Here is a 57,045-nt window from a genome sequence, read left to right on the forward strand (position 1 = left end):
CCCGTCCACCGCGATCGCCCCATCGGCCCCGCGTGTCGCGATCAGCAGCGGGACGCGGGCCGCCGTCCAGTCGACGCCCGCCTCGAAATCGGCGAGCCCGCTCAGCTCGGCGAGTTCGCCTTCATTGGCGAAGAGGATATCGACCAGCCCGCCGCCCAACAGGGCGACGAAATCGTCATGATGCTGGCGGACGCAGAACTCCGACGAGAGGGTGAATGCGGTGCGCCTGCCATGCGCGCGCGCCACTTCCAGCGCCTTGACCGACGCCGCACGCGGCTCGGGCGTGCGCCACATATAGCCTTCGGTGTAGATGATCGCCGCATCGGCCGCGATCGACGCGTCGAAGGCGGCGGCGGGCAGATATTCCGACGCGCCGATCGCGGTGTTCATCGTGCGATGTCCATCAGGACTGACGATGATCAGGCAACGGCCGGTGGGGGTGTCGATCGGCGGCAACGGAAAGTCGATCCCGTTCGCCGCCATATCATCGGCGAACAGACGGCCCAGCCGGTCGTCGCCTACCTGCCCGACAAAGGCGAGGCGCAAGCCCAACCGCGCGAGCGCCGCCATGCTGTTCGCCGCAGAGCCGCCGCAGACCTCCTCGCACATCCCCATCGCCTGATGGAGCAGCACCGCGCGATCGGGGGCGATCGGCTGCATCACGCCGCGCGACAGGCCCTGCGCCGCGACGAAGGCGTCGTCCTTGTGGCAAAGCACGTCGACCAGCGCATTGCCGATCGCGATGATGTCATAGCGGGGAGCGGGCATCGCCGCCCCCTAGCTGAGTCCGCCCCGCAGGCAAAGCCACTCGACGACACTGGCTTGCGCTCGGGCCGCAATAATGCTGACGGTCGCCGCATGACCTTGCACCGCATCTCGGCCTTCGCGCCGATCGCCCTGCTTGCCGCCTGCGGCCCGGCCCAGAATGCCCGCGTCGCCCACACCCCCCCGCCACCGGTCCGCACTGAAGCCGGACTCGACCGCGTGCTGGGCAAGGACCTGCGCGCGCTGATCAGCCTGTTCGGCACACCCAATCAGGACATCCGCGAGGAGCCCGCCCGCAAGCTGCAATATGCCAGCTCGGTGTGCGTGCTCGACGCCTATCTCTATCCGCCAGGGCCCGGCCGCGAACCGCTCGTCACCCATGTCGACGCGCGGCTGCCCACCGGAGAGGACATCGACCGCGCCTCGTGCATCGCGGCCTTGGTGCGGCGGAAAGAGGCTAGGTAGTTTCCAACCCGTCACCCCGGACTTGATCCGGGATCCCGCTTCTTCCTCGAACTTAGACAAGAAAAGTGGTGAGGGTTACGCCTCCACCCCGTCCAATGCCGCCGCCAGTTCGTCGAGCCACACTTTCGCATTGCCGTCCGACGGCGCGCGCCAGTCGCCGCGCGGGGAGAGCGCGCCGCCGCCCGACACCTTCGGGCCGTTGGGGATCGCCGAACGCTTGAACTGGCTGATCGTGAAGAAGCGGAACAGGAACTTCTCCAGCCAGTGCCGGATCGTCGCCAGCGAATAGCTGTTGCGCAGCTCGGCGGGGAAACCGGCGGGCCACGGCCCGGCGTCGACGTCCTTCCAGGCATGCCAGGCGAGGAAGGCAATCTTCGACGGCTTCAGCCCCAGCCGGATGACATGGTGGAGGAAGAAGTCGTTGAGCTCATAGGGACCGACCTTCGATTCGGTGCTCTGGATAGCGCCGCTTTCATCGGCGGGAACGAGCTCGGGCGAAATCTCGGTGCCGAGGATCGCGGTGAGCACCTCGTCGGTCGCGGCGTCGAACTGATCGGTCGCGACGCACCAGCGGATCAGATATTGGATCAGCGTCTTCGGCACGCCCGCATTGACGCCATAATGGCTCATATGGTCGCCGACGCCATAGGTGCACCAGCCGAGACCAAGTTCGCTGAGATCGCCGGTGCCGACGACGAAGCCTTCATTCTGGTTGGCCAGCCGGAACAGATAATCGGTGCGCAGGCCCGCCTGCACATTTTCGAAGGTGATGTCGTAGACCGGTTCGCCGCCCGCGAAAGGATGACCCATATCCCCGAGCATCTGCCGTGCGGCCGGGCGGATATCGATTTCCGCGGCGGTGATGCCGAGCGCCTTCATCAGCGCCCAGGCATTGCCCTTGGTCTCCTCACCGGTCGCGAAGCCCGGCATGGTATAGCCGAGGATCGTGGTGCGCGGCAGGCCGAGCCGGTCGCACGCCTTGGCCGCGACGATCAGCGCATGGGTCGAATCGAGCCCGCCCGAAATCCCGATCACCATCGTCTTGCCGTGGGTCGCGGTGAAGCGCTTCGCCAGTCCCTCGACCTGGATGTTGAAGGCCTCGTAGCAGTCGGCGTCGAGCTGCGCGCGGTCCGCCGGCACGAACGGGAAGCGCGCGACCGGCCGGCGCAAGCCAACATCGGCGAAGTCGGGCTGGTGCCGGAAGGCGATGGTGCGGAAATAGGTCTCGGGGTGGCCGTTGGCGGCGGCGCAATCGTTGAACGTCCCCATCCGCATCCGTTCGAGCCGCAAGCGCGACACGTCGACATCGGCGGCGATAAGTTCAGGGTCCATGCCGAAGCGGCTCGATTCGGCAAGCACCGTGCCGAGTTCGTGAATCATCGCCTGCCCGTCCCAGGCTAGGTCGGTGGTGCTTTCGCCGGGCCCGCTGGCCGAATAACAATAGGCGGCGACCGCGCGCATCGATTGCGCGGCGGCTAGCAGCGCGCGGTCACGCGCTTTGCCGATGATGATGTTCGACGCCGACAGGTTGCACAGGATCAGCGCCCCGGCCATCGCGCCTGCGGTGGAGGGCGGCAGCGGCGCCCAATAATCCTCGCAGATCTCGGCATGGAAGACGAAGTCGGGCAGGTCGGCAGCGGCGAAGATCAGGTCGGGGCCGAAGGGGACGCTTTGCCCGCACAATTCCATCTCCAGCCCGTGCAGCCCCTCCCCCGCCGCGAACCAGCGCTTCTCATAATATTCGCGGTAATTGGGCAGGAAGCTCTTGGGCACGACGCCCAGGATGCGGCCCCGCGCCACGGCGACCGCCGTGTTGTACAGCCGCCCGTTGCGGCGGACCGGCGCACCGATGAGCAGCACCGGGCGAAGATCGGCGCTCGCCGCGACGATCGCCGCCAGCTCGGCCTCGACCCGGTCGAGCAGGGCGTCCTGCAGATGAAGATCATCGATCGCGTAAGAGGACAGCGCCAGCTCGGGCAACACCAGCAGATCGACGCCCTGTCCGTCGGCCTGTCTGGCCAGCGCCAATATCCCCGCCGCATTGGCGGCGACGTCGCCCGCGCTCGCCGCCGGGGTTCCCGCGCCGACGCGCACAAAGCCGTGCGTGTGGATCGATCGAAAATTGGTCACGCCGGGCATTCAGGCTCTCGCAGGCTGCTGTCGTTCCGCCCCAATAGAGGAAGGAACGCGCAAGCGCCAATGCGGAGCCCCGACGACGGTCGTGGACGATCAGTCCGCCGCGGTGATGCGGTTACGGCCGTCCTGCTTGGCGCGATACAGCGCGGCGTCGGCGCGCTTCAGAATCGAACCCGGCGAATCCTGGATGTTCAGGGTCGCGATACCTCCCGAGAAACTGAGCCGTCCGAGCGATTGGCCGGTGTGGGTGACCTTCAGCTCGCGCGCTGCGATCGCCGCGCGGATCTTGTCCAGAATCGTTACCGCATCGGCGGCAGCGGTCCGCTCGAACACCAGGACGAACTCCTCGCCGCCATAGCGCGCGGCGAAGATGTCGTTGTTCGCGGGACGGCCCAGCGAGGAGCCGACGAACTTGATCACCTCGTCGCCGATCTGATGGCCATGGGTGTCGTTGAATATCTTGAAATGGTCGATGTCGCAGATCGCCAGCGCGAGCGGCGTACCATTGCGGCGCGCGGTCTCGAAGGCGCTGCGCAGATGATGGTCGAAGGCGCGGCGATTCGGCAGGCCGGTCAGCGGATCGCTGTTCGCCTTATGCTGCGCCGCCGCCAGATCCTTGCGCATCGCGCTCATCTGCAATTCGGTGCGGCGCAGATCCTCTTCGGCCGACTGCGCCTTGTCGATCATCTGGCGGGTCAGCTCGACCAGCGTTTCGACCGAGACCACCGGCGAGGCGCTCTTCGCGAGGCCCGCCGCTTCGCTTTCCAGCGCGGCGCCATAATCGCGCGCGTCATCGCCGGTACGCGCTAGGATCGCCGACATCTGTTCGAGATACCCCTGGGCGTCGGTCGCGATTCGCGACAGCTCGTCGGTCGACAGGCCCGAATCGAGCTTGGCCGAGATCGCGGCGGTGACCGCCTCGTTAAGGCCGCCATCCTTGGCGATCGCGCGGTCGATCATCGCATTGAGCTCGCCGTCGCGGCCCGACAAGTAACGATGGCACAGCTCGAAATTGGCCGGAGACGGCTCCAGCCCATGATCGAACAAAAGCTTGCCGATCATGTCATAGAGCCGGCGCCACTCGTCGCGTTCGGCTGACTTTTCGGCTATTCGTTCTTCGCGCACCGTTGCACCCCTGATCTCAGCGGCGACCGATAGCGCGAGATTCGATACATCCGGTTAATGCGCCCCGGTAATTTTACGGGGTCAGGCGCGCCAGCGGCCCGTCTCCATCCAGGCCAGGAGCGGCTTCAGCGGCAGGATCCAGACGATTCCGGCGATCGTGTAGATCACCGCCTGCACCAGCATGTGCAGCTGTCCGATCCAGGGGGAGGCGGTGGCGACGATCACCGCCCATATGAAAATGATCAGCAAGATCAGAAAGATGCCGACAGGCTTGCGCCAGCTGGGTTCGATCATCGCGGCCTTGTCCCTTCGCTAACGCCGGCTTCGGTGACGACCGCATCGAGCGGCACGTCCCATGGGTCGCAGGCTATGACGGGGCGCCGCTGGATCGACCAGCATAATCCAATTTTTTTTACCTCCGGGTGCGCGGCGAAAGCCCGATCGTAAAAGCCCGCCCCCTGGCCGAGTCGCGCCAGCGTCGAGTCGAAGCCGAGCAGGGGCGCGACGACCGCGTCAGGATAGACCTCCGTAGCGTCACCGCGCGGCTGGATCAGCCCGCGCCATCCGGTTTCCAGCGGATCGCCGGGCATCCAGGCCAGGAAGCGCATGGGGCTCTGGCGGTCTTCGACATGAGGCAGCGCGATGGTAGCACCCCGCGCCGCGGCGGCGGTGATGGCAGCGCCGCAATCGAGTTCGCTGCCCAGCGCATGATAGAAGGCGATGCAGGACGCGCCATCGAGCAGCGGCGCGAGATGGGCAGCGGCGCCCGCTTCGAGTCGCCCTCGCTCGCCTGGCGCCAGTCCCAATATGAACGCATCGCGCGCGGCGCGCAGTTCGGCCCGCAAGGCCGCCTTGGCGGGGTCACTCATCGGGCCGGCTCATCGATGAAAGGGTGGCGGGACCGCCATGGTCGTTGCTGGAATATCCTCTGACGCCGAAAGCATCAGGTGGGGACCATATGCATCGGACCAGGGTCCGAACAGGGACAGCCCCCATAGGAAGTGAATCGCCTCAGGGATGTTCGCTCAGCTCGTGCCGGGCAGTACCCGCCGCCGACATATGTAGGCGCTGGGGCGGCGTTGCTCAAGGGCGACCTTATCCCCCCTCCCTGCCAAGGGAGGGGAAGGGGGTAGGTTTCGCCGTCCATTATGCGGCGATACAGGGCGGACCAACCCACCCCTAACCCCTCCCTTGGCAGGTAGGGGGATGCCGTCACTCCCCCGTGCGCTCCAGCTGGTTCGCGAGCCGCTCGACCCGTTCGGCGATGCGTTCGATCGCGACGGCATAGGCGGGATCGGGCTCCGCCTCGGCGCCGCTTTCATTACGCGCCACCGCCGCCGCGCCGCGCATATCGTTGAGTTCGTCGGCGATCAGCAGCGCCGAAAGGAGCAGGGTGCGCGCCTCGGTCATCTCGCCCAGTGCGCCGGTGATCTCCTCGGCCTTTACGTCGACCATGCGGACGAGCGCGCGGAGATGATCCTCCTCGCCGTCGCGGCAGCTGAGCTTGTAGCGGCGGCCCGAGACCGACACCTCGACATCGGCCATCAGTCGCTCCCCAACAGGCGGTCGATCCGCTCGATCGCCGATTCGGTCGCCTCGCGCAGCGTGCGATGCCGCTCGGCCAGGCGGAACAGCGCCTCGCTCTCGTCATGGCCGAAGGGCGGCGGCGCGGACTCGATTCCGGCCTCGACGCGCGCGAGGGCGCGTTCCAGGCGGCCGAGGGCCAGTATGAGGCGGCGGTCAGTCATCGACTCGAAGGAATAGCAGCCTCGTTCCGGCCCGCAAGGGAGCGGCACTTTTTGCTTCCATTCACATGGTAGTGCGGTGCCAGCCCGCTCCCCGCCCAACCTCCCGATATCATATCCTGGATCAAGCGGTTGGCCGGGGGAGCGGTCTGGCACCGCCGTTTCGGCGAACGCCGAAACCCGCCAACGGTTGACGATGTCGCTCCGGCACGACAAAGGGTCCGCGCGAGCAGGATATGCGCCTGTTCGCCGATCCCGCCGGTCTGCACAAAGGTTTCCTATGACGATTGCATCGAAGCAGCTCGCCAATGCCATCCGCGCGCTGTCGATGGACGCGGTGCAGGCCGCCAATTCGGGTCACCCCGGCATGCCGATGGGCATGGCCGACGTCGCGACCGAGCTGTTCACCAAGCATCTGAAGTTCGATCCCGCACAGCCGAAATGGGCCGATCGCGACCGCTTCGTGCTGTCGGCGGGCCATGGCTCGATGCTGATCTACGCACTGCTCAACCTGACCGGCTATGCGCGCCCGACGATCGAGGATATCGCCAATTTCCGTCAGTTGCACAGCCCGTGCGCCGGCCATCCCGAGAATTTCGAACTGGCCGGGGTCGAGGCGACGACGGGTCCGCTCGGCTCGGGCCTCGCCACCGCGGTCGGCATGGCAATCGCCGAGCGTCATCTGAACGCCGTGTTCGGCGACGATCTGGTCGATCACCGTACCTGGGTGCTGGCCGGGGACGGCTGCCTGATGGAAGGCATCAACCATGAGGCGATCGGCCTGGCCGGGCATCTGAAGCTCGGCAAGATGATCGTGCTGTGGGACGACAACCGAATCACCATCGACGGCGCGGTCTCGCTCAGCTCGTCGGAAGACGTGCTCGCCCGCTATGCCGCGACCGGCTGGCACACCGTCAGCTGCGACGGCCATGATCCGGCCAGCATCAATGCCGCGCTCGAAGCGGCCAAGGCCGATCCGCGTCCGTCGATCGTCCAGTGCACCACGATCATCGGCTATGGCGCGCCCAACAAGCAGGGCACCTCGGCCACCCACGGCGCGGCGCTGGGCGCCGACGAGGTCGCGGCGACCCGTGAATTCCTCGGCTGGACCGCCGAACCCTTCGTCATCCCCGAGGATATCAAGGCCGCCTGGCTCGAAGCTGGCGCACGCGGCGCACCGGTCCGCAGCGCTTGGGAAGCGAAGCTCGTCGCATCGAAGGACCGCGCTGAATTCGAGCGCCGCATGGCGGGCAAGCTGCCCGAGAGCTTCTCGCTCGGCGCCTATCTGAAGGACCTGATCGCCAATCCGCAGAAGGTTGCGACCCGCAAGGCGTCCGAAATGGTGCTGGGCCCGATCAATGAGCAGATCGCCGAGACGATCGGCGGCTCCGCCGACCTGACCGGATCGAACAATACCAAGACCAAGGCGCAGGCACCGCTGACCGCCGACGATTATGCCGGCCGCTATATCTACTACGGCATCCGCGAGTTCGGCATGGCCTGTGCGATGAATGGCATGGCGCTGCATGGCGGCGTCATCCCCTATGGCGGCACCTTCCTGGTCTTCTCCGACTATTGCCGCGCCGCGATCCGCCTGTCGGCGCTCCAGCAGCAGCGCGTCGTCTATGTGATGACGCATGATTCGATCGGCCTGGGCGAGGACGGCCCGACCCACCAGCCGGTCGAGCATCTGATGAGCCTGCGCGTGATGCCGAACCTCGATGTCTATCGCCCGTGCGACGTGATCGAGACCGCCGAATGCTGGGCGCTGAGCCTTGAGAAGGCCGACGGCCCGTCGCTGCTCGCGCTGTCACGCGAGGGCCTGCCGCAGCTGCGTACCAACATCAGCGAGAATTTCTCCGCGAAGGGCGCCTATCGCCTCAAGGCCGCCGAAGCCCCGCGCAAGGCGGTGCTGATCGCCAGCGGTTCGGAGGTCGAGATCGCGCTCGCCACCGCGAAGAAGCTCGAAGAAGCCGGCCATGGCGCCGACGTCGTCTCGATGCCCAGCTGGGAGCGCTTCGACGCACAGCCCGAAAGCTATCGCGACGAGATCCTGCCCGACGGCGTCCTGCTCGTCTCGATCGAAGCCGGCACGACGATTGGCTGGGAACGCTATGTCGGCCGCAAGGGCCTGCGCTTCGGCCTCGACGGCTTCGGCGCGTCGGCCCCGGTGAAGGCGCTCTACGATCATTTCGGCCTGACCGCCGACAAGCTGGCCCCGCAGATCATCGGGGCTCTGGCCAACTGAATTTGGGGCGGCACCCAACAAGAAGGAGTATCGACGCATGGCTGTGAAGGTTGCGATCAACGGTTTCGGACGCATCGGACGTAACGTCGCGCGCGCCATCCTCGAGCGGACGGATCACGATCTCGAGCTGGTCTCGATCAACGATCTGGCCGACGCCAAGGCCAACGCCCTGCTGTTCAAGCGTGACTCGGTCCATGGCGCGTTCAGCGGCACCGTCGAAGTCGACGGCAACGACCTGATCATCAACGGCAAGCGCATCCACGTCACCGCCGAGCGTGATCCCGCCAAGCTTCCGCACGCTGCGCAAGGCGTCGACATCGCGCTGGAATGCACGGGCTTCTTCACCAACCGCAAGGGCGGCCAGGCGCATCTCGACGCCGGCGCCAAGCGCGTGTTGATCTCGGCTCCCGGCAAGGAGGTCGACCTGACCGTCGTGTTCGGCGTCAACCATGACCAGCTGACCAAGGACCATGTCATCGTCTCGAACGCGTCGTGCACGACCAACTGCCTCGCGCCCTTCGCCAAGGTTCTGCATGAATCGATCGGCATCGAGCGCGGCCTGATGACCACGATCCACGCCTATACCAACGACCAGAAGATCCTCGACCAGATCCATGAAGATCCGCGCCGCGCCCGCGCCGCCGCGATGTCGATGATCCCGACCACCACCGGCGCAGCCCGCGCCGTCGCCGAAGTGCTGCCCGCGCTCAAGGGCAAGCTCGACGGTTCGGCAATCCGCGTGCCGACCCCGAACGTCTCGGTCGTCGACCTGACCTTCACCCCGTCGCGCGACACCACCAAGGAAGAGGTCAACGCCCTCCTCAAGGCCGCCGCCGAAGGCCCGCTCAAGGGCGTGCTCGGCTATTCGGACGAACCGCTCGTCTCGATCGACTATAACCACGACGCGCACTCGTCGACGATCGACAGCCTCGAAACCTCGGTCATCGAAGGCAAGCTGGTCCGCGTGCTCAGCTGGTACGACAATGAATGGGGTTTCTCGAACCGCATGGTCGACACCGCGGGCGCGATCGGCAAGCTGATCTGATCGCCCGATGCCCGGCCGCCTGATCGGCATTGCCCGCAAGGATCGGCCGCTCGGCCCGATGGAGACGCTCGATCATGTCATGGTCGGGCTCGATACCGGGGTCCATGGCGATCATCGCGGGGCGCTGAGGCCGGGCAAGTCCAACCGCCGCCAGATCACGATCATGGCGGCGGAGGACTGGACCGCTGCGCTGGCCGAACTCGGCCAGCCGGTGTCGTGGGAACAGCGCCGCGCCAACCTGCTGAGCGAAGGCATCGTCCTTCCGCGCGAAGAGGGTGCGCGGCTGCGCATCGGCGCGGTGCTGATCGAGATCACCGGCGAGTGCGATCCGTGCCGCCGGATGGACGGCGTGGCCGACGGCCTGCGCATCGCCCTGACGCCCGAATGGCGCGGTGGACGGATTGCGAGAGTGATCGAGGGCGGCGAAATCGCCCTCGGTGACGTGATAGAGGTGGAATCCTGACATGGCTTTCAAGACGCTCGACGACATCGGAGACATAAAGGGCAAGCGGGTTCTCGTCCGCGAAGACCTCAACGTGCCCATGGACGGTGGCGCGGTGACCGATGACACCCGCCTCCGCGCCGCCGCGCCGACCGTCGCCGAACTGGCCGACAAGGGCGCGATCGTCCTTGTCCTCGCCCATTTCGGCCGCCCCAAGGGCGAGCGTAATCCGGATATGAGCCTGGCGCAGGTCACCGTGGCCTTCCGTTCGGTGCTGGGCCGCGACGTCCGCTTCATCGGCGATTGCTGCGGCGAACAGGCCGAAGCCGCCGTCGCGCAGCTGGAGCCGGGCGACATCGCGCTGCTCGAGAACACCCGCTTCCACAAGGGCGAGGAAAAGAACGACCCCGATCTCGCCAAGGCGATGGCGAAGCTCGGCGACCTCTACGTCAACGACGCCTTCTCTGCCGCGCACCGCGCACATGTATCGACCGAGGCGCTGGCCCACCTGCTTCCGGCCTATGCCGGGCGGTCCATGCAAGCCGAGCTTGAGGCGCTCGAAAAGGCGCTGGGCAAGCCCGAGCACCCGGTCGCCGCGGTGGTCGGAGGGGCTAAGGTTTCAACCAAGCTCGACGTGCTCAAGCATCTCGTCGCCCGGGTCGATCATCTGATCATCGGCGGCGGCATGGCCAACACCTTCCTCGCCGCGCGCGGCGTCGATGTCGGCAAGTCGCTGTGCGAGCACGACCTGAAGGATGTCGCAATCGAAATCCTCGATGCCGCGGAGAAGGCCGAATGCATTGTCCACCTGCCCTATGACGTGGTGGTGGCCAAGGAGTTCAGGGCGAACCCGCCGACGCGCACCGTCAACGTCCATGAGGTTGCCGCCGACGAGATGATCCTCGACGTCGGACCGGCGGCGGTCGAGGCGCTCGGCGACGCGCTCAAGACCTGCAAGACGCTGGTGTGGAACGGCCCATTGGGCGCGTTCGAGATCGCCCCGTTCGACTCCGCGACAGTCGCGCTGGCGAAGACCGCGGCGGCGCTCACCAAGGGTGGCTCGCTGGTGTCGGTGGCGGGCGGCGGCGATACCGTCGCGGCGCTCAACCATGCCGGCGTGGCCGGGGATTTCAGCTTCGTGTCGACCGCGGGCGGCGCCTTCCTCGAATGGATGGAAGGCCGCGAACTGCCGGGGGTCAAGGCGCTCGAAGCCTAAGCAGATACCAGGAACGGACGACGCGCCGAAACGGCGCACCACAGGATGGGAGATTATCGCACATGCTCGATCAGGACATGACCAGGAAGGTCGCCGAGGGGAAAGGCTTCATCGCGGCGCTCGACCAGAGCGGCGGTTCGACCCCCAAGGCGCTCAAGGGCTATGGCGTCGAGGAAGGTGCCTGGTCCGACGAGGCCGGGATGTATGACCTGATCCACCAGATGCGCAGCCGCATCATCACCTCGCCCGCCTTTACCGGCGACAAGGTGCTCGGCGCGATCCTGTTCGAACGCACGATGGATGGCCAGGTCGACGGCAAGCCGACCCCGCAGGCGCTGCTCGATCGCGGCGTCGTCCCGTTCATCAAGATCGACAAGGGTCTCGAGGATGAGGCGAACGGCGTCCAGCTGATGAAGCCGATGCCCGAGCTGAACGCGCTGCTCGCGCGCGCCAGGGGCCTGGGCGTCTATGGCACCAAGGAGCGTTCGGTGATCAACCTCGCCAACCGCGAGGGCATCGCCGCGATCGTCAAGCAGCAGTTCGAGGTCGGCAAGCAGGTGCTCGCCGGCGGGCTGATGCCGATCATCGAGCCCGAGGTGAACATAAAGAGCCCGGAACGGGCGCAGGCGGACCAGATCCTGCTCGAGGAACTGCTCAAGGCGCTCGACGCGCTGACCGGCGACGACAAGGTGATGCTCAAGCTCTCGCTCCCCGCTAAAGCCGGTCTGTTCGATCCTCTGGTCGATCATCCCCGCGTGCTGCGCGTCGTCGCGCTGTCGGGCGGCTTCGCGCGCCCCGAAGCCTGCGTCGAGCTGGCCAAGAACAAGGGCATCATCGCCAGCTTCAGCCGGGCGCTGCTCGAAGACCTGCGCGCCCAGATGAGCGACGACGAGTTCAACGCCTCGCTCGGCGGCGCGATCGACGAAATCTACGGCGCGTCGGTCAACAAGACGGTCTGATCCTTCGTCCAAATCCTCCCTGTGCGCAGCATGGGGAGGGGGGACCGCCGCAGGCGGTGGAGGGGCAAGGACCGCTGCAAGACACAGGCGCTTGAGGATAATACGGATACCCCTTTACCACCCTTCGGGCGGTCCCCCTCCCCGGCTTCGCCAGGGAGGATTTTTAGGATAGAGCGGCCGCATGACCGACGATTTCGACGACGACAGTGACGACCTCCGCCTCGACCCCGGCTTCGCCGACCGCTTCGAGCGCGATGAGGCGCGGGGCGCGTGCAAGCTCTACCTGATCTCTCCCCCGGCGATCGACGCGGGCTTCGCCGAGACCCTCGCCGCCGCGCTCGACGCCGGGCCGGTCGCAGCCTTCCAGCTTCGCCTCAAGGGTATCGACGAGCATCGCATCGCCGAACTGGCCAAGCCGCTCCAGGCGGTCTGCGCGTCGCGCGAGGTCGCCTTCATTGTCAATGACTCGATCGGGCTGGCCAAGCGACTCGATGCCGATGGCGTCCATCTCGGCCAGGAGGACGGCGATCCGCGGGAGGCGCGGCAGGTGCTGGGCGCCGATGCGCAGATCGGCGTCACCTGCCATGACAGCCGCCATCTCGCGATGGAGGCAGGCGAGGCGGGTGCGGACTATGTCGCCTTCGGAGCTTTCTACCCGACCAGCACCAAGGAGACGAAGCACCAGCCCGATCCGTCGATTCTCGGCTGGTGGGCGACCCTGTTCGAATTGCCCAGCGTCGCGATCGGCGGCATCACCCCTGCCAACGCCGCCCCGTTAATCGCGGCGGGTGCGGATTTCCTCGCGGTGTCGGGCGCAGTGTGGAACGATCCGGAAGGCCCCGCCGCCGCGGTGAAGAAGTTCGCCGCGCTGAAAGGCATGGGGTAAGCTCTCTCCCCTCCCTGCCAAGGGAGGGGTCGGGGGTGGGTTAGTCCGGCTCAAGTGGCAAGCCAGTTCGGCGTGCCGCGCGGCGGGACCCACCCCGACCCCTCCCTTGGCAGGGAGGGGCTAATCAGTTCAGCCCAATTTACCGAATTCCTTCTCGAACCCAGCCGTGTCGCCCTGTTCGAGATAGCGCGCCTGATCGATCCATCGGTCGCGGAAAATGCGGCCCTTGAACGCGCCGAGCCGGGCGTCGACCTCGGCCGCCTGGGCGGGATCAAGGTCGGCCAGCTGGGCAAAGCGGTGGATACCGATCCCTGCCAGCACCGCCGATGCCTTGGGACCGAGCCCCTTGATGCGAGTAAGATCATCGGCCGGCAAGTCGGGATTGACGTCGACACCGATCACCGGGCCGGACACGTCGAGTACCGCCGCAGCGGCGCTGTCAGCGAGGCCATGGCTTTCCTTCGCGACCGGCTTCGGTGCCGCGGGCTTGGGCGCCGCGACCGGCGGCGGGCTGTCCGACAGCGACACCCGTTGGGTCGGCTTGCGCAGCAGCAGGAACAGGCCGACGACCGCGAGGATCGCGACGATGGCGGCAATGATGAGGGTGTTGTTCGACATTCCCCGTCCTTTGGCGTTGATTTATGTTACTTCAATGCCGCAGCAGCTCAGACGTTCCGCTGCCGTGCCAATTCTCGCCATCCTATATCACGGCGGCAGAAACCACTCGCGAAATCGAGCGTGTCCGCTGCGGCATAGGCCAGATCGCGGGCCTCGCCGATATCCTGGCCGAGCGCGGTGACATTCAGCACACGCCCGCCGTTGGCGATCAGCCAGCCGCCCTGCGACATCGCGGTCCCGGCGTGGAACACCTTCGCGCCCTTCGCCTCGGCCTCGACGATATTGCGGATCGCGCCGCCCTTGGCCGGCGTGCCCGGATAGCCCTTCGCCGCCATCACGATGGTCAGCGCGGTGTTCGGCGACAGGCTGGGCCGCGGTAGCTCCGCCAGCCGCCCTTCGGCGACTGCGAGCATCAGCGTGATCAGGTCGTCCTCCAGGCGCATCATCAGCACCTGACATTCGGGATCGCCGAAGCGCGCATTATATTCGATCAGCTTCGGCCCCTCGGCGGTCAGCATGAGGCCCGCATAGAGCACGCCCGAATAGGGGATGCCCGCAGCAGCCATTGCCCGCACCGTCGGCTCGACGATCTCGCGCATCGCCTGCGCCTCGAGCTCGGGCGTCAGCACCGGCGCGGGGCTGTACGCGCCCATGCCGCCGGTGTTGGGGCCGGTGTCCCCGTCGCCGACGCGCTTGTGATCCTGCGCCGATCCGAAGGGCACGACGGTGGTGCCATCGGTCAGCGCGAAGAAACTCGCCTCCTCGCCGGTCAGGAATTCCTCGACGACGACTTCGGCCCCCGCGCTGCCGAAGCTGCCGCCGAACATGTCGTCGATCGCGTCCTCGGCCTGCTTGCGGGTCTCGGCGATCACCACCCCCTTGCCCGCGGCGAGGCCGTCGGCCTTGATCACCACCGGGACGCCGAAGCTGTCGAGCGCCGACTTCGCCGAACCCGCATCGCTGAAGCGGCCATAGGCGGCGGTCGGAATATTCTCGCGCCGGCATAGATCCTTGGTGAATCCTTTCGACCCCTCCAGCTGGGCGGCGGCCTGGTTGGGCCCGAAGGTGAGGATGCCGTTCTCGCGCAGCAGATCGCCAAGCCCGGCGACCAGCGGCGCTTCGGGGCCGATCACCACCAGCCCGACATTCTCGTCACGCGCGAAGGCAAGCACCGATTCGATATGGGTCGGATCGAGATCGACGCACTCGGCGCACTCGGCTATGCCCGGATTGCCGGGTGCGGCGTAGAGTTTGGTGAGCCGTTCGGATTGCGCAAGCTTCCAGGCCAGCGCATGCTCGCGGCCCCCCGATCCCAGCAGCAGGACGATCATGAACGAACTTCTCCCCGGTGATGCCCCAAGCGACGGGCCCCGCCTGTTAGCCGAGGAGCAGCCGGGCGACAACGCGCCAGCGCTCAGCGTCTCCGAATTGTCGGGCGCGCTGAAGCGGAGCGTCGAGGAAGCCTTCGGCCATGTCCGCGTGCGCGGCGAGATTTCGGGCTTCAAGCGGCACAGTTCGGGCCATTGCTACCTGACGCTGAAGGATGACCGCGCCTGCATCGACGGGGTGATCTGGAAGGGTCAGGCGGCGATGATGCGCTTCCGGCCCGAGGACGGTATCGAGGTGATCGCGACCGGCAAGCTCACCACCTATCCGGGCCGCTCCAAATATCAGATCGTGATCGACCGGATGGAGCTTGCGGGCCAGGGAGCGCTGATGGCGCTGCTCGACCAGCGCCGGCGCATGCTCGCCGCCGAAGGATTGTTCAACGAGGATCGCAAGCGCCCCCTGCCCTTCATGCCGCGCGTCATCGGCGTGGTGACGTCGCCGACTGGCGCGGTGATCCGTGACATCCTCCACCGGCTCGAGGATCGCTGCCCCACCCATGTCATCCTCTGGCCCGTCGCGGTACAGGGCGAGGGCGCGGCAGGACAGGTGGCGCGGGCGGTGCGCGGTTTCGGGGCGCTCGCCGAGGATGGCCCGGTGCCGCGCCCCGATCTGCTGATCGTCGGGCGAGGCGGTGGCTCGATCGAGGATCTCTGGGCCTTCAACGAGGAGGAGGTCGTCCGCGCGATCGCCGAATCGCCGATCCCGGTGATTTCCGCCGTTGGCCACGAAACCGACACCACCCTCGCCGACTTCGCCGCCGACCGCCGCGCGCCGACCCCAACCGCCGCCGCCGAAATGGCGGTGCCTGTGCGCGCCGATCTGGCACATCACGTCCGCGAACTGGGCGCGCGCGCCGAAAGGCTGGCGCGGCGGTATCGCGAGCGCGCGGGCGAGCGCTTCGATGCGGTCGCCGATCGCTTCCCCGCGCTCAACAGCCTGTTCGCGGGCCAGCAGCAGCGGCTCGACGACATCGCCGAGCGGCTGCCCCGCGCGCTCGGCCAGCGCATCGCCCATGCCCGCGGCGATCTCGCGCATGCGGCGGGCGCGTTGCGGATATCGCTGCTCGACCAGAAGCTCGCGCGATCGAAGGAGCGGCTGGCGGCCGTCCGGCTTCGACCCGAACCCATCATCGCCCGCATTGCAGAAGGTCGCGGCAAGGTCGACCAGCTATGGCGGATCGCCGAGCAGCTTCACCCCGACAAACCGCTGCAACGCGGCTATGTCCGCGTCGAGAAGCGCGGCGGCGGCGTGCTGACTGAGGCCGCCGAAGCCAAGGCCGCGGGACTGCTCACGCTCCACTTCGCCGATGGCGCTGTCGATGCCCGGGTTGAGAATGGCGGCAAGCCCGCTTATGCGAAACCCAAGGGATCCGAAGAGCCCGCGCCGCGCCAGCAGGACCTCTTCTAACCGGGCAGCGCGATGCCCATATCGGCGGTAAGGAGCCAGACATGCTGATGAACGCCGGCCGCCCCGCCAAGCTCAACTATCTCGCCAACGGTTTCCGCGTACTGGTGCCGGGCGATCATGTCGTCTGCGCGGTGTCGGGCCAGTCTATCGCGCTCGACGACCTGCGCTACTGGAGCGTGGCCCGGCAGGAGGCCTATGTGAGCGCGGTCGAGGCGACCAAAGCGGAGCAGAAGGCTTGAGGGCAGCCCGGCGCGGCCCGATCGCCGCGCTCGCCACGCTGACGCTCGCGGGCTGCGCGCCAACGATCGTGCCGCCCGCACCTCCGGTGCCGCCGCCGGTCGCCGCGCGCATCGTCGACAATGCCGATTTCCAGCTATCCGGATCGATCGAGCAAGGAGGTCTCGCCATGGGCGTCGCTCCCCGCGGCACCGCGACGCTGCTGCTCGATGGGCAGCCGATCGGCCATGCCCCCGATGGCCGTTTCCTGATCGCTTTCGACCGCGACAGTGGTCCCAATGCCCTGATCGAAGCGCGGCTCGCCGACGGCACCTTGCTGCGCCGGACGCTGACGGTGCAGCCCCGCCGCTGGCAAATCGAATCCCTGCCGACCCTGCCGCGCGGAACCACCCCGACCCCCGAGTTTCTCGCCCGCCGCAAGATCGAAACCGACCAGATCGCCGCCGCCCGCGCGATCAGCACGGGAAGCGAAGGGTGGCGGCAGCGCTTCGTCTGGCCGGTGACGGGGCGGATCAGCGGCGTGTTCGGATCGCAACGCATCTATGCCGGTGAGCCCGGCGCCTACCATTCGGGGGTCGATGTCGCCCGCCCCGCGGGGACCCCGATCGTCGCCCCCGCCGACGGCGTCGTCATCCTCGCCGCCGCCGCGCCCTTCAGCCTGGAGGGCAATCTGCTGATGATCGACCACGGGATGGGGCTGAACTCCGCCTTCCTCCATCTGTCGCGGATCGATGTCGCCGTGGGACAGGCGGTGACGCAGGGCCAGACGCTGGGCACGATCGGCATGACCGGCCGGGCGACCGGACCGCACCTCCATTGGGCGATCAAGTGGCGCGACGCGCGGATCGACCCGGCGCCGCTGGCGGGCGCGATGCCGTAAAAATCCTCCCTATCGCGCGGCGATAGGGAGGATCTTTTCACATCACCCGGCGAAAGCGCACGCCGCGGCTCACGCCTACCTGGCCGAGATAGCTGCCCATCGACGCCTTCGAGATCTTCACCTTGTCGCCGACCCGCGGCGGATAGCTGAGGCCCGAGATCGCCTCCCAGGTTCCGCCGTCATTGGCGAGCCGGATCGACCAGTTGCCCCCAGCCTGCCGCACGGATTCGACGGTGCTGGCGACCTCCTTGATCTCGTCCTTGTCGTCATCCCTGTCGCCGCTGAACAAACCGATTTTCGGCAGCGCGAAACCAAAGAGCGATCGTTTCGTTTCCCTAATCTCCTTACGGTCGACGACGACGAGGTCCTTGGTCTTCTCGGCTTCGTCGAGCGCCCGGGTCGCCGCGTCATAACAGGCGAGGCGCTGGGTGTTTTCCGTAATGGCGCGGCAGTCGATCAGCTTGGTAAACAGCTCGGGACGATTGGCCTTGCGCTCGGCGGACGCCGCCGGGGTGAACAATAGGGCTGCGGCCAAGAATATTGTAGTCACGGGCACATTGGCCATGGGCTATCCTCCTGAGCTTGAAACAATATAACCATCTTTCGTCGCATATAAGCAACGAGATTTCGCGACTGTTGCAAAAAGGCGACATCGGCGGCGCAAGATGTCCTACGCATTAACCTCTGCTTTACAGGCTGATCGGATTTCTTGCACATCTGCGAGCATGCCTGAATGGGGCGGAGGTCGGCGTGCCAGCGCCTGCACTGTCCCGTAAAGGTTGAGCCAGGGGGGAAATTTCTCCCCGCTCACTCCAGAAAAGGGACTGGAAAGTGACCACTGAAACTAAAAAGACCAGCCGCTTCGGGCTGGGCTGCAGCGCAGCATCGCTCGCGCTGAGCATGGCGCTGGCCGCGCCAGCCTTCGCTCAGGCGGCCCCCGAAGCCGCTGCCGAAGCCGATGACTCCTCGGTCATCGTCGTCACCGGCAGCCGCATCGCCAACCCCAACCTGACCTCGGCATCGCCGGTCACCGCGGTCAGCTCGGCTGAAGTCAAGCTGAGCGGCAATACCCGCGTCGAAGATCTGCTGAACTCGCTGCCGCAGGTCGTCGCTGGGCAGAACGCCAACACGGCCAACGGCGCCACCGGCACCGCCACGGTCGACCTTCGCGGCCTCGGCCCGTCGCGCACTCTGGTGCTGATCAACGGCCGCCGCCTGATGACGGGCGATCCGAACACGACCAGCTCGGCCGCCGATCTCAACTTCATCCCTTCGTCGCTGATCAAGCGCGTCGACGTTCTGACCGGTGGTGCCTCGGCGACCTACGGTGCCGACGCCGTCGCCGGCGTCGTCAACTTCGTTCTCGACACCGATTTCGAAGGCTTCCGCATCGACTCCAACTATGGCGTCAACCAGCACAAGAACCGCAACAAGACCACGCCGCCGCTGCTCGACGCGCGCGCCAATGCGGGTTTCGCGGGCTTCGGCTATCCGAAGGGCAACGTCGTCGACGGCGGCAATTTCGACACGACGATCTCGTTCGGCACCAGCTTCGACGACGGCCGCGGCAAGGCGGTCGCCTATGTCGGCTATCGCAAGACCCGTCCGGTCACCCAGGATCGCCGCGATTACAGCGCCTGCACCATCCAGGTGAACGACGGCCTCGCCGGCGGCTTCACGCCGAATGCGCCGCTGCAATGCGGCGGCTCGCTGACCAACCGCACCGGCACCGCGATCTTCTACACCAACACCACCTCGTCTTCGACGGTCGGCACCTTCGGTCCCGGCGTCCTGAACAAGGGTGTCATCGATCGCTACAACTTCGCTCCGGCCAACCACTTCCAGCGCCCCGACGAGCGCTACACCGCGGGTGTCTTCGCCGATTACGAGATCAGCGAAGCCATTCATCCCTACATGGAATTCATGTTCATGGATGACCGCACCGTTGCGCAGATCGCCGAGTCGGGCGACTTCGGCAACACGCTGACCATCAACTGCGACAACCCGCTGATGTCGGCGCAGCAGCGTGGCCTGATCTGTAACCAGAACAACCTGATCGTCGGCAACCTCGGCACCTTCCCGCTGGCGACCGGCCTGTATCAGGGCATCTTCGGCACCGCCGCTCCGGGCCCGATCAACTATGTCGATCCGACCACGGGCGCGACCTACAACAAGGCGTTCCTGCAGCTTCTTCGCCGTAACGTCGAAGGCGGCAAGCGCATCAACGACCTCCAGCACACCCAATTCCGCACCGTGATCGGTACGCGCGGCGATCTGGGCAAGGGCTGGGCGTATGACGCCTATTATCAATATGGCCGCGTGAACTATTCGCAGGTCTATCGGAACGAGTTCTCGACCCGTCGTCTGGGCAACGCCCTCGACGCCGTCATGGGCCCCGGCGGCACTGCCGTCTGCCGCTCGGTGCTGACCGGCGCCGATCCGAACTGCGTTCCCTATGACATCTTCAGCGGCAACATCAGCCAGGGCGCTCTCGATTATCTGAGCGCGGACGGCTTCCTGAAGGGTCAGACCTCGCAGCAGGTGCTGAGCGGTCAGCTCACCGGCGAGCTCGGTGAATATGGCTTCAAGACCCCCTGGTCCGATACCGGTGTCAGCCTCGCGCTCGGTGCCGAATATCGCAAGGACTCGCTCGAGCTGAACGCGGACAACGCCTTCTCGACCGGCGATCTGACCGGCCAGGGCGCGCCGACCAAGTCGGTCGCGGGCTCCTACAACGTCAAGGAGCTCTTCACCGAGGTCAACGTGCCGATCGTCAAGGACGGCTTCATCTACGAACTGAGCGTCGACGGCGCCTATCGTTACTCGAAGTACAAGACCTCGAACGGCCGCGGCTTCAAGACCGACACCTGGAAGGTCGAAGGCATTTTCGCCCCGATCCGCGATGTCAGCTTCCGTGCGACCTATGCGAAGGCGGCGCGTGTTCCGAACATCCAGGAGCTGTTCGCACCGCAGATCATCGCGCTCGACGGCGTGACCGATCTTTGCGCCGGTTTCGAGATCACCGCGGCGGACACCGGCTGTCTTGCCCAGGGCCTGCGTGTCGGCCAGACCGTCACCGCCAACCCTGCGCAGCAGTATAACGGTCTCATCGGCGGTACGCCGACCCTGAACCCGGAAAAGTCGACCACGAAGTCGTTCGGTGTCCTCGTGCAGCCGCGCGTGATCCCGAACTTCAGCCTCAGCGTCGATTATTTCGACATCAAGGTGACGGACTTCATCCAGGGCTTCGGCGCGGATGCGATCCAGGCCTCATGCGTCAACGACAACAATCTCGACGCCTGCGCGCTGATCCACCGTAACCCGGCGGGTTCGCTCTGGCTGACCCCGGACGGCTTCGTCGACGATCTTTCGTTGAACGTCGGCGGCATCCGCACCAAGGGCTACGAGATCAATGCCAACTACGCACATGACATCGGCGCAGGCCGCCTGTCGCTGCGCCTGTTCGGCACGCTGCTCGACAGCTACGAAGTCGATAACGGCCTGACCGACCTCTACGATTGTAAGGGTTATTATGGTCCGACCTGCGGCAATCCGCTGCCGAAGTGGCGTCACACCGCGCGTGCGACCTACCAGATGGAGAACGGCATCGGCGTCTCGCTGAACTGGCGTTACCTGTCGTCGGTCAAGGTCGAATATGCGAACCCGAGCACTTCGCTCGCCGGTCCGTTCTACGACTTCGACGCGAAGATCAAGGCGCAGAGCTACTTCGATCTCGCCTTCACGGTGGACATCGGCAACAAGTTCACCTGGCGGATTGGTGCCAACAACATCATGGACAAGCAGCCGCCGCTGGTCGCGTCGGGCAGTGGCAACTTCGGTGCCAGCGCCTGCGCCTCGGTCGCCTGTAACGGCAACACCTATCCGGGTACCTATGACGTGCTCGGCCGTTACCTTTACACCGGCATCACGCTCAACTTCTAATCAGGTTGGCATCTGCCTGAACATCGACGGCGGCTTCTCCGGAAGCCGCCGTCTTTTTTTGAGCGCGGCGCATCGTCTTGCCGTGGCCGAACCTTCCGATAGATTGCCCGAAACAAGAGGCTCGATAACCACATCATGTCCGAACCCACATCGCCGCAACTATTGGGGCAGATCGCCGCTCTTGCGCGCAACGGCCGCCTCGATGAAGCCGCGGCGCTCGCCGGGACCGCCTGGACGGAGAGGCAGGACCCGATGCTCGCCGCGCTCGCCGGCGCGGTCGACTTTCATCGCGGCGCCTTCCAGCAGGCGGCGGCCTATCTTCGCGTTGCGCATAAGGCGAAACCCGCCGACATAACCGTGCGCGCCAATCTCGCCGACGCGCTTTATCGCATCGGGCAGGGCGCCGAGGTTTTGGCCTTGTGCGACGACGCCAGCATGCGCGCCGATCCCAGTCTGCGTCTCGCCCGGCTGGCCGGCCATTATCACCAGGAGGCCGGCGACTATGACGCAGCCGCCACCTGCTATCGCTTGATAGCGGATCGTGCGCCCGACGACTGGGGGGCGCTCAACAATCTCGGCAATGCGCTCAACGCGAGCGGCCGCCGCGAAGAGGCGCTCGACATGCTGCGCAAGGCGCGCGATCTCGCGCCCGATTCTGCGCCGATCCTGCTCAATCTCGGCAATACCTTGATGGAGGCCGGGCTGGGCGACGAGGCCGAAGCGGTGTTCCACAGCGCCGCCACCCAATTCCCCGATGATCCGAAACCGCATCAGGCGCTTTACAATCTCTACAGCGCCGCCGGACTGGAAGATGCGGCGTTCGATGCGATCTCTGACGCGGTCGAGCGCGCACCCGGCGATGCCGAACTGATTTCGAACCGCGGCCAGGAAGCCGCGCGACGCAACCAATATGACGTCGCCGAAGCGAGCTTCGAGGCAGCGCTGGCGCTCAAGCCAGGGCTCGCACAGTCGCTCGTGGGCCTCGCCTCACTCTATGAGCGGGTCAACCGCGAGGCCGAGCTCGACCCGCTTTACCTCCGTGCCCAGGGCGAACAGGCCGACGCCCAGACGCTGTCGTTCATCGAGGCCCTGCGCTTCAAGCGCGCTGGCCAGTTCGAGGAAGCGTATGATGCGCTCGAAAAGGCCGGCGACGTCATCGTCGCGGGCAGGATGTTCCATCTGCGCGGCACCGTGCTCGACCGGCTCGGCCGCTATGACGAGGCCTTCGCCAGCTTCACCGCGATGAACGAGCATTGGCAAAATGATCCGTCGCGTCCCCGCGACAGAGCGCGCGACTATCGCGATGCGATGACGAAGGCCGACGCCCTGCTGTCGCCCGACTGGCTCGCGAGTTGGAGCTCACCACCACGGGCCGACCCCCGCCGCACCCCGGTCTTCATCGTCGGCTTCCCGCGCTCGGGCACGACCCTGCTCGACACGATGCTGATGGCCGATCCTTCGGTGCTCGTGCTCGAGGAGGAGCCCTTCCTCGTCGAGGCTGAGAATGAACTGGGCGGGATCGAGGCGCTGCCAGGTGCGGGCACCGAGGCAATCGCCGCCGCACGTGATGGCTATTTTGCGAAGATCGAGGCGCTGGCCGGACCGGTCGGCGACAGGCTGGTGGTCGACAAGCATCCGATGCATCTCAACAAGGTCGCGATTGCCCGGCGGCTGTTTCCCGACGCCCGCTTCATCCTCGCGTTGCGCCATCCCGCCGACGTGCTGCTGAGCTGCGCCATCACCAATTTCCGCATCAACAACGCAATGGCGAACTTCCTCGATCTTGGCGACGCGGCGACGCTCTATGACCTCACCTTCCGCCATTGGGGCAAGGCGCGCGCCCTGTTCGACGCGCCGGTCCATGAGGTCGTCTATGAAAGGCTGGTGCTCGATCCGGCGCGCGAGCTACGGCCGCTGTTCGCCTGGCTCGGCCTCGCATGGCCCGACGACGGCGTCGATCACCAGCAGGCCGCGCGGGCGCGGGGCGCCGTCAGCACCGCCAGCTATTCACAGGTGACCGAGCCGATCTATTCGCGCTCGTCAGGACGCTGGACGCGCTATCGCAAGCATCTCGAACCGATCTTGCCGGTGCTGGCGCCATGGGTCGATCGTTTCGGATATGCATTGGACGATGGCCGCATCCCCGGCTGGCCGGCCGACGCGGGCTGATGGCGGCGCCCGATCCCGCGCGCATTGCCGAAGCCGACGCGCTGGTGCGTCAGGGCGACGTTGCGCGGGCCGCGGCGCTGCTTGAAGCCACGCTCGAGGGCAGCGACGCCGATGCCCCGCTCTGGCTGAGGCTGGCGGGCCTGCGCCGCGCGCTCGGCCAGCCGCGCCGTTCGCTCGATGCGGTCCATCGCGCGCTCACCCTCGCCCCCCTCGATTTCATGGCGCTGGCGATGCGCGCCAGCCTGCTCGAGCGAATGGGCGATGCCGAGGCAGGCCGCGCCTGGGACCATGCGCTGGTGCAGAAGCCCGAAGGCGACTTGCCGCCGGTACTGACGCAGATGATCGCGGCGGGCGAACAGGTGCGGGACGCGTGGATCGCTGAACGTTCCGAAGCACTGACCGAAGCCGCCCGGCGCGAAGCAAGCGATGCGGATGCCGACGAGCGGGCCAAGCTCGATCGCTTCCGGACCAACATATTGCGCAGGACGAAAGTCTATCGCTCGGAACCGATATATTATCATTATCCGGGCCTGTCGGAGCGCGAATATCATCCGCGCCACCGCTTCCCATGGATCGCCGAACTCGAGGCCGCGACGGCCGAAATTCGCGCCGAGATGGAAGCGCTGCTGCGATCCGAACGCGCCGAGCTGGTCCCCTATCTCCAATATTCCGACCATGAGCCGATCGGCCAGATGGCCAATCTCAACCGCAACCGGGACTGGACCGCGATCCATCTGCTGCGCGGCGGCAAGCGAATCGACGCCAATGCCGATATGTGCCCCCGCACGATGGCGTTGCTCGACCGGATCGATCAGCCTGCGATCACCGGGGCCTCGCCCACCGCGATGTTCTCGCTGCTTGCGCCCCACACCACCATTCCGCCGCATAATGGCGTCAACAACAGCCGGCTGCTCTGCCATCTGCCACTGGTCGTTCCCGAAGGCTGCTGGTTCCGTGTGGGTGCCGAGACCCGGCCCTGGCGCGAAGGCGAGGCGCTGATCTTCGACGACACGATAGAGCATGAGGCAAGCAACCCCACCGATCATCTGCGCGTCGTGATGATCTTCGATCTGTGGCACCCCGACCTGAGCGCCGTCGAGCGCCGCGCCATAGCGGGGATGATCGGAGCCGATGGCGGTGCGCCTATGGAAGGCTGAACGATAAGAAGGACTTGCTTGCCGGCCCGGACTGATCGAAACTTTCCGCATCAGCCGCCGAATCCGGCGGGCCGACGACAGATGACCATTTGACCCAAGAGGATGATTCCATGCCGGCACCCCTGAAGTTCGCTTTCCTGGTCGCTCTCGCTGCGATGGCCGCGCCCACGCTCGCCGCCGATCCGGTCGCCGACAACACACCGCCAGCGCCGACGGCCTCGACCACCAATGCCACGGGCAGCGAGACGGCCGCCGCCGCTTCGCCGAACAAGCTCATCTGCCGCAAGCAGGAACAGCTGGGATCGCGCCTGCGCTCGAACAAGGTCTGCATGACGCAGAGCGAATGGGCCGAGCAGCGTCGGCAGGACCGTATGAATGTGGATCGGTCACAGCGTAACCGCTGGACCCAGGGCAACTGATCCCTGCGCTGCGCCTGCGGTGATCACCGGTTCGACGCTCTGGCGGCGCGGGTCGCCGCCAACCCGCGCGACGCCGACGCCGCCTTTGATCTGGCCGCCGCCGCCGGGCCGATCCGGCGCGAGGCGACGGCGTTGCCGCTGGTTGCAGCCGCGGCCCGCGCCGTCGGCAACGATCCAGCGCTGTGGCAATGGGCCGCGCTGCTTCATCGCGCGCTCGACGACAATGTCGCGGCGGTCGCCGCATTCGAACGGGCGGCGCGCCTAAACCCGAACGACGCCAGGATCGCGCATGGCCAAGCGCTCGCAGCGCTCGACCTCGGCCGCCCTGCGACCGCCCTGTTCGATCGCGCCCGGCGCCTCGCACCCAGCGATGGCGACATCCTGCTCGGCATCGCCCATGCCCGCCATGCCGACGGCGATCTCGTCGGGGCGATTGCCGGGCTCGACGCGCTGCTCGTCCAACATCCCGGCTGGCTGCCTGGCCATCATCTCGCGGCGCACCTTCGCTGGCTGGCCGGAGACCGCGCGGGTTTCACCGCCTCGCTGGAGCGCGCCTTGCTGGCCGTGCCGCGCGACCAGGGGCTGTGGCACGCGCTGATCCTGTTGCTGCTCCAGGCCGAAGCGCATGAGCGCGTGCTCGATGCGATCCGGCGAGGCCGCGCCGCCGCAGGGCCTCAACTCTTCTTCGACGCCAACGAGGCGGCGGCGGCGGCCGAACTGGGCGACATCGCGACCGCCGATCGGATCTTCGCCGCGATCGGCGAGATCGACGATATGCCTTTCACCGTGCGCCGCGTCCGCCACCTGCTACGCAGCGGGCGGATCGAGCAGGCGGCGGCGCTCGCCGAGCGCTGGACCCGCCGTCCCGACGCCAACCTGATCTGGCCCTATGCCGGGCTCGCCTGGCGCCTGCTCGGCGATCCGCGCTGGCAATGGCTGGAGGGCGACGAGCGGCTGGTGGGCATCCTCGACATCGGCGGCGCGCTGCCCTCGCTCGATGCGCTGGCCGATTGCCTGCGCGGATTGCATGGCGACCGGCAGGAGCAGCTCGATCAGTCGGTGCGGGGCGGCACGCAAACCCGCGGCGTGCTGTTCGCGCGCGCCGAACCGCAGATACGGGCGTTGCGCGCGGCGATCGTCGAGGCGGTGACGGCGCATATAGCGCAGCTGCCGCCCCATGATGCGGCGCATCCGCTGCTCGGCGCTCCCCGCCCCCGCGCGATCCGGTTCAGCGGCAGCTGGTCGGTCCGGCTCGGCGCGCAGGGCCATCACAGCAGCCATATCCACCCGGCCGGATGGCTGAGCTCAGCCTTTTACGCCGCGCTGCCGTCGCTGGAACAGCGCGGTGCGCAGCCCGCCGGATGGCTGGCGCTCGGGGTGCCCGAACCGGCGCTGGGTCTCGAGCTTCCACCGACACGGCTGATCGAACCGAAGCCCGGACGGCTGGTGCTGTTTCCCTCGACCATGTGGCACGGAACGATACCGTTCGACCGCGGCGAACGTCTCACCGTGGCGTTCGACGTCGCGCCGGGGCTGGCCGAAGAGGGCTAGCGGCCAACCCCGGGGGCGCTCATTGCGCTCGCAGCTCAAGCTTCCCGTCGCCCTCGTCGATCCTCAGCGTCGATCCATCGGGCACCTCGCCGCGCAGGATCGCATCGGCGAGCGGGTCCTGCAGATATTTCTGCACCGCGCGCTTCAGCGGCCTCGCGCCATAGACCGGATCATAGCCGACCCGGCCGAGCCAGGCGCGCGCACCGTCGGTCAGCTCCAGCTTGATCTTGCGATCCTTGAGCAGCTTGCCGACGCGGCCGACCTGGATGTCGACGATCGGGCCCATATGCTGCTGCGCCAGACGGTGGAACAGGATGATCTCATCGAGCCGGTTGAGGAATTCGGGCCGGAAATGGGCGCGCACCACGTCCATCACCTGATCCTCGACGCTCTCGACCGTCTGGTCGTCGGCAAGGTTCGACAGATATTGGCTGCCGAGGTTCGACGTCAGGATGATCAGCGTGTTCGAGAAGTCGACCGTGCGACCCTGTCCGTCGGTCAGCCGCCCGTCGTCGAGCACCTGGAGCAGCACGTTGAACACGTCGCCATGCGCCTTCTCGACCTCGTCGAACAGCACGACCTGATAGGGCCGCCGCCGCACCGCCTCGGTCAGCACGCCGCCTTCCTCATAGCCGACATAGCCCGGAGGGGCGCCGATCAGCCGCGCGACGCTGTGCTTCTCCATGAACTCCGACATGTCGATGCGCACCATCGCCGATGAGTCGTCGAACAGGAACTCGGCGAGCGCCTTGGTCAGTTCGGTCTTGCCGACGCCGGTCGGGCCCAGGAACAGGAAGCTGCCCAGCGGCCGGTTCGGATCCTGCAGACCCGCGCGCGAACGCCGCACCGCGCGGGCGACCGCCGCGACGGCATCGGTCTGGCCGATCACCCGCTTGCCGATCTCTGCCTCCATCGCGAGCAGCTTCTCGCGCTCGCCCTCCAGCATCCGCTCGACCGGGATCCCCGTCCAGCGGCCGACCACCCCGGCGATATCCTCGGCCGTGACTTCTTCGCGCAGCATCGCACCCGCCGTCGCGCCCTGCGCGTCGGACAGTTCCTTCTCCAGATTGGGGATGACGCCATAACTCAGCTCGCCCGCACGGCCGAGATCGCCGCGCCGCTGCGCCTGATCCAGCTCCATCCGCGCCGCGTCGAGCTGTTCCTTCAGCTTGGCCTCGGCGTTGATCTTGTCCTTCTCGCCCTGCCAGCGCGCGGTCAGCGCCGCCGACTGTTCCTCAAGCTCGACCAGATCGGCTTCGAGCGCGTCGAGCCGGTCCTTGGAGGCCGCGTCGGTTTCCTTCTTCAGCGCCTCACGCTCGATCTTGAGCTGGATGATCCGCCGGTCGAGATTCTCGATCTCCTCGGGCTTGGATTCGACCTCCATGCGCAGCCGCGACGCGGCCTCGTCCATCAGGTCGATCGCCTTGTCGGGCAGGAAACGGTCGGTGATATAGCGGTTCGAGAGCGTCGCCGCCGAGACGATCGCCCCGTCGGTGATCCGCACGCCATGGTGCAGCTCGTACTTCTCCTTCAGCCCGCGCAGGATCGAGATCGTGTCCTCGACGGTCGGCTCGCCGACGAACACCGGCTGGAAGCGCCGCTGCAGCGCCGGGTCCTTCTCGACATATTTGCGATATTCGTCGAGCGTGGTCGCGCCGATGCAGTGCAGCTCGCCGCGCGCCAGCGCGGGCTTGAGCAGGTTGCCGGCATCCATCGCGCCCTCGGACTTGCCCGCGCCGATCAGCGTGTGCATCTCGTCGATGAACAGGATGATGTCGCCCTCGGCGCCCTTCACCTCATCGAGCACGCCCTTCAGCCGCTCCTCGAACTCGCCGCGATATTTCGCGCCGGCGATCAGGCTGCCCATGTCGAGCGCCATCACCTTGCGGTCCTTCAGGCCATCGGGCACGTCGCCATGCGCGATGCGCAGTGCCAGCCCCTCGGCGATCGCGGTCTTGCCGACGCCGGGTTCGCCGATCAGCACCGGGTTGTTCTTGGTGCGCCGCGCCAGCACCTGGATGGTGCGGCGGATCTCCTCGTCGCGGCCGATCACCGGGTCGAGCTTGCCGTCGCGCGCCGCGGCGGTCAGGTCACGGGCGAATTTCTTGAGCGCGTCATAGCGGTCTTCCGCCCCCGCCGTGTCGGCGGTGCGGCCGCCGCGCAGCTCGTTGATCGCGCCGTTGAGCGCCTCGGCGCGCACGCCCGCCTCGGCCAGCGCCTTGCCGGCGGCGGAGGTGGCGGCGAGTACCAGCGCAAGCAGCATCCGTTCGACCGTCACGAAGCTGTCGCCCGATTTCTGGGCGATCTGCTCGGCCTGATCGAGGATGCGGGCTAGGTCGTTGTCGAGGCCCGGCGTCTGCTGCGCGCCGCCGCCCGAAACCGCCGGAATCTTGGCGAGCGCCGCGTCGGTCGCGCGCAGCGCCACGCCGGCGTCGCCGCCCGACGCCTTGATCAGGCCGGACGCCATGCCCTGCTCGTCCTCGAGCAGCGCCTTGAGCAGATGTTCGGGCGCGATCCGCTGATGGCTCATCCGGATCGCCACGGTCTGCGCCGACTGGAGGAAGCCCTTGGCGCGGTCGGTGAATTTTTCGAGGTTCATGTCTGATCCCTGTCCTTACACCCGGCGATATGGTGTGGCTTTTTTGCAACACAAGAGGTGATCGAAAGTCTTCAGTACCAGTCGGCCAGCGCGGCATGAACCATCTCCACCGTGATTGCCGGACGGGTATCGTCAGGGCCGATCTCGAAGAAGGCGGCGCGGCCGACGATGTGTGGCGGGCCGGCATGGCTTTCAATTCCGTGATAGCGCGGACGATTGACATAATCGTCGCACATCAGCGTCGCGCGATGCCCGCCCGCGCGGGCGCGGCGCACCGCCTCCAGCATGCAGGCCAATCGGAAGCGCCCATCGGTCAGGATGAAATCGGGAAAGCCGTCGAGCAACGCCCAGGGCGCCTGGACATAACGTGCCCAGCGCCGCATCCGCCGCGGCGTGGGCGTCGTGTTATAGGGGCGGCACAGGCCCAGCGTCAGGCCGATGTCGGGCTCCGCGAAGCGCACCGGCGCCTCGGCGGGCAGCAGCGCCCGCACCGCCCTGGCGAAATAACGGTCAGCCTCGACCGAGACGGTCGGCACCCCGGCGCGCGCCGCGTGGAGGGTCGACGAGCCGCTGCCATATTCGAGATAGGATCGGCTCCGCGACAGACGCTCGCGAAAGGCGTCCTCGGCTCCGGCGAAATAGATGTCCGGCGGCACCGTGAAGCCGGTCACCCGCTGGAGGTAGAGGAATTCCGCCAGGGTCTTCCACTCGGCCGGGACTAGACGCATCGCCGCTCCTGCTGTTTCGTCGCGGGATATAAGCGCAGTGCGGCCGCGCTTGCCAGCCAGACGAACGCACCATGGCGTTCGACCAGCGTGTTGCCCGGATATTGCACCCGGCGCACCAGCGGCTAGACTGCGCGCATCTTCCCTTTCGGAAAGCCGTGTTCATGCGCCGTACCCTGTTCCGTCCGTTCGCCGCCCTGCTGATCGCGACGGCCCTGTCCGTTCCCGCCTTTGCCGCCCCGGCCGAACCCGCCGCCGTGTCCGATCTCGTGAAGGCGGTCGACATCCCCTATGACAGCTTCACCCTCGACAACGGCCTGCGCGTCATCGTCCACACCGACCGCAAGGCCCCGGTGATCGGCGTGTCGATCTGGTACCATATCGGCTCGAAGGACGAGCCCAAGGGCAAGACCGGCTTCGCCCATCTGTTCGAACATCTCATGTTCAACGGCTCGGAAAATGCGAATGAGGATTTCTTCAAGCCGCTCGAATCGATCGGCGCGACCGACCTGAACGGCACGACCTGGTTCGATCGCACCAATTATTTCGAGACGGTGCCGACCGGCGCGCTCGACATGACGCTGTTCCTCGAATCGGACCGGATGGGCCATCTGCTCGGCGCGATCGACAAGTCCAAGCTCGATAACCAGCGCGGCGTCGTCCAGAATGAGAAGCGCCAGGGCGACAACGATCCCTATGGCCTCGTCGAATATGCCCAGCTGAAGGCGCTGTTCCCCGAAGGCCATCCCTATCACCACTCGACGATCGGCTCGATGGCCGACCTAGACGCCGCCAGCCTCGACGATGTGAAGAACTGGTTCCGCGCGCATTATGGCCCGAACAATGCCGTGCTGGTGCTGGCGGGCGACATCGACGCCGCGACAGCGAAGGCCAAGGTGCAGAAATGGTTCGGCGACATTCCGCGCGGACCCGAGACGCCGCGCGCCGCGGTGACGGTGCCCACCCTCGCCGCGCCCGTCGATCAGGTGATGAAGGACCGAGTCGCCACCACCCGCATCTATCGCAACTGGGCGGTGCCGGGTCTCAACGATCCCGATCTGATCCCGCTCGATATCGGCATGGACATACTCGGTGGCCTGGCCTCGTCGCGGCTCGACAATGCGCTGGTCCGCAAGGACAAGACCGCCGTCGCCGTCACCGCACAGGTCCAGCCCTTCGAGAAGATCTCGATCGTCGAGATCACCGCTGACGTGAAGCCCGGGGTCGACGCTGCCGCGGTCGCCAAGCAGCTGGATGCGCTGATCGCCGATTTCGTGAAGAACGGCCCGACCGCCGACGAGGTCAAGCGCGCCGCCACCAAGCAGGTGGCGGGTGAGATCGCCGGCCTCGAAACCGTCGGCGGCTTCGCCGGCAAGGCGGTGACGCTGGCCGAGGGGGCGGTCTATTCGGACGATCCCGAGAAGTACAAGAAGGACCTTGCCGCCGCCGCCGCGACGACGCCCGCAAGCGTGCGCGCCGCTCTGCAGAAATGGCTCGGCCGCCCGGCATATCGGCTGGTGGTCGAACCCGGCGAACGCACCGAATCGGACATGGCCGTCGCGGGCGGCAGCGCGCGGGAGGGCATGAGTCCGGCCTATTACCGCGACCCCAAGCGGGAAGGCGGCGCTCCGGCGCCCGGGGTTTCCGCACCCGCCCAGCCCAAGGCAGGCGTCGACCGCTCTTCACCGCCGGCTGTGGAGGCGATCAACGACCTCACCTTCCCCGCCATCGAGCGTACCACCCTGTCGAACGGCATCCAGGTGGTGTTCGCGAAACGCACCACCGTGCCGACCGTTCGCATGTCGGTCGTGTTCGATGCCGGCAACGCCGCCGATCCCAAGACGAAGCTCGGCACCCAGGGGCTGATGCTGTCGCTGCTCGACGAAGGCGCGGGCAAGCTTGATTCGATCGGCATCGCCGAGGCGCAGGAAAGGCTCGGCGCGCAGATCGCGTCGAGTTCGACGATGGACCGCACCAGCGTCTCGCTGTTCGCGCTCAAGGCCAATCTCGCCCCGTCGCTCGATCTGCTCGCTGACGTCATCCAGCGGCCGGCCTTCGCGCCCGCCGAGATCGAGCGCCTGCGCGGCCAGATTCTCACCGGCATTGCCGCCGAGAACGCCCAGCCGCGCGGCATCGCCCGGCGGACCCTGCCGCCGCTGCTGTTCGGTCCGGCCCATCCCTATGGCGTGCCGCTGTCGGGCAGCGGCACCGAAGCCGGCGTCAAGGCGGTGACCCGCGCCGACCTGCTCGCCTTCCACCAGGCCTGGCTGCGCCCCGACAATGCGAAGATCTTCGTGACCGGCGACACCACGCTCGCCGAGCTAAAGCCGCTGCTCGAGGCGCGCTTCGGCAGCTGGGCCAAGCCGAAGCCCGCCAAAGGCGTGAAGGTCTTCCGCATGGACAAGATGGCGCGGCCCTCGCGGATCGTGCTGATCGACCGGCCGCAGAGCCCGCAGAGCTACATCATGGCGGGCCATCTGCTCGCCACCAAGGGCACCGAGGACCCGCTGACGCTGGTCGCCGCCAATGAGGTGATCGGCGGCAGCTTCCTGTCGCGGCTCAACATGGACCTGCGCGAAACCAAGGGCTGGGCCTATGGCGCGTTCAGCCAGACCCAGATGCTGCGCGAAACGATGCCCTTCTACTTCATCGCGCCGGTCCAGACCGACCAGACCGGTCCGTCGATCGCCGCCGCGCTCGCCGACATGAAGGCCTTCCTCAGCAAGGATGGCGTGACCGCCGAGGAGCGCGAGCGCACCATCAACGGCCAGATCCGCTCGCTACCGGGATCGTTCGAGACGTCGAGCGACCTGCTCGGCGCGCTGGTGACGATGGACACGCTTGGTCGGCCCGACGACTATTACACCAAGCTGCCCGGCCGTTACCGCGCGATGACCGCCGCCCAGATGGACGAGGCCGCCCGCGCCGCGATCAAACCGGACGACCTCGTCTGGGTCGTCGTCGGCGACGCCGCCAAGGTCGAACCGCAGCTCAAGACGCTGGGCCTGCCGGTCGAAAGGATGGCGCCGGGCAAATGAGCGAGGAGGTCTGGGACTGCATCACCAAGGCCCCGTTCGGCGAACAGGCCTCGGTCTTCACCATCGTCCGTGACGGCGATCGCTTCACCGGCAGCAACGTCGCCGATATCGGCGAACTACCGGTGATCGACGGCCGGATCGAAGGCGACCGGCTGATCTGGAAGATGCCGACTACCAAGCCGATGCCGATGACGCTGATCGGCAAGGCGGTGGTGGACGGCGACCGGCTGGAAGGCACGGTTACCCTCGGCGTGATGGGCAAGGCGGTAATGACCGGGGTGCGGCGGGGCTGACCGCCGCATGTCATCCCGCTTTCGCGGACCTTTGCATAAAGAACGACAGGCTCTCAAACCGTCATCCTCGCGAAAGCGGGGATCCATGGACGGCGGCACATTCGATTTCAAGCGGCACCCTTCCATGGATTCCCGCTTTCGCGGGAATGACGAATCCTGTGGCGATTGGAAAGCAGCTTCGTCAAATGGCCCCCCGCCCGCCCTATGCGATCGTGGGCACCAGTCCGCCCTCGACCCTGACCGCCGCGCCATTGGTCACCGCCGCCAGCGGGCTGGCGAGGAAGGCGACCATGTTCGCCACCTCCTCGGCCTCGATCAGGCGGCGGATCAGCGAGGTCGGCCGGAACTTGTCGAAGAACTCGGCCTCGCGCTCTCCTTCAGGCGCGTCCTTATTGTCGACGACCGATTGGATGAAGCCGACGATCCCTTCGGACCGTGTCGGACCGGGCAGCACCGAATTGACCGTGACGCCCGTTCCCCGCGTCTGATCGGCGAGCCCGCGCGCCACCGCGAGCTGCGCGGTCTTGGTCATGCCGTAATGGATCATCTCGCCGGGAGTCATCAGCCCGCTCTCGCTGGAGATGAAGATGATGCGGCCCCAGTCGCGCGCCAGCATCGCCGGGAAATAATGACGGGCGAGGCGTACGCCGCTCAGCACGTTGACGTCGAAGAAGCGCTGCCAGTCCTCGTCGCTGATCTCGGCGAAGGGCTTCGCTTCATAGATGCCGAGGTTGTTGACAAGGATATCGACCGACGGGGCGGCCTCGATCAATGCCGCCGCCCCTTCGGGGGTCGCCGCGTCGGCCAGGACCGCACGCACGCGCCCCGCCCTGCCGACCTGTTCGGCAGCCGCGTCGAGCTTGGCGCGGTCGCGGCCGGAGATGATCACTTCGGCGCCCTCGGCGGCGAGCCGTTCGGCGATCGCCAGGCCGATGCCGGCGGTCGAGCCCGTCACCAGCGCTATCTTTCCCTTGATGTTCAGGTCCATGATCGGAGCCTCCTGTTCCAATGTCTCGCGTGGAGATAGGCGATCCCAGCATTGATGATTAGATCGTGACTATGCAAAATAGAAATGATCTGAAATCATGAATGCGGGACCATGGACAATCGCATCGGCGATATGGAGACCTTTCTCGCGGTGACCTCGGCCGGCAGCTTTGCCGCCGCGGCGAAGACATTGCGGCTGACGCCCTCAGCGGTCAGCCGCTCGATCGCGCGGATCGAGGCGCGGCTCGGTGTTCAACTCATCCTGCGGACGACACGCTCGCTGACCCTCACTGCCGAGGGCCTGTCCTATCGAGACCGCATCTCCGCGCTGCTCGCCGAGGTCGAGGATATCGAACAGAGCTTGGGTCAGAGCGATCAGGGGCCGCGCGGCCCGCTGCGCATCAATGCATCGGTGCCGTTCGGCACCCAATATCTGTTGCCGATATTGCCGGGCTTCCTGTCGCACTATCCCGCCGTGACGGTGGACCTCGCCTTGTCGGACACCGTCGTCGACATGGTCGATGAACGCGCCGACATCGCCATCCGCATAGGCCCGTTGCGCGATGCCAATGTCCGCGCGAAGAAACTCGGCCGCAGCGCAATGGCCCTGGTCGCCAGCCCCGCCTATCTCGCCCGCCACGGCACGCCCGAACGGCCCGATGATCTTGCCCGCCACATCTGCCTGCGCTTCAGCTTTCGCCGGTCGGTGGATAGCTGGCCTTTCCGCATCGGCACGCGCGTCGTCCACCGGCCGGTCGACGGGCCCTTCACCGGCAATTCGGGCGAAGTCGTCCGCCAGATGGCGGCGGCGGGCGGCGGCATCGCCCGGCTGGGACGCTTCCACGTTGCGGCAGACCTGGCCGCCGGGCGGCTCGTCGAAATCCTGGAGCCGTTCAATCCGGGCGATGGCGAGGACATCCACGCGCTGTACAACGGTCACCAGCGTCTCGCCGCCCGGGTTCGGGCGTTTCTCGATTTCCTCGATGCGGAGCTCATCCTGCCGGGCTGACCTGGCGGTATGTGCTCAGTCGAAGAACAGCTTGGTCACATGGCCCATCTTGCGGCCCGGCCGTGCCTGGCCCTTGCCATAGAGGTGCAGATGGGCGGCCGGATCGGACAGGATCATGTCCCAGCCATTGGCCTGATCGCCGATCAGGTTGCGCATCTCGACCCGCGGCGCGGCGCGCGCGGTCGATCCGAGCGGCAGGCCGCAGATCGCGCGGATATGGTTCTCGAACTGCGAGGTGACAGCGCCCTCGATCGTCCAATGGCCGCTATTGTGGACGCGCGGTGCCATCTCGTTGAACACCGGGCCCGACGGCGTGTCGAAATATTCGATCGCGAGAACGCCGACATAGTCAAGCTCGGTGACGATCTTCTCGGCCAGCGCCTTCGCCGCATCGACCGTCTCGGGCGACAGCGCCGCGGGCACGGTGGACAGCGCGAGGATGCCGTCCTCATGGACGTTGAGCACCGGGTCCCAGGTCGCCATCGCGCCATCGGCGCCGCGCACGATCAGCAGCGAGAATTCACGTTCGAACTCGACAAAGCCTTCGAGCACGGCCGGCTCGAAGGCGAGCGCGGCCCAGGCCTCGTCGGCGTCGGCGGCGTCCTTCAGCCGCGCCTGGCCCTTGCCATCATAACCGAAACGCCGCGTCTTCAGGATCGCGGGCGCGCCGATCAGCTCCAGCGCCATGTCGAGGTCGCCGCGTTCGGAAATCACCGCCCAGGGCGCGGGGCGGCCGCCAATCGCCTTGACGAAGGCCTTTTCGGTGGCGCGGTCCTGCGCGGTCGCCAGCGCGCGCGGATGCGGCGCAAGCGGGGTCCGCAGCGCCTCCAGCGGGGCGACCGGGATATTCTCGAACTCATAGGTGATCACGTCGACCGTCGCGGCGAACGCCTGCAGCGCGGCGACATCGTCATAGGCGCCCTGCACCCAGCGCGCCGCGACATCGGCGGCGGGGCCGCTGGGTTCGGGCGCATAGATCGCGCAACGATAACCGAGATTGGCCGCGGCCATGCTGAGCATGCGGCCAAGCTGGCCGCCGCCGATGATGCCGATCGTCTTGCCGGGAGGGATCATCGCCACGCGATCAATCGAACGGCGCGACCGCGACATCGGCGGTCTGCTTCGCACGCCAGGCGTCGAGCCGTTCGGCGAGCGCGGGATCGTTGTTGGCGAGGATCGCGGCGGCGAACAGCGCGGCGTTGATCGCGCCGGGCTTGCCGATGGCGAGGGTGCCGACCGGAATGCCGCCGGGCATCTGGACGATCGACATCAGGCTGTCCATGCCCTTCAGCGCCTTGGATTCGACCGGCACGCCGAGCACCGGCAGCCGGGTCATCGACGCGGTCATGCCCGGCAGATGCGCCGCGCCGCCCGCGCCCGCGATGATCGCCTTGAGGCCGCGGCCGACCGCCGACTTGGCATAATCGTAGAGCCGGTCGGGGGTGCGGTGCGCCGAGACGACCAGCGTTTCATGCGGCACGCCGAGCGCCTTCAGCGTCTCGGCGGCATGGCTCATCGTCTCCCAGTCGGAGCGGCTGCCCATGATGATCCCGATCAGCGGCGCTTCGGCCATGCGCTCGAACTCCCCCTAAAAAGCCCTTTTACCGTTCCGACAGATAATAGCGATCCTTCGCGGTCAGATCGTCGGCGACCTCATAGACGATCGGCTGGCCGGTCGGGATCTCCAGCTCGGTGATCTCGTCGTCGGGAATGTGCGACAGATGCTTGACCAGCGCGCGCAGCGAATTGCCGTGCGCGGAGATCACCACCCGCTTGCCCGCCTTCAGGTCGGGCGCGATCCGCGCCTCCCAATAGGGCAGGACGCGCGCGATCGTGTCCTTCAGGCTCTCGGTCGACGGGATGGCGATGCCGGCGTAGCGGCGGTCCTTCGTCAGATCGAACTCGCCCCCCGCGTCGAGGACCGGCGGCGGAATGTCGAAGCTGCGGCGCCAGATCTTTACCTGGGCGTCGCCATGCTTCGCCGCGGTCTCCGCCTTGTTGAGCCCGGTCAGCCCGCCATAATGGCGCTCGTTCAGCCGCCAGTCCTTCTCGACCGGCAGCCACAGCCGCCCCATCGCTTCGAGCGCGAGGTTCAGCGTCTTGATCGCGCGGGTTTGGAAGCTCGTATAGCACATGTCGAAATCGAGGCCCTTGGCGGCCATCAATTCGCCCGCGGCCTTCGCCTCGGCGACGCCCTGGTCGGTCAGGTCGACATCCCACCAGCCGGTGAAGCGGTTCTCGAGATTCCAGGCTGACTGGCCATGGCGGATCAGAACGAGCGTCGGCATTTTTTCCCCTCTAGAGCGATTTCGAGGCAGATGGAATCATCTGCCGGCTCGGAAATCGCGACAAACCAACAAGCTAGCGCGGCGGAAGGGGCCTCTTAATCAGGCGAGGCCGGTCTGTCACCTTGCAATGGACCATATTGGGCGCAAAAACGGCCACCTTCCCAAGGAGAGTTTTGCCCATGCCGATCACCTCAAAACCACTTCGCTACGATCATGGCGGGGTTTCCTTCGAGGCCTATGCCGCGTGGGATGACGGCAGCACCGCATCACGCCCGATCGTCCTGATCGCCGGCACCTTCATGGGCCGCACCGCCTTCGAGGAGGGCAAGGCGCGGAGCCTGGCCGAACTCGGCTATGTCGCGGTCGCTATCGACTTCTACGGCGTCGGCAACGCCCCCGGCGACTTCGACGAGGCGCGCACCGCGATGGGCGCGCTCAACGATGACAGGGCGCTGCTCAAAGGGCGCCTCCTTGCTGCGCTCGACAGCGCCCGGGCGGTTGGCGCGCCAGGCGATCCGGCGCGGGTCGCGGCGATCGGCTTCTGCTTCGGCGGCAAATGCGTGCTCGATCTGGCGCGCAGCGGCGCGGACGTCGCAGGGGTGGTGAGCTTCCACGGCCTGTATGACGCCCCGCCCTTTCCGAATGGCGACATCAAGGCGAAGCTGCTCGTCCTGCACGGCTGGGATGATCCGCTCGATCCCCCCGAAACCGTCGTCGCGCTGGCCACCGAGATGACCGAGGCGCGGGCCGACTGGCAGATCCACAGCTATGGTCACACCGTCCACGGTTTCACCAACCCGGCGCGCGAGGGAATGTACAATCCCACGTCCAATGCGCGTGCATGGCAGGCGATGGAGAATTTCCTGGCGGAAATCTTCGAGTGATCGATCTCGGGCAGGCTATAGCGCAAGCAGGCGAACAAGAAGAGCATTGACCTGCTTTTTATTGCGGCGCAGCATTGAGGCATGTCCAGCGCCCCGCCTATCACCCAGAACCCCGACATCCGTTTCCTTGGCCGCCTGCTCGGCGACGTGATCAAGGCCTATGGCGGCGAAGCGCTGTTCCGGCGGATCGAATATATCCGCTCGGCTTCGGTCGATCGCGCGCGCGGGATCGTCGCCGCGCATGAGGTCGATTCGGGGCTCGATGCGCTGACCCTCGACGACACGCTCGCCTTCGTACGCGGCTTCATGCTCTTCTCGATGCTCGCCAACCTCGCCGAGGACCGGCAGGGCGTCGCCGCCGAGCCCGGTGCGGACGTCGCCGCCGCGCTCGACCGGCTGGAGAAGGAGGGCATATCGCGCTCCAACGTCGTCGACATGCTCGACAAGGCGTTGATCGCGCCCGTGCTCACCGCCCACCCGACCGAGGTGCGGCGCAAGAGCATGATCGATCATCGCAACAAGATCGCCGAGCTGATGATGCTCAAGGATATCGGCCGGACCGAGACCGCCGACGGCGACCTGATCGACCAGGCGATCTACCGCCAGATCGCGCTGCTGTGGCAGACCCGCCCCTTACGCCGCGAGAAGCTCTACGTCGCCGACGAGGTCGAGACCGCGCTCGCCTATCTGCGCGACATCTTCCTGCCGACCCTGCCCGCGCTCTATTCGCGCTGGCAGCGCTCGCTCGGCCATCGCCCCGCCAGCTTCCTCCGGCCGGGCAGCTGGATCGGCGGCGACCGCGACGGCAATCCCTTCGTCAACGCCGCCTCGCTGCGCTTCGCGCTGTCGCGCGCGGCGGAGACGGTGCTCGGCTATTATCTCCAGCAGCTTCACGAACTGGGCGCCGAACTGTCGATCTCGACCGAACTGGCCGAAGTCACCTGGGAGGTCGAGAAACTCGCCGAAGCCTCCGGCGACAAGAGCTCGACCCGCAGCGACGAACCCTATCGCCGGGCGATCACCGGCATCTATTCGCGGCTGTCCAAGACCTTCGAGAAGCTGACCGGCCGCCTCCCCGCGCGCCTGCCCGCGACCGATGCCGAGGGCGGCCCCTATGAGGACCCAGCCGCACTGCGCGCCGATCTCGTCGAGATCGCCCATGCCCTCAACCGCACCGGGGCCGGATCGCTGTCGGGCAGCGGCTCGCTGGGGCGGCTGATCCGCGCGGTCGAGACCTTCGGCTTCCACCTCGCCACGCTCGACATGCGCCAGAACGCCGACGTCCACGAACGGGTGATCGCCGATCTGCTCAAGGTCGCCGGCGTCGAGGCCGATTATCTCAAGCTCGACGAAGAGGCGCGCGTCACTTTGCTGCGCAGCGAACTCGCCTCGAAGCGGCTGCTGCGCACTCCCTTCGGCGCCTATGACGAGGAGACGCTGTCCGAGCTGGAGATCGTCCAGGCCGCGGCCGAGGCGCACCGCCTCTACGGCCCGGCGGCGATCACCACCTATCTGATCTCCAAGGCCGAGAGCGTGTCGGACATGCTGGAGGTCAATGTCCTGCTCAAGGAAGCCGGGCTCTACGTCCCCGGCGATCCGCCCACCGCCGCGATCATGGCGGTGCCGCTGTTCGAGACGATCGGCGATCTTCAGCGCGCGCCCGAGGTGATGACCAAATGGTTCGCCCTGCCCGAGGTGGCGGCGGTGACCGCGGCGCGCGGGCATCAGGAGGTGATGGTCGGCTATTCGGATTCGAACAAGGACGGCGGCTATCTCACTTCGGTGTGGAGCCTGCACGAGGCGTCGAGCGCGCTGAAGCCGGTGTTCGCCAAGGCTGGTTCGGCGATCCAACTGTTCCACGGCCGCGGCGGCGCGGTCGGGCGCGGCGGCGGATCGAGCTTCGCGGCGATCCTCGCCCAGCCGCATGGCACGGTGCAGGGCCGCATCCGCATCACCGAACAGGGCGAGGTGATTGCCGCCAAATATGGCACGCGCGAGAGCGCCGCCGCCAATCTGGAGGCGATGGCGTCGGCGACCCTGCTCGCCAGCCTCGAGGAAGCCGCGCTCAAGCCCGCCGACGCCAAACGCTTCTTCGGCGCGATGGACGAGATTTCGGGCAACGCCTTCAAGGCCTATCGCGGCCTCGTCTACGAGACCGAGGGCTTCCGCACCTTCTTCCGCCAGATGACTCCGATCGCCGAGATCGCCGACCTCAAGATCGGGTCGCGCCCCGCCAGCCGCACCAAGAGCGACCGGATCGAGGATCTGCGCGCTATCCCTTGGGTGTTCAGCTGGGCGCAGGCGCGGGTGATGCTGCCCGGCTGGTATGGCGTCGGCCAGGGCCTGAAAGCGCACAAGGATATCGGCCTGCTGCGCGAGATGCTGGAGGCGTGGCCCTTCTTCCAGTCGACCCTCGCCAATCTGGAGATGGTGCTCGCCAAATCCGACATGGGGCTAGCCGAACGCTATGTCGCGCTGGTCGAGGACCAGGATCTCGGCAAGGCGATCTTCGCCCGCATCCGCGATGGCTGGCAGATGACACAGGATTGCCTGCTGTCGATCACCCGCCAGACCCGGCTGCTCCAGAAGAACCCGTCGCTCGACCAGTCGATCCGGTTGCGCCTGCCCTATATCGAGCCGCTCAACCTGCTCCAGATCGAGCTGCTCAAGCGCCACCGCGCGGGCGAGGACGATCCCCGCGTCCGCGAGGGCATCCAACTCTCGATCAACGCGATCGCAACCGCACTCAGGAACAGCGGCTGACGCCTTTCAACATCTTCCGTCATTCCCGCGAAAGCGGGAATCCATGGATGGCGTCCACTATCGTCTCGATCGTGCCGTTACCGTGGATTCCCGCTTTCGCGGGAATGACGTAGGTGGAAAGCGAGTCGCTTTTGTCAGAACAGGTTGGGAATGCGTTTCGGATCACTCACCCTCGCCGCCGCCCTCCTCCTCGCTACGCCTGCTCTGGCCGAAGTCCCGATCGACCCCGGCCAGACCGCGACGATCCGGCTCAGCCCGCAGGGCGAGCTCGCCTATCCGGTCGCGCCCGTGCCGCCGCACGCGCCCGCCAACCATGGCGCGATCCTGTCGGTGGATATCGACGAACCCGGCCTGTACCATGTCGCGCTGGGCGCTCCGGGCTGGATCGATGTCTATCGTGACGGCAAACCGCTGGCGTCGACCGGCCATCGCCATGGCGAACCCGGCAGCAGCATTGCCAAGATCGTCGATTTCGAGCTGGCGGTGGGCCACTACACCCTCGCCCTGTCGGGCATGACCGGTGGCGAGGTCAGCGTTAGCGTGAGCCGCTGATCAGACAATAAGCGATCCGCCAGGTGACGATGCGCGGCCCGGCGTCGAACCGCGCCATCGCCCGGCGCAGTGCGGCGGGCGGCAGCGGGCGATAACCCTCGGCGGGGGTGCCCGCACCGATCGCCTTGAGCCCGCGCAGGAAGGCGCGCGCGTCGGTCCGCTGGACGACGTCGGCGATCTCGACATCGGTCTGAAAGCCCGGCGGCGCGAGCGCGGTGAGCGCCGCATGGTCGGGATAGGCGGGCGTGCCGCCCGGCAACCCCTCCCCGGCCAGCGCCGCGGTCCACTCCGGAAAGCTGTCCGCCGCCATGGTCGAAAAGGCGAGCAGTCCGCCCGGCTCCAGCCGCGCCGCCAGCGCGGCGATCGCGCGGGGAAGGTCGGCGAACCATTGAAAGGCCAGGCTCGAGGCGATCAGGTCGAAACGGCCGAGTTCGGGATCGACCGCCTCGCCGTCGATCACCCGATAGTCGGCACCGAGGTCCAGCGCGGCGCGGGCGCGATCGATCATCGCGGGCGCGACATCGCTAACCGTCCAATCCGCCGGACCGATGGCATCGCGGAGTGCGCGAGTCAGGAAACCGGTGCCGCAACCCAGTTCGAGGATGCGCGGTTCGGCCCGCAAGTCCGCCGCCGCGATCCGTGCGGCGAGCGTGTCCGCCGCGATCCGCTGCGCGTAGGCGGCCTCGTCATAGCCACCCGCACGTCCAAAGGCGGCGGCGATACGGGCCCTGCGATCGAGCGGGGTTTCGGTCATCGCCGCGCCTAGAGCAGCATGGCGCGTCCGATGCAAGGACAAGGCCTAATTTCTATTGATAGTCAGTCGCAATAGCGCTATCTATCGATTCGAGAGGTGCCGCATGGTCGTTTGTGTCTGCAATGCCATCAGGGAAGCCGATGTCCGGGAAGCGGTGCGCAAGGGCGCGAGCTGCCCGCTCAGCGCTTATCAGGCGCTCGGCCGCCGTCCGCGCTGCGGGCAATGCCTGCCTTATGCGCGCAGCATCGTCGCTGATGAGAGCGTGGCGGCCTGACCCGCCGGCTGAGAAAGAAATCCCCAGCCCTTAGCTCCGCGCAACTAACTGATCCGATTACCGAAATCTCATAGCGGTAAAATTTCCCGCCCTTTAAATCCCCGCGCGACTGCTTTACGCCACCTCACAGTCGAACGCGGAGGCACAGCTATGAAGGGCGACCCCAAGGTCATCGAATATCTCAACGAGGTGCTCAAGAACGAGCTGACCGCGATTAACCAGTATTTCCTTCACTATCGGATGCTCAACCATTGGGGCATCGCGAAGCTCGCCAAGTTCGAATATGGCGAATCGATCGACGAGATGAAGCATGCCGACAAGCTGGCGGAGCGCATCCTGTTCCTCGACGGCCTGCCCAATTTCCAGATGCTCGGCCGCTTGCGCATCGGCGAGACCGTCGAGGAGCTGCTCAAGGCCGATCTCGCGCTGGAGATGGAAGCGCTGCCGGTGCTGCGCGACGGCATCCAATATTGCGAGCAGGTCCGCGACTATGTCACCCGCGATTTACTCCAGCACATCCTCGATTCCGAGGAAGAACATGTCGATACGCTCGAAACCCAGTTCGAGATGATCGAACGGATGGGCATCCAGAATTACATCCAGCTCCAGTCGGAGCCGGCTGGGGATTCGTAAGCCGCTCTCCCCCCTCCCCTTTAGGGGAGGGGACGGGGGTGGGGCCTATCCGCGAGCGTCGCGCCTGGGTTTGACGCCCCACCCCAACCCCTCCCCTGAAGGGGAGGGGCTTTAAATTACCGCAACGCCGCGTTGATCTTGTCGAGCGCGGCCGCCGGCGGGCTCAGCTCGCGATCCGACAGTGCGTTCAATGGCCGTTTCACCGTGCCGAGCGCATCGTGCAAATCCTCCGCCTGCGGGTCGATATAGAGCAGGCCCGTCACGATCTCGCCCGCCGCCTCGCGCTGGTTGAGATAGGACATCGCCGCAACCCGGTCGGTCGGCTCATAGTCGGCAGCCACCTTGCGCAGCCGCAGCACCGATCCGTCATGCTGCTCGACCTCGACCATCGCGCCGGGTTCGTACTGCGCAACGATCGGCGCGCGGCCCTGCATCACGTCGAGCCGGTTCACCGCCTCATTATGCTCGCGCACCCAGTCGAAGCTCTTGGTCGATCCCTTGTGGTTGTTAAAGGCGATGCATGGGCTCAGCACATCGATGAACGCCGCGCCCTTGTGGCGCAGCGCCGCCTTGATCAGCGGCACCAGCTGCTCCTTGTCGCCCGAAAAGCTGCGTCCGACGAAGCTCGCCCCCAGTTGCAGCGCGAGCGCGACGAGTTCGATCCCGCTGTCCGAATTGACCACGCCCTTCTTCGACTTGCTGCCCTTGTCGGCCGTGGCCGAGAACTGCCCCTTGGTGAGGCCGTAGACCCCGTTATTCTCGACGATATAGGCCATGTTCACCCCGCGCCTTATCGCATGGGCGAACTGGCCGAGACCGATCGAGGCGCTGTCGCCGTCGCCCGACACGCCGAGGTAGATCAGGTCGCGATTGGCGAGGTTCGCACCGGTCAGCACCGACGGCATCCGGCCATGGACGGTGTTGAAGCCATGGCTCGCGCCGAGGAAATAATCGGGAGTCTTCGACGAACAGCCGATCCCCGACAGCTTGGCGAGGCGGTGCGGCTCGAGGTCGATCTCGAAACAGGCCTGGACGATCGAGGCGCTGATCGAGTCATGGCCGCAGCCGGCGCACAGCGTCGAAACCTTGCCCTCATAATCGCGCCGGGTGAAGCCCAGCGCATTGGTGTTGAGCGACGGATGATGGAAGGCGGGTTTGGCAATATAGGTCATCGCACCATCTCCCCGACCGGCCCCTTGTCCGCGACGCCCATCCCCTTGGCCAGTTCGGCCTGGATGAAGCGCGCGGTGATCGGTGAGCCGTCATAGTTCAGCACTTTCACGAGGCGGGCCGGATCGACCCCGCCCTCGTTGATCAGCAGCGCGCGCAGCTGCGCATCGCGATTTTGCTCGACCACGAAGACCAGGTCGTGCACGGCGATGAAATCGAACACGTCGCCCGCGAAGGGGAAGGCGCGGACCCGCATCGCGTCAACCGCCAGTCCACGCGCCTCCAGTCCCGCCAGCGCCTCGTCCATCGCGGGTGAGGTCGATCCATAATAGATCACGCCATAGGAGGTTGGCTTGGCCGCCTTGCGGTGGATCGGCGCGGGCACCAGCGCCTTGGCGCTGTCGAACTTGCGCAGCAGCCGCTCCATATTGTCGACATAGACCGCGCCTTCCTCGCTGTAGCGCGCATAGGGATCGCGCGACGTGCCGCGGGTGAAATAGCTGCCCTTCGACGGATGGGTCGCGGGCAGCGTGCGATAGGGGATGCCGTCCCCGTCGACATCCTTGTAGCGGCCGAAATCGGCCCCCGCCTCCAGCATCTCGGCGGTCATGATCTTGCCATGGTCGAGCGCGCGCGCGTCGTCCCATGTGAAAGGCTCGGTCAGCCACTCGTTCATGCCCATGTCGAGGTCGAGCATGACGAAGATCATCGTCTGCAGCCGGTCCGCCAGGTCGAAGGCGAGCGCGGCGAACTCGAAACATTCGCCGGGCCCTTCGGGCAGCAGCAGGACATGCTTGGTGTCGCCATGGCTGGCATAAGCGGCGGACAATATGTCCGACTGCTGGGTGCGGGTCGGCATGCCGGTCGACGGGCCGCCGCGCTGCACGTCGAAGATCACTGCCGGGATCTCGGCGAAATAGCTCAGGCCAATGAACTCCTGCATCAGCGAGACGCCGGGGCCCGATGTACAGGTGAAGGCGCGCGCGCCGTTCCAGCCTGCGCCGGTCACCATGCCGATCGACGCGATCTCGTCCTCGGCCTGGACAATCGCATAGCGCGCTTCGCCGGTATCGGGATCGTGGCGCAGCTTCTTGCAATAATGGATGAACGCTTCGGCCAGTGAGGTCGACGGGGTGATCGGATACCAGGCGCAGACCGTCGCCCCGCCATAGACCGCACCGAGCCCGGCGGCGGTGTTGCCGTCGACAAAGATGCGGTCGCCCACCGCGTCGGCGCGCTGAAGCTGAAGGCCGAGCGGCTTCAGATTGCCGGCGGCATGATCGAAGCCGATCCCCAGCGCTTCGATATTGGCGGGAATCAGCGCAGGTTTGGACGCATATTCCTCGGCCAGCAGCGCCTCGACCACCTCGCGCTCGATGCCGAGCAGATAGGTGAGCGCGCCCAGATAGATGATGTTCTTGAGCACCTTGCGCTTCGACGGCTCGACATAGGCTTCGTTGCACAAAGCGGTCAGCGGGATGCCGACGACGTTGATGTCGGGGCGGAAGCGCGTCGGCGGCATCGGCTTGGTCGAATCGTAGAAGAGATAGCCGCCCTTCTCGATCGAGGCGATGTCGCCGTCCCAGGTCTGCGGGTTCATCGCGACCATCAGGTCGACCCCGCCGCGCCGTCCCATCCAGCCCTGGCCGCTGACACGGATCTCATACCAGGTCGGCAGCCCCTGGATGTTCGACGGGAAGATGTTGCGCGCCGCGACCGGCACCCCCATCCGCAGGATCGCCTTGACGAACAGGCCGTTGGCCGATGCCGATCCCGATCCGTTGACGTTGGCGAACTTGACGACGAAGTCGTTCACCGCGCTGATAGGCCGCGTCATTTGCACCCTCCGGCGTGGGTCATCTCGAGCAGCGTCTTCTGCATGTCCCACGCCCCGGTCGGGCAGCGCTCGGCGCACAAGCCGCAATGCAGGCAGACATCCTCGTCCTTCACCAGCACCCGCCCGGTGGCAAGGGTCGACGAGACGTAGAGGTCCTGCGCTAGGTTCATCGCGGGGGCTTTCAAGCGGGGCCGAAGCTCCTCCTCTGGCCCGTTGATCGTGAAGGTGATGCAGTCGGTCGGGCAGATGTCGACGCAGGCGTCGCACTCGATGCACAGCGGCTTGGCGAAGACCGTCTGGACGTCGCAGTTCAGGCAGCGCTGGGTCTCCGCCCAGCTACGCGGATCGTCGAAGCCCAGCTCGACCTCGGCCTTCACATCGCCCAGCGCCTGAGCAAGCGGCAGCAGCGGCACCTTCTGCCGGTCGTCGAGCGAGACGTCATTGTCATAGCTCCATTCGTGGATGCCCATCTTCTGCGACGAGACCTTCACGCCCGGTGGCGGACGCAGGCGAACATCGACGCCCCGGCAGAAATGGTCGATCGAGATCGCCGCATCATGGCCGTGCGCGACCGCCCAGATGATATTCTTCGGCCCGAAGGCCGCGTCGCCGCCGAAAAAGACCTGCGGCAGCGTCGACTGGAAAGTCGTCTCGTCGACCACCGGCATGCCCCAGCGGTCGAAGTCGAGACCGATGTCGCGCTCGATCCACGGGAAGCTGTTCTCCTGCCCCACCGCGATCAGCACCGCGTCGCACTCGAAATGCTGGTCGGGCTCACCGGTCGGCTGGAGGCTGCGGCGGCCATCGTCACCGATCACCGGCGCGACCTTTTCGAAGGTGACTCCGGTCAGGCGGCCATCGGCATGGGTGAACTCCTTGGGGACCAGGAAATTGTGGATCGGGATGCCCTCATGCTGGGCATCCTCCTTCTCCCAGGGCGACGCCTTCATCTCGTCGAAGCCCGAGCGGACGATCACCTTCACATCCTCACCGCCCAGGCGGCGCGAAGTGCGGCAGCAATCCATCGCGGTGTTGCCGCCGCCCAGCACGATCACGCGCTTGCCGATGCTGTCGATATGGCCGAACGACACGTTCGATAGCCAGTCGATGCCGATATGGATGTCGGCGGCGGCCTCCTTGCGGCCGGGCAGGTCGAGGTCGCGTCCGCGCGGCGCGCCGGTGCCGACGAAGATCGCGTCATAATCCTCGCGCAGCAGCTTCGCGAGACTCTCCACCCGCTCGCCCAGCCGCATGTGCAGGCCCATGCCGGTGATGAAGCCCATCTCCTCGTCGATCACGCTTTCGGGCAGGCGGAAACGCGGGATCTGGCTGCGGATCATGCCGCCCGCCTTGGCGTCGGCGTCATAGACGGTGACGTCATAGCCGAGCGGGGCAAGGTCGCGCGCGACGGTCATCGCCGCGGGGCCCGCGCCGATGCAAGCGACCTTTTTGCCGATCTTCTTCTTGGGCGGCACCGGCATCCGCGCCTGGACGTCGCCCTTGTTGTCGGCGGCGACGCGCTTCAGGCGGCAGATCGCCACCGGCTCCTCGTCGACCCGGCCGCGGCGGCAGGCAGGTTCGCACGGGCGGTCGCAGGTCCGCCCCAAAATTCCTGGAAAGACGTTGGACTTCCAATTGACCATATAGGCGTCGGCATGACGCCCTTGCGCGATGAGGCGGATATATTCCGGAACGGGCGTGTGGGCCGGACAGGCCCATTGGCAATCGACGACCTTATGGAAATATTCCGGCGCCTCGATATTCGTAGGCTCCAACGCGAACACTCCTCTCCTTCGGCTCCGCATCGGGCAACGGACGATCCGGTGTATCCAGATCTCCGATGCGCGCCCGTGCGGATGCTCGAACGACCCTTCTTAGCCCTCCCGGTCCACGCTATCCACCCTGTTTGATGTCTTTATCTTAGCGCGATTTGGCATAGCAGCTATCACCTGAACTGCATCCCTCCACGACAGGAGAGTCAGAAGATGCACCTGTCTCGACAGCGCCGGGCGCGGCCTTTATCGATCGGGTGAAAGCCGGGGCAGAGACAGTGCGATACGACCGCCGCAAACATGCCGCCCGCAGCACCGGCGATTTCGTCTTCAACCAGCTCATTCCCTATATCGGCAACAAGCGGAAGCTGCTGCCGCTGATCCAGCGCGCGGTGGAGGCCAGCGGGATCGTGCCCGGCGACAGCTTCGTCGATCTGTTCTCGGGCAGCGGCGTGGTCGCGCGTTTCGCCAAGGCGCAGGGCTTCCGCACCATCGCCAACGACTGGGAGCCTTATTCGGAGCAGATCAACCGCGCCTATATCGGCTGCAACGCCGCCCCCGCCTTCGCCGGGCGCAGCTATGCGGAGATGATCGCGCATCTCAACGCGCTGCCCCCGTCGGCCGGATGGGTGACCGATCACCTCTGCCCCGACGATGACGACGCCTATGTCATCGGCCATGATCGCATGTTCTTCATGCGCAAGAACGGCATGCGGATCGACGCGATCCGCGAGGCGCTGGAACGGCTGCGCGGTGAGGGCGCGCTCGACGACGGGCAGTTCGCCTGCCTGCTCGCCCCGCTGCTCTATCAATGCTGCTACACCAGCAACACGTCCGGTCTGTTCAAGGGCTTTCACGCGGGCTGGGGCGGCAGCAACGGCACCGCGCGCTACCGCATCTGCAGCGACCTGACGCTCGCCGCCGCCACACTGTTCGACAATGGCCAGGCCAATGAGGTCACCCGCCTCGATGCCCAGCGCTTCGCGCGCGAGCATGGCCGCGACTATGACTTCGTCTATGTCGACCCGCCCTATAATCAGCATCCCTATGGGTCGAACTACCATGTCCTCAACAGCGTCGCGCTGTGGGATAAGCCCGCGCTGGCGCGCAAGATCGGCGGCCGTGGCGACAAGTCGGCGATCCGCATGGATTGGCGAACCGAACGGCGCAGCCCCTATAATAGCGCGAAAGCCGCCACGGCGGCGCTCGCCGCGCTGATCGACGGCGTTCCCGCGCGCTGGATCGCGATCAGCTACAGCACCGACGGCAACATCCCGCTGCTCGATCTCGCCCGCGCCGGCTGCGCACGCGGCGCGACCCAGAGCTTCGTCCAGCCCTATAAGCGCTACCGGGTCAGCGCCCAGCGCTTCTCGCCCAAGCCGATGAACGCCGAATTCGTGCTGCTGATAGACACCGCGCGCCCCGCGTCCTGCTCGCCCGAGGCGATCTGCGAAACCATCCTCGAAGAGGAGCGGCGCGCGTTGCACAGCCATCCCGAAACGGGCGCGAACCAGCCCTCCGCCTGAGCCGCTTGCCTTTCCCGTCAAATAGGACATGTCTTTAGCCATGGCACAGCGTCCAACCCGATGGCGTCGGCAATCAGGAAGCGGCTCCGCGCGGCGGCGCAGGAGCAGCGGCGCACGCGGCGGCCAACTGATCTGGCTCCTTGCCGCGCTGGGCTTCATATTGTGGCTCGGGTTGGGCGAACCGCTCAAGACGCTGGATCACGCGCTCGCCCTGATCGGTTTCCAGGACAAAGAACGCTAGATCGGCACGCTGAATTTGATCTTCTTGCCCCGCAGCTTGAGACGGGCGCCCCGATCCTCTTCGGGAAGATCGACCAGCGACGGCAGCATCCACTGCTCGTCGTCATCGGCATCCTCGACCGCCATCTGCTGCGCGATCACGGCGTCGAGATCAAAATCGTCGGGCGCGGCCGCGGGCTGGGCCATGGCGATGCCGGCGGAGATCAGCAAAAGGTCGAGCACATCACATCCTGTCCTGCGCCCCGTGTAAAAAGGCGCGACGGACCAAAGCGTTCCCGTCGCCTCTGGACCCGGCGCGCCAAATCGGTAAAGTGGATGCACTTATAAGGAGAGGATCGTCATGACCGCGCTCACCCAGACGCCGCGCTATCCCTATTGGCCTATCACGCGCGGCCGCCGCTTCGCGCTGCCCAGCGGCGCGCGGGTGGCGCTGCTCGTCTATCTCAACATCGAGCATTTCCCGATCGACGTCCCCTTCCCCGCCCATGCCATCTATCCCGGCACCCAGCATATGGTGCCCGACATCCTCAACTATGGCTGGCGCGACTATGGCAACCGGGTCGGCATCTGGCGGATGATGGAGCTGCTGTCGGGCTTCGGCATCCGCGCCAGCGTCAACCTCCACTCCGACGTCTGCCGCGAATATCCCGAGCTGATCAAGGCAGGCGAGGCGCTGAAGTGGGACTGGAACGCGCAGGGCCGCACCTCCGCCGACATCCTGACCAGCATGAGCGACGATCAGGTCCGCGCGATCGTCACCGAAACGATCGACACGATAGCCCAGGCGACCGGCCGTCGCCCCCGCGGCTGGATGGGATCGCACCTCGCCGAGACCGCGACGACGCCCGACATCCTCGCAGAGGCCGGAATCCAGTTCATCAGCGACTATGCCTGTGACGACCAACCCTTCCCGATGCGGGTTACGAAGGGCGACCTGCTGTCGATGCCCTATGCGCTCGAATGCAACGACGTCCCCGGCGTGCTCGGCAAGGGCCTCACCGCACGCGACTTCGCCGACATGCTGATCGACCAGTTCGACGAGATGTACGAGGAGGGGGCGACGATCCCCCGGGTGATGCCCGTGTCGCTTCACCCCTTCATCTCGGGCCACGCCTTCCGCATCCGCCACCTGCGCCGCGCCTTCGAGCATATCACCGGCCACGACGGCGTGTGGCTCGCGACCTGCGACGACATCAACGCCCATTTCCGGGCGACATGCTCGATGGAGGTGGCTGACTAGCCTATTCCTCCCCGGCACGGGGAGGAACTTACCTCCTCAACACTCCACGACATTAACCGCGAGCCCGCCGAGACTCGTCTCCTTGTAGCGGCTCTGCATGTCCTCGCCGGTCTGGCGCATCGTCTCGATCACCGCGTCGAGGCTGACGACATGGCGGCCGTCGCCCTGCAGCGCGAGATAGGCGGCGTTGATCGCCTTGACCGCGCCCATCGTATTGCGTTCGATGCAGGGGATCTGGACGAGCCCGCCGATCGGATCGCAGGTGAGCCCGAGATTATGCTCCATGCCGATCTCGGCGGCATTCTCGATCTGGGCGTTGGTCCCGCCCAGCACCGCCGCGAGGCCCGCCGCCGCCATCGAGCAGGCGACGCCGACCTCGCCCTGGCAGCCCATTTCCGCCGCCGAGATCGACGCGCGCTTCTTGTAGAGGAAGCCGATCGCCGAAGCGGTGAGCAGGAAGCACCGCACCCCTTCGGCATCCGCGCCGGGAATGAAGTCGCGATAATAGCGGATCACCGCCGGGATCACCCCCGCCGCGCCATTGGTCGGCGCGGTGACGACGCGCCCGCCGGCCGCATTCTCCTCGTTCACCGCCAGCGCGAAAAGGCTGACCCATTCGAACACCCGGGCATATTGCTGGTCGGCGGGCTGCGCGCGCAGCCGGGCATGGATCGCCTTCGCGCGCCGCTTCACCTTGAGCCCGCCGGGCAGCAGCCCCTCCTCGCGCATGCCGCGCTCGATCGAGCCGTTCATCGCCTCGGCGATCCGGTCGAGCAGCGCGTCGGTTTCGGCGCGGGGCCGCCAAGCTTCCTCGTTGCGCGCGACGATCGCCGCGATCGACAAGCCGGTCTCCTCGCCCGCCGCCAGCATCTCCGCCGCCGAAGCGAAGGGGTGCCGCTGGACGATATTGTGGCTGCGCAGCGCCAGCGTCTCGCCGACCGCGACGATCGCGCCGCCGCCGACCGAGTGATATTCGCGCTCCACCGTCGCGCCGTTTGCAAGCGTCGCGGCAAAGCGGATCGCGTTCGAATGACCTTCAAGGAACTCGCCCTTGCGGAAGATCAGGTCGCGTTCCTCGTCGAACGGCACCGGGCCCAGGATGGTCGCGATGCGCTTCTCTGCACGGATCGCGTCTACGATGCCGGGAATCGCGGCGGGGTCGACCGCTTCGGGCGTCTCGCCCGACAGGCCGAGCAGGATCGCCCGGTCGGTGGCGTGGCCATGGCCGGTGAGCGCGAGGCTGCCGAACAGCTCGACCCGGATCGCCGTCACCGGCTGCGTCGCCTTGGCCACCTCCTCGATGAAGGCGAAGGCCGCGCGCATCGGCCCAACCGTGTGCGAACTCGACGGCCCGATGCCGATCGTGAAGAGATCGGCAACGCTGATCGCGACGCTGCTGTCGATCCGCGATCGTTCGCGGGGGCGGTTGTCCTGGTTCGCTTCGGTCGGCATCGGCACTCCACATCGGCGTCACCGCCGGTTTCGTGCCCCCTCTGTCGCTTGCGCCTGAGATCGCTATCCCGTCGGCGGACGCCCTGCGGCGTCACTTTCCAGAGTGTCGTCCCGCGCCGGTCCTTTGTGCCTGAGAGTTTCCGGGGCGGTTGCTCCTTCGGCGCCGGCTCCTGGCCGGTCTCTCCCTGCGCGGGGCCCGCCACCGGCGGACGCGGCCAGGATAGAGGCCGCGTGCCGGAAAGCAACGGCGTCAGTCGACGATCGGCAACAGCACCGCGCTCGCCGCCGCGCCGCCGGTGAATATGCTCTGCGTCGCCTTGCGATAATCGCCGGGCTTGGCGAAGAAGATGTTCTTCACATAGCTTTGCGGATTGCGGTCATAGAGCGGGAACCAGCTCGACTGGATCTGCACCATGATGCGGTGGCCGGGCATGAAGCTGTGGTTCACCGCGGGGAGCAGGAAGCGGTAATTCTCCACCTTGCCTGGCTTGAGCGGGCGGGGCTTGTCGAACCCGTCGACATAGCGGCCGCGGAAGATCTCCATGCCGATGCCGAGCTGATAGCCGGCGAGCTTGGGATCGCTGGTCAGCTCTTCCGGATAGACGTCGATCAGCTTGACCACCCAGTCGCTGTCGGTGCCGCTCGTCGCGGCGTGGAGGTCGACCATCGGCTGGCCCAGGATATGCACCGCCTTGGTCAGCGGCGGGGTGACATAGGTCAGAACGTCAGGCCGGCCATCGGCATGGCGCTGATCGGAGACGAGCCAGGGCTTCCACACATCGGCCTGATCCCAATGGACCGGTCGCGCCACGAAGGGCACCGGCTTCGCCGGATCGGACACATAGTCGTCATGCCCGCCCTTCGCCGCCTTGTCCCAGCCGAGCGAAGCCCCGGTCTGCAGGTAGAGCGGGGTCAGCTTCGTATCGAAGATCGCGGCGGTCGGCTGCCAGCGTTTCGCGCCGCTGTCATAGGTCAGCACCGGCGGGGTCACCGCGCGCGGCGCGTTCGTCTTCACATATTGGTCGAGGAAGGGCTTCATCACGTCGCGGCGGAATTGCAGCGCGGTGTCCCCGGTGAAGCGCAGCGGCCCCAGCGTGGTGCCGTCATAATTGACCCCGCTGTGCCGCCACGGCCCGATCACCAGATGGAGCCGCCCGTCGGGATCCTTGGGTTTCAGCGCGCGATAGACCGCGGGCGCGCCATAGCTGTCCTCCTGGTCCCACTGCCCGACGACCAGCATCATCGGCACGGTGAAGGGCCGCGCGGCGAGCGCCTTGTCGACCGCCTGACCCTTCCAGTAATCGTCATAGGCCGGATGCTCCTGCAGCTTGCGCGCGACGGGAAAGGCGTCGAGCCCATAGGCCTTCACATAATCGCCCGCCGATCCGGCCTTCAGCCACAGCGCATATTGGTCGCCGGTGCCCGACGACACCGGGCCGCCATCGTCCTTCGATGCCATCTGCCCGGTGAGATAGTCGTAGGAAGCCTGGCGGAAGGCGCCGTTGTGGAACCAGTCGTCGCCGATCCAGCCATCGGCCATCGGGCTCATCGGCACCACCGCCTTCAGCGCGGGATGCGGATCGACCGTCGCCATCAGCGTGGTGAAGCCGCCATAGGAGGATCCCGTCACCGCGACGCGGCCGTTGCTCTCCGGCACGTTCTTCACCAGCCAGTCGATCGTATCATAGGCATCGGTCGCATGATCGACCGGTGTGTCGTTGAGCGGACCGCGCAGCGGGCGGACCATCACATAATCGCCCTCGGACCGGTTGCGCCCGCGCACATCCTCATAGACGCGGATATAGCCGTCATTGACGAATTCGGCGTCGGAGACGGGCAATATCTCCTCGATCTTCTGGCTCGGATTGCGGCTCGTCGCCTTGCCGGCATTGTAGGGGGTGCGCGTCAGCAGGATCGGCGCGTCCTGCGTGCCCTTGCGCATCACGATGACGGCGAACATCTTCTTGCCGTCGCGCATCGGGATCATCACCTCGCGGCGGATATAGTCCGCCTCGGGCCGGGTGGCGTCGAACGCCGCCGGGATATCGGGCGTCATCGGTGCGGTCATGGTCTGGGCGAAGGCGGTGGTGGCGAGCGCGGCAAGCGCCGCGGCGGCAAGGAAGCGCCGGCTGATCATGGGGAGGTCTCCACGTAATTTTATGTCGCGACCCTATGCCGATCTCGCGGCGGGCGGAAGCGGGAAAGACGCGCGGCATCGGGCCATCCTCTTCCCCCGGAGGGCCGCGCCCGCTACAGGCGCATTCCATGATCCTCGTCATCGACAATTATGACAGCTTCACCTGGAACCTGGTCCATTATCTGATGGAGCTCGGGGCCGAAGTCGAAGTCGTGCGCAACGACGCGATCGGCGTCGGCCAGGCAATGTCGAGCGGGGCCGAAGCCTTCCTGATCTCGCCGGGCCCCTGCACCCCCAACGAAGCGGGCATCTCGCTCGAACTGGTCGGCGCCTGCGCGGCGGAGAAGCGGCCGCTGCTTGGGGTCTGCCTCGGCCATCAGTCGATCGGCCAATATTTCGGCGGCCAGGTGATCCGCGCGCCGCAGCTGATGCACGGCAAGACCAGCCCGATCCTCCATGACAATAGCGGCCTCTACGAAGGCCTGCCCTCGCCCTTCACCGCGACCCGCTATCACTCGCTGATCGTGCCCGAGGAGGGGATGCCCGCCGATCTGGTGATCAACGCGCGCACCCCCGATGGGCAGGTGATGGGCGTGCGCCACGCGACCCTGCCGATCCACGGCGTTCAGTTCCATCCGGAAAGCATCGCCACCGAACATGGCCATGCGATGCTCGCCAATTTCATGCGCGCGGCCGGGATGAAGGTGAAGGAGCGCGCCTGACTTGGGCACACTGCCGGATCCGCTCTTCCCGCTCGATCAGCAGACCGCCTACGAGATTTTCTCGGGCGTATTCGATGGCGCTTATGACGAGGAAGATCTGTTCGCCTTCCTGACCGGCATGGCCGAACGCGACGAGACCAGCCCCGAGATCGCAGGCGCGGCGCTGGCGATGCGCGAGCGCATGGTGACCATCGCCGCTCCGCCCGGCACGATCGACGTGTGCGGCACCGGCGGCGACGGCGCGCACAGCCTGAATGTCTCCACCGCGGTCGCGATCGTCGTCGCTGGGGCGGGGGTGCCGGTCGCCAAGCATGGCAACCGCGCGGCATCGTCGAAGGCGGGTGCCGCCGACACATTGGAGGCGCTCGGCCTCGATCTCGACCGCGCGTCCGAGCGGGCCGAGGGGTCGCTCGCCGAGATCGGCCTGTGCTTCCTCTTCGCGCAGAAGCACCACCCCGCGCTCAAGCCGCTCGGCCCCATCCGCAAGCGCATCGCGCGGCGCACGATCTTCAACCTGCTCGGGCCGATCTGCAATCCGGCCGGCGTCACCCGCCAGCTGATCGGCGTCGCCCGGCCCGACTTCATCCCCGTCTATGCCGGCGCGATCGAGCGGATCGGCTGCGACGCGATGATGCTGGTCGCGGGCGACGAACCGCTCGACGAACTGTCGATCGGCGGGCCCAGCAGTATTTTCCGCCTCGGCGGCATCGGCTTCGGCCCCGAACGCTTCGAACCCGGCCTCGCGGGGCTGGAGCGCCACCCGCTCGACGCAATCCGCGGCGGCGATCCCGCCTATAACGCCGCCGCCCTCGCCCGCCTGCTCGACGGCGAGGCCGGGGCCTATCGCGACGCGGTCCTCCTCAACGCCGCCGCCGCGCTGATCGTCGCGGGCAAGGCGGACGGCTGGGCGGCGGGCGTGGCGCTCGCGGCCGAGAGCATCGACAGCGGCGCGGCCAAGGCGCTGCTGGCGAAATGGATCGCTTTTTAAACTCGCTTCAAACCCACACCGTCATTCCCGCGAAAGCGGGAATCCATGGACGGCGTCCAGCCCAGTCGAAAGCGCTCCGTGACCGTAGATTCCCGCTTTCGCGGGAATGACGACACAGTAGGCGGAGCGATTACCGCTCCTCCCGCCCTATCCACTTCTCGACCGCAGGCGGCGTGTAAGCCTGCATCCGCGCCACCAGCGCCGCCGGATCGCTCTCCACCATCAGCATCGCCCGGTGCGCGTCGCGCAGGAAGCCCGCTTCCACGACATCGTCGATGAAGCTCGTCAGCTTGTCGTAGAAACCCGCGATGTTGAGCAGCGCGACCGGCTTGGCATGGTCGCCCAACTGGCCCCAGGTCCA

Annotated in this window: 52 protein-coding genes and 1 riboswitch (2 of these 53 cut by a window edge); of the genes, 28 read left to right on the top strand and 24 right to left on the bottom strand. The window is 66.5% G+C overall.

Translation table 11 applies throughout. The features are described from left to right. Window positions 1–768, bottom strand: partial view of an adenosine kinase gene (locus tag ASE00_RS12335; protein WP_056380614.1) — the 5' portion only. It extends 234 nt beyond the left edge of the window; 768 of the gene's 1,002 nt are visible here — the first part of the coding sequence; it begins with the start codon at window positions 766–768; its stop codon lies off the left edge, out of view. A gap of 90 nt (window positions 769–858) precedes the next feature. Between ASE00_RS12335 and ASE00_RS12340 the strand changes: the two genes are divergently transcribed. Then, window positions 859–1,230, top strand: a complete 372-nt coding sequence (locus tag ASE00_RS12340; RefSeq protein WP_056380615.1) for a hypothetical protein — start codon at window positions 859–861, stop codon at window positions 1,228–1,230. Window positions 1,231–1,305: 75 nt separating this feature from the next. Here ASE00_RS12340 and ASE00_RS12345 read toward each other — a convergent pair whose 3' ends face one another. The 6 genes from ASE00_RS12345 to ASE00_RS12370 form a co-directional block, all read right to left on the bottom strand. Beyond that, entirely contained in the window at window positions 1,306–3,360 is a 2,055-nt protein-coding gene (locus ASE00_RS12345) for an NAD(+) synthase (protein WP_414819848.1), read from the bottom strand. 99 nt (window positions 3,361–3,459) lie between these two features. Further along, window positions 3,460–4,491, bottom strand: a complete 1,032-nt coding sequence (locus tag ASE00_RS12350) for a sensor domain-containing diguanylate cyclase (protein WP_056380618.1) — start codon at window positions 4,489–4,491, stop codon at window positions 3,460–3,462. A gap of 81 nt (window positions 4,492–4,572) precedes the next feature. Beyond that, the gene (locus tag ASE00_RS12355) at window positions 4,573–4,785 is read right to left on the bottom strand and encodes a DUF2842 domain-containing protein (RefSeq protein WP_056380622.1); all 213 of its coding nucleotides are present in this window, start codon (window positions 4,783–4,785) and stop codon (window positions 4,573–4,575) included. Next, on the bottom strand, window positions 4,782–5,360 hold the full coding sequence (locus tag ASE00_RS12360) for a 5-formyltetrahydrofolate cyclo-ligase (protein WP_056380626.1): 579 nt from the start codon (window positions 5,358–5,360) through the stop codon (window positions 4,782–4,784). Before ASE00_RS12360 ends, ASE00_RS12355 begins: the two co-directional genes overlap by 4 nt. A gap of 343 nt (window positions 5,361–5,703) precedes the next feature. After that, a complete protein-coding gene (locus ASE00_RS12365; RefSeq protein ID WP_056380628.1) occupies window positions 5,704–6,036 on the bottom strand; it encodes a cell division protein ZapA in 333 nt (110 codons plus the stop codon). Further along, window positions 6,036–6,239, bottom strand: a complete 204-nt coding sequence (locus ASE00_RS12370) for a hypothetical protein (protein ID WP_056380630.1) — start codon at window positions 6,237–6,239, stop codon at window positions 6,036–6,038. Before ASE00_RS12370 ends, ASE00_RS12365 begins: the two co-directional genes overlap by 1 nt. Window positions 6,240–6,516: 277 nt before the next feature. Between ASE00_RS12370 and tkt the strand changes: the two genes are divergently transcribed. From tkt to thiE, 6 genes are all read left to right on the top strand, one after another. Then, window positions 6,517–8,484 (top strand): transketolase, encoded by a 1,968-nt coding sequence (tkt, locus tag ASE00_RS12375; protein WP_056380632.1) that lies wholly within the window; start codon window positions 6,517–6,519, stop codon window positions 8,482–8,484. Between the two features lie 37 nt (window positions 8,485–8,521). After that, a complete protein-coding gene (gene gap, locus ASE00_RS12380; RefSeq protein ID WP_056380633.1) occupies window positions 8,522–9,529 on the top strand; it encodes a type I glyceraldehyde-3-phosphate dehydrogenase in 1,008 nt (335 codons plus the stop codon). A 7-nt stretch (window positions 9,530–9,536) separates the two neighbouring features. After that, window positions 9,537–9,992 (top strand): MOSC domain-containing protein, encoded by a 456-nt coding sequence (locus ASE00_RS12385; protein WP_056380635.1) that lies wholly within the window; start codon window positions 9,537–9,539, stop codon window positions 9,990–9,992. Between the two features lies 1 nt (window position 9,993). Continuing rightward, entirely contained in the window at window positions 9,994–11,187 is a 1,194-nt protein-coding gene (locus tag ASE00_RS12390; protein WP_056380638.1) for a phosphoglycerate kinase, read from the top strand. 62 nt (window positions 11,188–11,249) lie between these two features. Then, window positions 11,250–12,146, top strand: a complete 897-nt coding sequence (locus ASE00_RS12395) for a fructose bisphosphate aldolase (protein WP_056380639.1) — start codon at window positions 11,250–11,252, stop codon at window positions 12,144–12,146. Window positions 12,147–12,327: 181 nt separating this feature from the next. Next, a complete protein-coding gene (thiE, locus tag ASE00_RS12400; protein ID WP_056380641.1) occupies window positions 12,328–13,032 on the top strand; it encodes a thiamine phosphate synthase in 705 nt (234 codons plus the stop codon). A 129-nt stretch (window positions 13,033–13,161) separates the two neighbouring features. Here thiE and ASE00_RS12405 read toward each other — a convergent pair whose 3' ends face one another. Together ASE00_RS12405 and purD are read right to left on the bottom strand one after the other, a co-directional pair. Next, complete coding sequence (locus ASE00_RS12405; protein WP_056380643.1) at window positions 13,162–13,650, bottom strand: hypothetical protein; 489 nt, start codon at window positions 13,648–13,650, stop codon at window positions 13,162–13,164. A 47-nt stretch (window positions 13,651–13,697) separates the two neighbouring features. After that, window positions 13,698–14,981, bottom strand: coding sequence for a phosphoribosylamine--glycine ligase (purD, locus tag ASE00_RS12410; protein ID WP_056380647.1), 1,284 nt, complete (start codon window positions 14,979–14,981; stop codon window positions 13,698–13,700). Between purD and xseA the strand changes: the two genes are divergently transcribed. Genes xseA through ASE00_RS12425 form a run of 3 tightly spaced genes read left to right on the top strand, consistent with a single transcriptional unit; the run spans window position 14,980 to window position 17,563 of the window. Then, on the top strand, window positions 14,980–16,446 hold the full coding sequence (gene xseA / locus ASE00_RS12415) for an exodeoxyribonuclease VII large subunit (RefSeq protein ID WP_056380649.1): 1,467 nt from the start codon (window positions 14,980–14,982) through the stop codon (window positions 16,444–16,446). The two genes, purD and xseA, sit on opposite strands and share 2 nt — an antisense overlap. 41 nt (window positions 16,447–16,487) lie before the next feature. After that, window positions 16,488–16,685 (top strand): DUF2093 domain-containing protein, encoded by a 198-nt coding sequence (locus ASE00_RS12420; protein ID WP_056380650.1) that lies wholly within the window; start codon window positions 16,488–16,490, stop codon window positions 16,683–16,685. Next, window positions 16,682–17,563, top strand: a complete 882-nt coding sequence (locus ASE00_RS12425; protein ID WP_056380652.1) for a M23 family metallopeptidase — start codon at window positions 16,682–16,684, stop codon at window positions 17,561–17,563. Before ASE00_RS12420 ends, ASE00_RS12425 begins: the two co-directional genes overlap by 4 nt. A 37-nt stretch (window positions 17,564–17,600) precedes the next feature. Here ASE00_RS12425 and ASE00_RS12430 read toward each other — a convergent pair whose 3' ends face one another. Beyond that, entirely contained in the window at window positions 17,601–18,128 is a 528-nt protein-coding gene (locus tag ASE00_RS12430; RefSeq protein WP_056380654.1) for a hypothetical protein, read from the bottom strand. Window positions 18,129–18,394: 266 nt separating this feature from the next. Between ASE00_RS12430 and ASE00_RS12435 the strand changes: the two genes are divergently transcribed. From ASE00_RS12435 to ASE00_RS12455, 5 genes are all read left to right on the top strand, one after another. Then, complete coding sequence (locus tag ASE00_RS12435; protein WP_235538650.1) at window positions 18,395–21,505, top strand: TonB-dependent receptor domain-containing protein; 3,111 nt, start codon at window positions 18,395–18,397, stop codon at window positions 21,503–21,505. A gap of 135 nt (window positions 21,506–21,640) precedes the next feature. Continuing rightward, a complete protein-coding gene (locus ASE00_RS12440) occupies window positions 21,641–23,674 on the top strand; it encodes a tetratricopeptide repeat-containing sulfotransferase family protein (RefSeq protein ID WP_056380656.1) in 2,034 nt (677 codons plus the stop codon). Continuing rightward, the gene (locus ASE00_RS12445) at window positions 23,674–24,831 is read left to right on the top strand and encodes an aspartyl/asparaginyl beta-hydroxylase domain-containing protein (protein ID WP_056380658.1); all 1,158 of its coding nucleotides are present in this window, start codon (window positions 23,674–23,676) and stop codon (window positions 24,829–24,831) included. Before ASE00_RS12440 ends, ASE00_RS12445 begins: the two co-directional genes overlap by 1 nt. 110 nt (window positions 24,832–24,941) lie before the next feature. Then, window positions 24,942–25,250 (top strand): hypothetical protein, encoded by a 309-nt coding sequence (locus tag ASE00_RS12450; protein WP_056380659.1) that lies wholly within the window; start codon window positions 24,942–24,944, stop codon window positions 25,248–25,250. A gap of 132 nt (window positions 25,251–25,382) precedes the next feature. Then, a complete protein-coding gene (locus ASE00_RS12455) occupies window positions 25,383–26,801 on the top strand; it encodes a putative 2OG-Fe(II) oxygenase (RefSeq protein WP_235538651.1) in 1,419 nt (472 codons plus the stop codon). Window positions 26,802–26,820: 19 nt separating this feature from the next. Here ASE00_RS12455 and clpB read toward each other — a convergent pair whose 3' ends face one another. Both clpB and ASE00_RS12465 read right to left on the bottom strand, forming a co-directional pair. Next, the gene (clpB, locus tag ASE00_RS12460) at window positions 26,821–29,400 is read right to left on the bottom strand and encodes an ATP-dependent chaperone ClpB (protein WP_056380664.1); all 2,580 of its coding nucleotides are present in this window, start codon (window positions 29,398–29,400) and stop codon (window positions 26,821–26,823) included. Between the two features lie 71 nt (window positions 29,401–29,471). Next, window positions 29,472–30,128 carry a hypothetical protein gene (locus ASE00_RS12465; RefSeq protein WP_056380665.1) on the bottom strand — a complete coding sequence of 219 codons (657 nt, stop codon included), beginning with the start codon at window positions 30,126–30,128 and terminating at the stop codon, window positions 29,472–29,474. A gap of 161 nt (window positions 30,129–30,289) precedes the next feature. On the opposite strand from ASE00_RS12465, the gene ASE00_RS12470 reads away from it, so the two are divergent. Then, window positions 30,290–33,163, top strand: a complete 2,874-nt coding sequence (locus ASE00_RS12470; protein WP_056380667.1) for a M16 family metallopeptidase — start codon at window positions 30,290–30,292, stop codon at window positions 33,161–33,163. Next, window positions 33,160–33,456: a hypothetical protein gene (locus ASE00_RS12475; RefSeq protein ID WP_056380669.1), complete on the top strand. Its 297-nt coding sequence runs from the start codon at window positions 33,160–33,162 to the stop codon at window positions 33,454–33,456. The genes ASE00_RS12470 and ASE00_RS12475 overlap by 4 nt, the downstream gene beginning before the upstream one ends. A gap of 202 nt (window positions 33,457–33,658) precedes the next feature. Here ASE00_RS12475 and ASE00_RS12480 read toward each other — a convergent pair whose 3' ends face one another. Beyond that, complete coding sequence (locus tag ASE00_RS12480) at window positions 33,659–34,444, bottom strand: SDR family NAD(P)-dependent oxidoreductase (protein ID WP_056380670.1); 786 nt, start codon at window positions 34,442–34,444, stop codon at window positions 33,659–33,661. 111 nt (window positions 34,445–34,555) lie between these two features. On the opposite strand from ASE00_RS12480, the gene ASE00_RS12485 reads away from it, so the two are divergent. Beyond that, a complete protein-coding gene (locus ASE00_RS12485) occupies window positions 34,556–35,452 on the top strand; it encodes a LysR family transcriptional regulator (RefSeq protein ID WP_056380672.1) in 897 nt (298 codons plus the stop codon). Between the two features lie 15 nt (window positions 35,453–35,467). On the opposite strand, the gene ASE00_RS12490 is transcribed toward ASE00_RS12485, so the two are convergent. Genes ASE00_RS12490 through gpmA form a run of 3 tightly spaced genes read right to left on the bottom strand, consistent with a single transcriptional unit; the run spans window position 35,468 to window position 37,740 of the window. Next, entirely contained in the window at window positions 35,468–36,526 is a 1,059-nt protein-coding gene (locus tag ASE00_RS12490; RefSeq protein ID WP_056380674.1) for a 5-(carboxyamino)imidazole ribonucleotide synthase, read from the bottom strand. Between the two features lie 10 nt (window positions 36,527–36,536). After that, the gene (gene purE, locus ASE00_RS12495; RefSeq protein WP_056380676.1) at window positions 36,537–37,025 is read right to left on the bottom strand and encodes a 5-(carboxyamino)imidazole ribonucleotide mutase; all 489 of its coding nucleotides are present in this window, start codon (window positions 37,023–37,025) and stop codon (window positions 36,537–36,539) included. A 28-nt stretch (window positions 37,026–37,053) separates the two neighbouring features. After that, window positions 37,054–37,740, bottom strand: a complete 687-nt coding sequence (gene gpmA / locus ASE00_RS12500) for a 2,3-diphosphoglycerate-dependent phosphoglycerate mutase (RefSeq protein ID WP_056380678.1) — start codon at window positions 37,738–37,740, stop codon at window positions 37,054–37,056. 179 nt (window positions 37,741–37,919) lie between these two features. Here gpmA and ASE00_RS12505 point away from each other — a divergent pair, with 179 nt between their 5' ends. From ASE00_RS12505 to ASE00_RS12515, 3 genes are all read left to right on the top strand, one after another. Further along, a complete protein-coding gene (locus tag ASE00_RS12505) occupies window positions 37,920–38,624 on the top strand; it encodes a dienelactone hydrolase family protein (RefSeq protein WP_056380679.1) in 705 nt (234 codons plus the stop codon). Window positions 38,625–38,705: 81 nt separating this feature from the next. Continuing rightward, a complete protein-coding gene (gene ppc / locus ASE00_RS12510) occupies window positions 38,706–41,387 on the top strand; it encodes a phosphoenolpyruvate carboxylase (protein ID WP_056380681.1) in 2,682 nt (893 codons plus the stop codon). A 150-nt stretch (window positions 41,388–41,537) separates the two neighbouring features. Then, complete coding sequence (locus tag ASE00_RS12515; RefSeq protein WP_056380683.1) at window positions 41,538–41,939, top strand: hypothetical protein; 402 nt, start codon at window positions 41,538–41,540, stop codon at window positions 41,937–41,939. On the opposite strand, the gene ASE00_RS12520 is transcribed toward ASE00_RS12515, so the two are convergent. Then, window positions 41,923–42,693 (bottom strand): methyltransferase domain-containing protein, encoded by a 771-nt coding sequence (locus ASE00_RS12520; protein ID WP_056380685.1) that lies wholly within the window; start codon window positions 42,691–42,693, stop codon window positions 41,923–41,925. The genes ASE00_RS12515 and ASE00_RS12520 overlap by 17 nt on opposite strands. A 103-nt stretch (window positions 42,694–42,796) precedes the next feature. On the opposite strand from ASE00_RS12520, the gene ASE00_RS12525 reads away from it, so the two are divergent. Beyond that, a complete protein-coding gene (locus tag ASE00_RS12525; protein WP_056380686.1) occupies window positions 42,797–42,967 on the top strand; it encodes a bacterioferritin-associated ferredoxin in 171 nt (56 codons plus the stop codon). A 150-nt stretch (window positions 42,968–43,117) separates the two neighbouring features. After that, a complete protein-coding gene (gene bfr / locus ASE00_RS12530; RefSeq protein ID WP_056380688.1) occupies window positions 43,118–43,600 on the top strand; it encodes a bacterioferritin in 483 nt (160 codons plus the stop codon). Between the two features lie 116 nt (window positions 43,601–43,716). Here bfr and ASE00_RS12535 read toward each other — a convergent pair whose 3' ends face one another. Genes ASE00_RS12535 through ASE00_RS12545 form a run of 3 tightly spaced genes read right to left on the bottom strand, consistent with a single transcriptional unit; the run spans window position 43,717 to window position 48,391 of the window. Continuing rightward, window positions 43,717–44,772 (bottom strand): 2-oxoacid:ferredoxin oxidoreductase subunit beta, encoded by a 1,056-nt coding sequence (locus ASE00_RS12535; RefSeq protein WP_056380690.1) that lies wholly within the window; start codon window positions 44,770–44,772, stop codon window positions 43,717–43,719. Continuing rightward, window positions 44,769–46,607: a 2-oxoacid:acceptor oxidoreductase subunit alpha gene (locus ASE00_RS12540; RefSeq protein WP_056380692.1), complete on the bottom strand. Its 1,839-nt coding sequence runs from the start codon at window positions 46,605–46,607 to the stop codon at window positions 44,769–44,771. The genes ASE00_RS12535 and ASE00_RS12540 overlap by 4 nt, the downstream gene beginning before the upstream one ends. Then, the gene (locus tag ASE00_RS12545; RefSeq protein WP_235538652.1) at window positions 46,604–48,391 is read right to left on the bottom strand and encodes an FAD-dependent oxidoreductase; all 1,788 of its coding nucleotides are present in this window, start codon (window positions 48,389–48,391) and stop codon (window positions 46,604–46,606) included. Before ASE00_RS12545 ends, ASE00_RS12540 begins: the two co-directional genes overlap by 4 nt. A gap of 266 nt (window positions 48,392–48,657) precedes the next feature. On the opposite strand from ASE00_RS12545, the gene ASE00_RS12550 reads away from it, so the two are divergent. Continuing rightward, window positions 48,658–49,905: a DNA adenine methylase gene (locus ASE00_RS12550; protein WP_082594652.1), complete on the top strand. Its 1,248-nt coding sequence runs from the start codon at window positions 48,658–48,660 to the stop codon at window positions 49,903–49,905. A gap of 40 nt (window positions 49,906–49,945) precedes the next feature. After that, complete coding sequence (locus tag ASE00_RS12555; RefSeq protein WP_056380696.1) at window positions 49,946–50,146, top strand: hypothetical protein; 201 nt, start codon at window positions 49,946–49,948, stop codon at window positions 50,144–50,146. On the opposite strand, the gene ASE00_RS12560 is transcribed toward ASE00_RS12555, so the two are convergent. After that, window positions 50,143–50,367 carry a hypothetical protein gene (locus ASE00_RS12560; RefSeq protein WP_056380699.1) on the bottom strand — a complete coding sequence of 75 codons (225 nt, stop codon included), beginning with the start codon at window positions 50,365–50,367 and terminating at the stop codon, window positions 50,143–50,145. The two genes, ASE00_RS12555 and ASE00_RS12560, sit on opposite strands and share 4 nt — an antisense overlap. Window positions 50,368–50,485: 118 nt before the next feature. On the opposite strand from ASE00_RS12560, the gene ASE00_RS12565 reads away from it, so the two are divergent. Continuing rightward, on the top strand, window positions 50,486–51,385 hold the full coding sequence (locus ASE00_RS12565) for a polysaccharide deacetylase family protein (protein WP_056380700.1): 900 nt from the start codon (window positions 50,486–50,488) through the stop codon (window positions 51,383–51,385). Between the two features lie 36 nt (window positions 51,386–51,421). Here the strand turns inward: ASE00_RS12565 and ASE00_RS12570 are convergent, their stop codons facing one another. Both ASE00_RS12570 and ASE00_RS12575 read right to left on the bottom strand, forming a co-directional pair. Further along, window positions 51,422–52,837 carry an L-serine ammonia-lyase gene (locus ASE00_RS12570; protein WP_056380702.1) on the bottom strand — a complete coding sequence of 472 codons (1,416 nt, stop codon included), beginning with the start codon at window positions 52,835–52,837 and terminating at the stop codon, window positions 51,422–51,424. A 107-nt stretch (window positions 52,838–52,944) separates the two neighbouring features. Then, a riboswitch (glycine riboswitch) is annotated at window positions 52,945–53,034 on the bottom strand. Window positions 53,035–53,087: 53 nt separating this feature from the next. Continuing rightward, complete coding sequence (locus ASE00_RS12575; protein WP_056380704.1) at window positions 53,088–54,974, bottom strand: CocE/NonD family hydrolase; 1,887 nt, start codon at window positions 54,972–54,974, stop codon at window positions 53,088–53,090. Between the two features lie 128 nt (window positions 54,975–55,102). Between ASE00_RS12575 and ASE00_RS12580 the strand changes: the two genes are divergently transcribed. Continuing rightward, the gene (locus tag ASE00_RS12580) at window positions 55,103–55,696 is read left to right on the top strand and encodes an anthranilate synthase component II (protein WP_056380706.1); all 594 of its coding nucleotides are present in this window, start codon (window positions 55,103–55,105) and stop codon (window positions 55,694–55,696) included. 1 nt (window position 55,697) lies between these two features. After that, entirely contained in the window at window positions 55,698–56,684 is a 987-nt protein-coding gene (gene trpD / locus ASE00_RS12585) for an anthranilate phosphoribosyltransferase (RefSeq protein WP_056380708.1), read from the top strand. A 130-nt stretch (window positions 56,685–56,814) separates the two neighbouring features. On the opposite strand, the gene ASE00_RS12590 is transcribed toward trpD, so the two are convergent. Next, window positions 56,815–57,045: the 3' portion of a TIGR00730 family Rossman fold protein gene (locus ASE00_RS12590; RefSeq protein WP_056381641.1), read on the bottom strand. The gene runs 354 nt beyond the window's last position; 231 of the gene's 585 nt are visible here — the last part of the coding sequence; its start codon lies off the right edge, out of view; the stop codon is at window positions 56,815–56,817.

The organism is Sphingomonas sp. Root710, assembly GCF_001429065.1.
GTDB lineage: Bacteria > Pseudomonadota > Alphaproteobacteria > Sphingomonadales > Sphingomonadaceae > Rhizorhabdus.

Excerpts from the sequence above, each read along its gene's own strand:
- ASE00_RS12540 (WP_056380692.1), bottom strand. The coding sequence starts at position 46,607 with ATGACGCGGCCTATCAGCGCGGTGAACGACTTCGTCGTCAAGTTCGCC.
- gap (WP_056380633.1), top strand. The coding sequence starts at position 8,522 with ATGGCTGTGAAGGTTGCGATCAACGGTTTCGGACGCATCGGACGTAAC.
- ASE00_RS12340 (WP_056380615.1), top strand. The coding sequence starts at position 859 with ATGACCTTGCACCGCATCTCGGCCTTCGCGCCGATCGCCCTGCTTGCC.
- clpB (WP_056380664.1), bottom strand. The coding sequence starts at position 29,400 with ATGAACCTCGAAAAATTCACCGACCGCGCCAAGGGCTTCCTCCAGTCG.
- ASE00_RS12365 (WP_056380628.1), bottom strand. The coding sequence starts at position 6,036 with ATGGCCGATGTCGAGGTGTCGGTCTCGGGCCGCCGCTACAAGCTCAGC.
- ASE00_RS12395 (WP_056380639.1), top strand. The coding sequence starts at position 11,250 with ATGCTCGATCAGGACATGACCAGGAAGGTCGCCGAGGGGAAAGGCTTC.
- ASE00_RS12465 (WP_056380665.1), bottom strand. The coding sequence starts at position 30,128 with ATGCGTCTAGTCCCGGCCGAGTGGAAGACCCTGGCGGAATTCCTCTAC.
- thiE (WP_056380641.1), top strand. The coding sequence starts at position 12,328 with ATGACCGACGATTTCGACGACGACAGTGACGACCTCCGCCTCGACCCC.
- ASE00_RS12515 (WP_056380683.1), top strand. The coding sequence starts at position 41,538 with ATGCGTTTCGGATCACTCACCCTCGCCGCCGCCCTCCTCCTCGCTACG.
- ASE00_RS12580 (WP_056380706.1), top strand. The coding sequence starts at position 55,103 with ATGATCCTCGTCATCGACAATTATGACAGCTTCACCTGGAACCTGGTC.
- ASE00_RS12490 (WP_056380674.1), bottom strand. The coding sequence starts at position 36,526 with ATGATCCCTCCCGGCAAGACGATCGGCATCATCGGCGGCGGCCAGCTT.
- ASE00_RS12450 (WP_056380659.1), top strand. The coding sequence starts at position 24,942 with ATGCCGGCACCCCTGAAGTTCGCTTTCCTGGTCGCTCTCGCTGCGATG.
- ASE00_RS12445 (WP_056380658.1), top strand. The coding sequence starts at position 23,674 with ATGGCGGCGCCCGATCCCGCGCGCATTGCCGAAGCCGACGCGCTGGTG.
- ASE00_RS12525 (WP_056380686.1), top strand. The coding sequence starts at position 42,797 with ATGGTCGTTTGTGTCTGCAATGCCATCAGGGAAGCCGATGTCCGGGAA.
- bfr (WP_056380688.1), top strand. The coding sequence starts at position 43,118 with ATGAAGGGCGACCCCAAGGTCATCGAATATCTCAACGAGGTGCTCAAG.
- ASE00_RS12535 (WP_056380690.1), bottom strand. The coding sequence starts at position 44,772 with ATGACCTATATTGCCAAACCCGCCTTCCATCATCCGTCGCTCAACACC.
- ASE00_RS12370 (WP_056380630.1), bottom strand. The coding sequence starts at position 6,239 with ATGACTGACCGCCGCCTCATACTGGCCCTCGGCCGCCTGGAACGCGCC.
- ASE00_RS12440 (WP_056380656.1), top strand. The coding sequence starts at position 21,641 with ATGTCCGAACCCACATCGCCGCAACTATTGGGGCAGATCGCCGCTCTT.
- ASE00_RS12570 (WP_056380702.1), bottom strand. The coding sequence starts at position 52,837 with ATGCCGACCGAAGCGAACCAGGACAACCGCCCCCGCGAACGATCGCGG.
- ASE00_RS12470 (WP_056380667.1), top strand. The coding sequence starts at position 30,290 with ATGCGCCGTACCCTGTTCCGTCCGTTCGCCGCCCTGCTGATCGCGACG.
- ASE00_RS12480 (WP_056380670.1), bottom strand. The coding sequence starts at position 34,444 with ATGGACCTGAACATCAAGGGAAAGATAGCGCTGGTGACGGGCTCGACC.
- ASE00_RS12430 (WP_056380654.1), bottom strand. The coding sequence starts at position 18,128 with ATGGCCAATGTGCCCGTGACTACAATATTCTTGGCCGCAGCCCTATTG.
- ppc (WP_056380681.1), top strand. The coding sequence starts at position 38,706 with ATGTCCAGCGCCCCGCCTATCACCCAGAACCCCGACATCCGTTTCCTT.
- ASE00_RS12520 (WP_056380685.1), bottom strand. The coding sequence starts at position 42,693 with ATGACCGAAACCCCGCTCGATCGCAGGGCCCGTATCGCCGCCGCCTTT.
- ASE00_RS12390 (WP_056380638.1), top strand. The coding sequence starts at position 9,994 with ATGGCTTTCAAGACGCTCGACGACATCGGAGACATAAAGGGCAAGCGG.
- ASE00_RS12485 (WP_056380672.1), top strand. The coding sequence starts at position 34,556 with ATGGACAATCGCATCGGCGATATGGAGACCTTTCTCGCGGTGACCTCG.
- xseA (WP_056380649.1), top strand. The coding sequence starts at position 14,980 with ATGAACGAACTTCTCCCCGGTGATGCCCCAAGCGACGGGCCCCGCCTG.
- gpmA (WP_056380678.1), bottom strand. The coding sequence starts at position 37,740 with ATGCCGACGCTCGTTCTGATCCGCCATGGCCAGTCAGCCTGGAATCTC.
- ASE00_RS12505 (WP_056380679.1), top strand. The coding sequence starts at position 37,920 with ATGCCGATCACCTCAAAACCACTTCGCTACGATCATGGCGGGGTTTCC.
- ASE00_RS12575 (WP_056380704.1), bottom strand. The coding sequence starts at position 54,974 with ATGATCAGCCGGCGCTTCCTTGCCGCCGCGGCGCTTGCCGCGCTCGCC.
- ASE00_RS12565 (WP_056380700.1), top strand. The coding sequence starts at position 50,486 with ATGACCGCGCTCACCCAGACGCCGCGCTATCCCTATTGGCCTATCACG.
- ASE00_RS12385 (WP_056380635.1), top strand. The coding sequence starts at position 9,537 with ATGCCCGGCCGCCTGATCGGCATTGCCCGCAAGGATCGGCCGCTCGGC.
- ASE00_RS12420 (WP_056380650.1), top strand. The coding sequence starts at position 16,488 with ATGCTGATGAACGCCGGCCGCCCCGCCAAGCTCAACTATCTCGCCAAC.
- purE (WP_056380676.1), bottom strand. The coding sequence starts at position 37,025 with ATGGCCGAAGCGCCGCTGATCGGGATCATCATGGGCAGCCGCTCCGAC.
- ASE00_RS12355 (WP_056380622.1), bottom strand. The coding sequence starts at position 4,785 with ATGATCGAACCCAGCTGGCGCAAGCCTGTCGGCATCTTTCTGATCTTG.
- purD (WP_056380647.1), bottom strand. The coding sequence starts at position 14,981 with ATGATCGTCCTGCTGCTGGGATCGGGGGGCCGCGAGCATGCGCTGGCC.
- ASE00_RS12555 (WP_056380696.1), top strand. The coding sequence starts at position 49,946 with ATGGCACAGCGTCCAACCCGATGGCGTCGGCAATCAGGAAGCGGCTCC.
- ASE00_RS12475 (WP_056380669.1), top strand. The coding sequence starts at position 33,160 with ATGAGCGAGGAGGTCTGGGACTGCATCACCAAGGCCCCGTTCGGCGAA.
- ASE00_RS12405 (WP_056380643.1), bottom strand. The coding sequence starts at position 13,650 with ATGTCGAACAACACCCTCATCATTGCCGCCATCGTCGCGATCCTCGCG.
- tkt (WP_056380632.1), top strand. The coding sequence starts at position 6,517 with ATGACGATTGCATCGAAGCAGCTCGCCAATGCCATCCGCGCGCTGTCG.
- ASE00_RS12360 (WP_056380626.1), bottom strand. The coding sequence starts at position 5,360 with ATGAGTGACCCCGCCAAGGCGGCCTTGCGGGCCGAACTGCGCGCCGCG.